Annotated in this window: 56 protein-coding genes and 2 tRNA genes; 31 read left to right on the plus strand and 27 right to left on the minus strand. The window is 32.1% G+C overall.

The genetic code is table 11. From position 1 onward, the window contains the following. Positions 1 to 171 precede the first annotated feature (171 nt). The 5 genes from RCH18_RS07695 to RCH18_RS07715 all read left to right on the plus strand — a co-directional run bounded on the left by RCH18_RS07695 (position 172) and on the right by RCH18_RS07715 (position 3,411). Positions 172 to 1,047, plus strand: coding sequence for a cell division protein FtsX (locus RCH18_RS07695; protein WP_326936165.1), 876 nt, complete (start codon positions 172 to 174; stop codon positions 1,045 to 1,047). A gap of 69 nt (positions 1,048 to 1,116) precedes the next feature. After that, entirely contained in the window at positions 1,117 to 1,359 is a 243-nt protein-coding gene (locus RCH18_RS07700; protein WP_326936166.1) for a DUF3098 domain-containing protein, read from the plus strand. Further along, positions 1,360 to 2,169 carry an undecaprenyl-diphosphate phosphatase gene (locus RCH18_RS07705; RefSeq protein WP_326936167.1) on the plus strand — a complete coding sequence of 270 codons (810 nt, stop codon included), beginning with the start codon at positions 1,360 to 1,362 and terminating at the stop codon, positions 2,167 to 2,169. A 5-nt stretch (positions 2,170 to 2,174) separates the two neighbouring features. Continuing rightward, a complete protein-coding gene (truB, locus tag RCH18_RS07710; protein WP_326936168.1) occupies positions 2,175 to 2,876 on the plus strand; it encodes a tRNA pseudouridine(55) synthase TruB in 702 nt (233 codons plus the stop codon). 4 nt (positions 2,877 to 2,880) lie between these two features. Beyond that, positions 2,881 to 3,411, plus strand: a complete 531-nt coding sequence (locus RCH18_RS07715; RefSeq protein WP_326936169.1) for a hypothetical protein — start codon at positions 2,881 to 2,883, stop codon at positions 3,409 to 3,411. A 312-nt stretch (positions 3,412 to 3,723) separates the two neighbouring features. Here the strand turns inward: RCH18_RS07715 and RCH18_RS07720 are convergent, their stop codons facing one another. Continuing rightward, the gene (locus RCH18_RS07720) at positions 3,724 to 4,329 is read right to left on the minus strand and encodes a thioredoxin family protein (protein ID WP_326936170.1); all 606 of its coding nucleotides are present in this window, start codon (positions 4,327 to 4,329) and stop codon (positions 3,724 to 3,726) included. A 105-nt stretch (positions 4,330 to 4,434) separates the two neighbouring features. On the opposite strand from RCH18_RS07720, the gene RCH18_RS07725 reads away from it, so the two are divergent. The 3 genes from RCH18_RS07725 to frr all read left to right on the plus strand — a co-directional run bounded on the left by RCH18_RS07725 (position 4,435) and on the right by frr (position 6,593). Continuing rightward, positions 4,435 to 5,214, plus strand: coding sequence for a patatin-like phospholipase family protein (locus RCH18_RS07725; protein ID WP_326936171.1), 780 nt, complete (start codon positions 4,435 to 4,437; stop codon positions 5,212 to 5,214). A 68-nt stretch (positions 5,215 to 5,282) separates the two neighbouring features. Further along, on the plus strand, positions 5,283 to 5,990 hold the full coding sequence (gene pyrH / locus RCH18_RS07730) for a UMP kinase (RefSeq protein ID WP_326936172.1): 708 nt from the start codon (positions 5,283 to 5,285) through the stop codon (positions 5,988 to 5,990). Between the two features lie 39 nt (positions 5,991 to 6,029). Then, a complete protein-coding gene (frr, locus tag RCH18_RS07735; protein ID WP_326936173.1) occupies positions 6,030 to 6,593 on the plus strand; it encodes a ribosome recycling factor in 564 nt (187 codons plus the stop codon). A gap of 92 nt (positions 6,594 to 6,685) precedes the next feature. Here the strand turns inward: frr and RCH18_RS07740 are convergent, their stop codons facing one another. Then, positions 6,686 to 7,015: a DMT family transporter gene (locus tag RCH18_RS07740; protein WP_326936174.1), complete on the minus strand. Its 330-nt coding sequence runs from the start codon at positions 7,013 to 7,015 to the stop codon at positions 6,686 to 6,688. 7 nt (positions 7,016 to 7,022) lie between these two features. Then, positions 7,023 to 9,293, minus strand: coding sequence for a cation:proton antiporter (locus RCH18_RS07745; protein ID WP_326936175.1), 2,271 nt, complete (start codon positions 9,291 to 9,293; stop codon positions 7,023 to 7,025). A gap of 192 nt (positions 9,294 to 9,485) precedes the next feature. On the opposite strand from RCH18_RS07745, the gene RCH18_RS07750 reads away from it, so the two are divergent. The 5 genes from RCH18_RS07750 to RCH18_RS07770 all read left to right on the plus strand — a co-directional run bounded on the left by RCH18_RS07750 (position 9,486) and on the right by RCH18_RS07770 (position 14,911). Next, on the plus strand, positions 9,486 to 11,897 hold the full coding sequence (locus RCH18_RS07750; RefSeq protein ID WP_326936176.1) for an efflux RND transporter permease subunit: 2,412 nt from the start codon (positions 9,486 to 9,488) through the stop codon (positions 11,895 to 11,897). A 388-nt stretch (positions 11,898 to 12,285) separates the two neighbouring features. Beyond that, complete coding sequence (locus tag RCH18_RS07755; RefSeq protein WP_326936177.1) at positions 12,286 to 12,783, plus strand: heme-binding protein; 498 nt, start codon at positions 12,286 to 12,288, stop codon at positions 12,781 to 12,783. Between the two features lie 18 nt (positions 12,784 to 12,801). Then, the gene (gene uraH / locus RCH18_RS07760; RefSeq protein ID WP_326936178.1) at positions 12,802 to 13,212 is read left to right on the plus strand and encodes a hydroxyisourate hydrolase; all 411 of its coding nucleotides are present in this window, start codon (positions 12,802 to 12,804) and stop codon (positions 13,210 to 13,212) included. A 223-nt stretch (positions 13,213 to 13,435) separates the two neighbouring features. After that, complete coding sequence (locus RCH18_RS07765; protein ID WP_326936179.1) at positions 13,436 to 14,131, plus strand: SMUG2 DNA glycosylase family protein; 696 nt, start codon at positions 13,436 to 13,438, stop codon at positions 14,129 to 14,131. A 405-nt stretch (positions 14,132 to 14,536) separates the two neighbouring features. Next, positions 14,537 to 14,911 carry a GreA/GreB family elongation factor gene (locus RCH18_RS07770; RefSeq protein ID WP_326936180.1) on the plus strand — a complete coding sequence of 125 codons (375 nt, stop codon included), beginning with the start codon at positions 14,537 to 14,539 and terminating at the stop codon, positions 14,909 to 14,911. Between the two features lie 468 nt (positions 14,912 to 15,379). On the opposite strand, the gene RCH18_RS07775 is transcribed toward RCH18_RS07770, so the two are convergent. Both RCH18_RS07775 and RCH18_RS07780 read right to left on the minus strand, forming a co-directional pair. After that, the gene (locus RCH18_RS07775; RefSeq protein WP_326936181.1) at positions 15,380 to 16,297 is read right to left on the minus strand and encodes an ABC transporter substrate-binding protein; all 918 of its coding nucleotides are present in this window, start codon (positions 16,295 to 16,297) and stop codon (positions 15,380 to 15,382) included. A 160-nt stretch (positions 16,298 to 16,457) separates the two neighbouring features. Next, positions 16,458 to 16,682 carry a hypothetical protein gene (locus RCH18_RS07780; protein ID WP_326936182.1) on the minus strand — a complete coding sequence of 75 codons (225 nt, stop codon included), beginning with the start codon at positions 16,680 to 16,682 and terminating at the stop codon, positions 16,458 to 16,460. 209 nt (positions 16,683 to 16,891) lie between these two features. Here RCH18_RS07780 and asnS point away from each other — a divergent pair, with 209 nt between their 5' ends. Continuing rightward, the gene (gene asnS / locus RCH18_RS07785) at positions 16,892 to 18,328 is read left to right on the plus strand and encodes an asparagine--tRNA ligase (RefSeq protein WP_326936183.1); all 1,437 of its coding nucleotides are present in this window, start codon (positions 16,892 to 16,894) and stop codon (positions 18,326 to 18,328) included. An 80-nt stretch (positions 18,329 to 18,408) separates the two neighbouring features. Then, positions 18,409 to 19,875, plus strand: coding sequence for an RNA polymerase factor sigma-54 (rpoN, locus tag RCH18_RS07790; protein WP_326936184.1), 1,467 nt, complete (start codon positions 18,409 to 18,411; stop codon positions 19,873 to 19,875). Between the two features lie 1,020 nt (positions 19,876 to 20,895). On the opposite strand, the gene RCH18_RS07795 is transcribed toward rpoN, so the two are convergent. Next, positions 20,896 to 21,486 carry a thymidine kinase gene (locus RCH18_RS07795; protein WP_326936185.1) on the minus strand — a complete coding sequence of 197 codons (591 nt, stop codon included), beginning with the start codon at positions 21,484 to 21,486 and terminating at the stop codon, positions 20,896 to 20,898. 198 nt (positions 21,487 to 21,684) lie between these two features. On the opposite strand from RCH18_RS07795, the gene RCH18_RS07800 reads away from it, so the two are divergent. The 6 genes from RCH18_RS07800 to RCH18_RS07825 all read left to right on the plus strand — a co-directional run bounded on the left by RCH18_RS07800 (position 21,685) and on the right by RCH18_RS07825 (position 27,952). Beyond that, the gene (locus RCH18_RS07800) at positions 21,685 to 22,716 is read left to right on the plus strand and encodes a hypothetical protein (protein WP_326936186.1); all 1,032 of its coding nucleotides are present in this window, start codon (positions 21,685 to 21,687) and stop codon (positions 22,714 to 22,716) included. A 75-nt stretch (positions 22,717 to 22,791) separates the two neighbouring features. Further along, a complete protein-coding gene (gene rsmI / locus RCH18_RS07805; RefSeq protein ID WP_326936187.1) occupies positions 22,792 to 23,511 on the plus strand; it encodes a 16S rRNA (cytidine(1402)-2'-O)-methyltransferase in 720 nt (239 codons plus the stop codon). Then, positions 23,508 to 24,560, plus strand: a complete 1,053-nt coding sequence (locus RCH18_RS07810) for a flavin monoamine oxidase family protein (RefSeq protein ID WP_326936188.1) — start codon at positions 23,508 to 23,510, stop codon at positions 24,558 to 24,560. Before rsmI ends, RCH18_RS07810 begins: the two co-directional genes overlap by 4 nt. An 11-nt stretch (positions 24,561 to 24,571) precedes the next feature. Further along, a complete protein-coding gene (locus RCH18_RS07815) occupies positions 24,572 to 24,916 on the plus strand; it encodes a HopJ type III effector protein (protein ID WP_326936189.1) in 345 nt (114 codons plus the stop codon). Positions 24,917 to 24,983: 67 nt separating this feature from the next. Next, a complete protein-coding gene (gene recJ, locus RCH18_RS07820; RefSeq protein ID WP_326936190.1) occupies positions 24,984 to 26,672 on the plus strand; it encodes a single-stranded-DNA-specific exonuclease RecJ in 1,689 nt (562 codons plus the stop codon). After that, positions 26,672 to 27,952: an MFS transporter gene (locus RCH18_RS07825; RefSeq protein WP_326936191.1), complete on the plus strand. Its 1,281-nt coding sequence runs from the start codon at positions 26,672 to 26,674 to the stop codon at positions 27,950 to 27,952. Before recJ ends, RCH18_RS07825 begins: the two co-directional genes overlap by 1 nt. Positions 27,953 to 28,038: 86 nt before the next feature. On the opposite strand, the gene RCH18_RS07830 is transcribed toward RCH18_RS07825, so the two are convergent. Continuing rightward, positions 28,039 to 28,515, minus strand: coding sequence for a hypothetical protein (locus RCH18_RS07830; RefSeq protein WP_326936192.1), 477 nt, complete (start codon positions 28,513 to 28,515; stop codon positions 28,039 to 28,041). Between the two features lie 236 nt (positions 28,516 to 28,751). Between RCH18_RS07830 and RCH18_RS07835 the strand changes: the two genes are divergently transcribed. Beyond that, positions 28,752 to 29,108, plus strand: coding sequence for a hypothetical protein (locus RCH18_RS07835; protein WP_326936193.1), 357 nt, complete (start codon positions 28,752 to 28,754; stop codon positions 29,106 to 29,108). On the opposite strand, the gene RCH18_RS07840 is transcribed toward RCH18_RS07835, so the two are convergent. The 5 genes from RCH18_RS07840 to RCH18_RS07860 all read right to left on the minus strand — a co-directional run bounded on the left by RCH18_RS07840 (position 29,105) and on the right by RCH18_RS07860 (position 31,562). Continuing rightward, positions 29,105 to 29,863 (minus strand): UDP-2,3-diacylglucosamine diphosphatase, encoded by a 759-nt coding sequence (locus RCH18_RS07840; RefSeq protein WP_326936194.1) that lies wholly within the window; start codon positions 29,861 to 29,863, stop codon positions 29,105 to 29,107. The genes RCH18_RS07835 and RCH18_RS07840 overlap by 4 nt on opposite strands. Positions 29,864 to 29,870: 7 nt before the next feature. Then, positions 29,871 to 30,323, minus strand: a complete 453-nt coding sequence (locus RCH18_RS07845; protein WP_326936195.1) for a 6-pyruvoyl trahydropterin synthase family protein — start codon at positions 30,321 to 30,323, stop codon at positions 29,871 to 29,873. A 34-nt stretch (positions 30,324 to 30,357) separates the two neighbouring features. Beyond that, positions 30,358 to 30,531 (minus strand): hypothetical protein, encoded by a 174-nt coding sequence (locus tag RCH18_RS07850; protein ID WP_326936196.1) that lies wholly within the window; start codon positions 30,529 to 30,531, stop codon positions 30,358 to 30,360. A gap of 6 nt (positions 30,532 to 30,537) precedes the next feature. Next, a complete protein-coding gene (locus tag RCH18_RS07855) occupies positions 30,538 to 31,305 on the minus strand; it encodes an enoyl-CoA hydratase/isomerase family protein (RefSeq protein WP_326936197.1) in 768 nt (255 codons plus the stop codon). A gap of 183 nt (positions 31,306 to 31,488) precedes the next feature. Further along, positions 31,489 to 31,562 (minus strand) — tRNA-Ala (locus tag RCH18_RS07860). Between the two features lie 284 nt (positions 31,563 to 31,846). Between RCH18_RS07860 and RCH18_RS07865 the strand changes: the two genes are divergently transcribed. Then, positions 31,847 to 33,022: a dicarboxylate/amino acid:cation symporter gene (locus tag RCH18_RS07865; protein WP_326936198.1), complete on the plus strand. Its 1,176-nt coding sequence runs from the start codon at positions 31,847 to 31,849 to the stop codon at positions 33,020 to 33,022. A gap of 544 nt (positions 33,023 to 33,566) precedes the next feature. On the opposite strand, the gene mtgA is transcribed toward RCH18_RS07865, so the two are convergent. The 6 genes from mtgA to RCH18_RS07895 form a co-directional block, all read right to left on the minus strand. Continuing rightward, positions 33,567 to 34,307, minus strand: a complete 741-nt coding sequence (mtgA, locus tag RCH18_RS07870) for a monofunctional biosynthetic peptidoglycan transglycosylase (protein WP_326936199.1) — start codon at positions 34,305 to 34,307, stop codon at positions 33,567 to 33,569. Next, on the minus strand, positions 34,307 to 35,419 hold the full coding sequence (locus RCH18_RS07875) for an NAD(P)/FAD-dependent oxidoreductase (RefSeq protein ID WP_326936200.1): 1,113 nt from the start codon (positions 35,417 to 35,419) through the stop codon (positions 34,307 to 34,309). The genes mtgA and RCH18_RS07875 overlap by 1 nt, the downstream gene beginning before the upstream one ends. Before the next feature lie 179 nt (positions 35,420 to 35,598). Next, the gene (locus RCH18_RS07880; protein ID WP_326936201.1) at positions 35,599 to 36,270 is read right to left on the minus strand and encodes a TetR/AcrR family transcriptional regulator; all 672 of its coding nucleotides are present in this window, start codon (positions 36,268 to 36,270) and stop codon (positions 35,599 to 35,601) included. An 8-nt stretch (positions 36,271 to 36,278) separates the two neighbouring features. After that, positions 36,279 to 36,980: a TerC family protein gene (locus RCH18_RS07885; RefSeq protein WP_326936202.1), complete on the minus strand. Its 702-nt coding sequence runs from the start codon at positions 36,978 to 36,980 to the stop codon at positions 36,279 to 36,281. A 127-nt stretch (positions 36,981 to 37,107) separates the two neighbouring features. Then, positions 37,108 to 37,866 carry a carbonic anhydrase family protein gene (locus RCH18_RS07890; RefSeq protein WP_326936203.1) on the minus strand — a complete coding sequence of 253 codons (759 nt, stop codon included), beginning with the start codon at positions 37,864 to 37,866 and terminating at the stop codon, positions 37,108 to 37,110. Positions 37,867 to 37,892: 26 nt separating this feature from the next. Then, positions 37,893 to 38,588 (minus strand): DUF2490 domain-containing protein, encoded by a 696-nt coding sequence (locus tag RCH18_RS07895; RefSeq protein ID WP_326936204.1) that lies wholly within the window; start codon positions 38,586 to 38,588, stop codon positions 37,893 to 37,895. A 335-nt stretch (positions 38,589 to 38,923) separates the two neighbouring features. On the opposite strand from RCH18_RS07895, the gene RCH18_RS07900 reads away from it, so the two are divergent. After that, positions 38,924 to 40,837, plus strand: coding sequence for a S9 family peptidase (locus tag RCH18_RS07900; RefSeq protein ID WP_326936205.1), 1,914 nt, complete (start codon positions 38,924 to 38,926; stop codon positions 40,835 to 40,837). 84 nt (positions 40,838 to 40,921) lie between these two features. Here RCH18_RS07900 and accC read toward each other — a convergent pair whose 3' ends face one another. From accC to pdxA, 6 genes are all read right to left on the minus strand, one after another. After that, entirely contained in the window at positions 40,922 to 42,268 is a 1,347-nt protein-coding gene (gene accC, locus RCH18_RS07905; RefSeq protein ID WP_326936206.1) for an acetyl-CoA carboxylase biotin carboxylase subunit, read from the minus strand. Positions 42,269 to 42,360: 92 nt separating this feature from the next. Further along, positions 42,361 to 42,837, minus strand: coding sequence for an acetyl-CoA carboxylase biotin carboxyl carrier protein (gene accB, locus RCH18_RS07910; RefSeq protein WP_326936207.1), 477 nt, complete (start codon positions 42,835 to 42,837; stop codon positions 42,361 to 42,363). Positions 42,838 to 42,861: 24 nt separating this feature from the next. Next, on the minus strand, positions 42,862 to 43,860 hold the full coding sequence (locus RCH18_RS07915) for a beta-ketoacyl-ACP synthase III (protein ID WP_326936208.1): 999 nt from the start codon (positions 43,858 to 43,860) through the stop codon (positions 42,862 to 42,864). Between the two features lie 172 nt (positions 43,861 to 44,032). Beyond that, on the minus strand, positions 44,033 to 44,227 hold the full coding sequence (gene rpmF, locus RCH18_RS07920) for a 50S ribosomal protein L32 (RefSeq protein WP_007137315.1): 195 nt from the start codon (positions 44,225 to 44,227) through the stop codon (positions 44,033 to 44,035). A 9-nt stretch (positions 44,228 to 44,236) separates the two neighbouring features. Next, positions 44,237 to 44,779 (minus strand): YceD family protein, encoded by a 543-nt coding sequence (locus RCH18_RS07925; protein ID WP_326936209.1) that lies wholly within the window; start codon positions 44,777 to 44,779, stop codon positions 44,237 to 44,239. Between the two features lie 101 nt (positions 44,780 to 44,880). Continuing rightward, positions 44,881 to 45,924 (minus strand): 4-hydroxythreonine-4-phosphate dehydrogenase PdxA, encoded by a 1,044-nt coding sequence (gene pdxA, locus RCH18_RS07930; protein WP_326936210.1) that lies wholly within the window; start codon positions 45,922 to 45,924, stop codon positions 44,881 to 44,883. A 55-nt stretch (positions 45,925 to 45,979) separates the two neighbouring features. Here pdxA and RCH18_RS07935 point away from each other — a divergent pair, with 55 nt between their 5' ends. Both RCH18_RS07935 and RCH18_RS07940 read left to right on the plus strand, forming a co-directional pair. Then, positions 45,980 to 46,567 (plus strand): riboflavin synthase, encoded by a 588-nt coding sequence (locus RCH18_RS07935; protein WP_326936211.1) that lies wholly within the window; start codon positions 45,980 to 45,982, stop codon positions 46,565 to 46,567. Positions 46,568 to 46,697: 130 nt separating this feature from the next. Next, positions 46,698 to 46,823, plus strand: coding sequence for a hypothetical protein (locus tag RCH18_RS07940; protein ID WP_326936212.1), 126 nt, complete (start codon positions 46,698 to 46,700; stop codon positions 46,821 to 46,823). A 173-nt stretch (positions 46,824 to 46,996) separates the two neighbouring features. On the opposite strand, the gene RCH18_RS07945 is transcribed toward RCH18_RS07940, so the two are convergent. Together RCH18_RS07945 and mce are read right to left on the minus strand one after the other, a co-directional pair. Next, a tRNA-Ile gene (locus RCH18_RS07945) sits at positions 46,997 to 47,070 on the minus strand. Between the two features lie 113 nt (positions 47,071 to 47,183). Then, complete coding sequence (gene mce, locus RCH18_RS07950; RefSeq protein WP_326936213.1) at positions 47,184 to 47,585, minus strand: methylmalonyl-CoA epimerase; 402 nt, start codon at positions 47,583 to 47,585, stop codon at positions 47,184 to 47,186. A 175-nt stretch (positions 47,586 to 47,760) separates the two neighbouring features. Here mce and RCH18_RS07955 point away from each other — a divergent pair, with 175 nt between their 5' ends. Next, a complete protein-coding gene (locus tag RCH18_RS07955; protein ID WP_326936214.1) occupies positions 47,761 to 49,431 on the plus strand; it encodes an Ig-like domain-containing protein in 1,671 nt (556 codons plus the stop codon). On the opposite strand, the gene RCH18_RS07960 is transcribed toward RCH18_RS07955, so the two are convergent. Further along, positions 49,421 to 50,188 carry an amidohydrolase gene (locus RCH18_RS07960; protein WP_326936215.1) on the minus strand — a complete coding sequence of 256 codons (768 nt, stop codon included), beginning with the start codon at positions 50,186 to 50,188 and terminating at the stop codon, positions 49,421 to 49,423. The genes RCH18_RS07955 and RCH18_RS07960 overlap by 11 nt on opposite strands. A gap of 65 nt (positions 50,189 to 50,253) precedes the next feature. Here RCH18_RS07960 and RCH18_RS07965 point away from each other — a divergent pair, with 65 nt between their 5' ends. From RCH18_RS07965 to RCH18_RS07980, 4 genes are all read left to right on the plus strand, one after another. Continuing rightward, the gene (locus tag RCH18_RS07965) at positions 50,254 to 50,817 is read left to right on the plus strand and encodes a hypothetical protein (RefSeq protein ID WP_326936216.1); all 564 of its coding nucleotides are present in this window, start codon (positions 50,254 to 50,256) and stop codon (positions 50,815 to 50,817) included. A gap of 355 nt (positions 50,818 to 51,172) precedes the next feature. After that, positions 51,173 to 52,528 (plus strand): RCC1 domain-containing protein, encoded by a 1,356-nt coding sequence (locus RCH18_RS07970; protein ID WP_326936217.1) that lies wholly within the window; start codon positions 51,173 to 51,175, stop codon positions 52,526 to 52,528. A gap of 19 nt (positions 52,529 to 52,547) precedes the next feature. Beyond that, the gene (locus RCH18_RS07975) at positions 52,548 to 53,597 is read left to right on the plus strand and encodes a hypothetical protein (protein ID WP_326936218.1); all 1,050 of its coding nucleotides are present in this window, start codon (positions 52,548 to 52,550) and stop codon (positions 53,595 to 53,597) included. Between the two features lie 75 nt (positions 53,598 to 53,672). Then, the coding region (locus tag RCH18_RS07980; protein WP_326936219.1) for a hypothetical protein at positions 53,673 to 54,443 on the plus strand (771 nt) is incomplete at its 3' end.

The following is a 54,443-nucleotide window of genomic DNA, read 5'->3' on the forward strand; positions in this document are numbered from 1 at the left end:
GCAAGCCATCTAGCAAATTATTTTAACACATTCACTGTTTTGATTCCCGAATGGGTTGCAAAATTTATGGTCGCAAAATTACGTTTATTGTACGAAAGTTGAAACTTTGGACGTTATTAACTTTAAATAAAGAAATTCTTTATTATTTTTACCCCATAATTTTAATAAACTATGAGTTCTTCCTTTGACAATTTTCAAAAACGTCGTCTTATTTCTTCTTATTTCTCAGTAGTGCTAAGTGTCTTCTTAGTTTTATTTCTATTGGGTTTCTTAGGTCTTTTTATCATAAATTCTAAAAAACTAGCGAATGATTTTAGAGAAAATATTGCTATGACAGTGTTTTTCAAAAATGAAGCTAATGATAGCATTTTAAAAGGTTTTGGAACAGAATTAAAAGCGAATCGTTTTGTAAAATCGTATGATTTTGTTGCAAAAGATGCTGCAGCTAAACAACATACAGACATTATAGGTGAAGATTTTATGACTTTTCTTGGAGAAAATCCATTACAAAACTCTTATGACATTAATTTAAAAGCTGATTACGTTGTTAAAGATAGTATTGCTAAAATAGAAGCCGACTTACGTAAAAATACAATGGTTTCAGATATTGTTTATGATAAGCAATTAGTGAATTTAGTGAATGATAACATTAAAAAAGTAAGTAGCTGGATTTTAATTATCAGTAGCTTCCTAGCCATAATTGCTGTTTTGTTAATCAATAGTTCATTGCGTTTATCAATTCACTCCAATCGATTTATTATAAAAACGATGCAAATGGTTGGCGCTACTAAATCGTTTATTAGAAAACCTTTTGTAATTAGAAGTATTAAACTAGGAATGTTAGGAGCATTACTTGCCATTTTAGCGTTAATTGGAGTATTAATTTACGTTGAAAATAGTTTTCCTAATCTAGGTATTTTAAATGATAAAGCACTAATTGGAATTGTGCTTGTGGGAGTTTTTGGATTTGGCGTGTTAATCACTTGGTTAAGTACTTACTTTGCGACACAAAGATTCTTGAACTTAAGAACGGATGATTTATATTGATTTACAAGAGTACAGATTAATGATTTTTTGATTTCAGATTTAATAAAAATGCACCTCAATTTAGCACAAATGAAAAATAACGAACAGAAATCAGAATTTCTTTTTGATAAAATAAATTATAAAATTCTATTAATTGGAATTGCAGTTATAACGCTAGGATTTATCTTAATGGCAGGCGGTGGAAGCGATGATCCTAACGTATTTAGTGATGAAATTTTTAATTTTAGAAGAATTCGATTAGCGCCAACAACCGTTTTAATTGGTTTTGGGATTACCATTTATGCTATTCTTAAAAATACTAAAAAAGCATAAATGAATATATTACAGGCTTTTTTAATTGCCATTATTGAAGGATTGACAGAATTTCTTCCGGTTTCTTCAACAGCTCATATGGTATTTGTTAGTTCCTACTTTGGCATACAAGAAGATGATTTTGTAAAACTATTTCAGGTTTCAATTCAATTTGGAGCCATTTTAGCAGTGGTCGCATTGTACTGGAAAAAGTTTTTCGATTTTTCCAAATTCAATTTTTATATAAAACTTGTTTGTGCTGTAATTCCAGCGTTGGTTTTAGGAAAGTTATTTGATGATAAAATTGAAGCTGTGTTAGGAGATCCTATTCCCATTGCTATTGTTTTGATTTTAGGTGGCATAGTTCTACTTTTCATTGATAATCGTTTTCAAAATCCAACCGTAAAAAAGGAAGAAGATATTACAGTAAAACAAGCTATTATAATTGGTTTTTGGCAATGTTTAGCTATGATGCCGGGAACAAGCAGATCTGCAGCCTCTATTATTGGTGGAATGCAACAAGGACTAACGCGTCATGTTGCGGCTGAATTTTCATTTTTTCTTGCCGTACCTACAATGATGGCCGTTACGTGTTATTCTGTTTTCTTAAAAACATACGAGTCTTCGCAAATGAAAGGTTATGAGTTAATTTTAAAATCAAATGAAAACATTCAACTTTTTCTTATTGGTAATGTAGTAGCTTTTATAATTGCCGTTTTAGCAATAAAATTTTTTATTGAAATCATTAAAAAATATGGTTTTAAACCCTGGGGTTATTACCGTATTATTGTTGGTGTTTTTTTATTAATTTACTTTTCATACTTTAAATAATTACTTTGAAGACATTCGAAAATTTCCTAGAAGGACAAATTTTGCTTATTGATAAACCGTTGAATTGGTCTTCCTTTCAGGCTGTAAATAAATTAAAGTATGCACTTATTAACAAACTTGGACTTCCTAAAAAGTTTAAGATTGGTCATGCCGGAACGCTCGATCCCTTAGCAACTGGGTTATTGTTAGTTTGCACAGGGAAATTCACTAAAAAAATTACTGAGCTTCAAGGTCAAGCCAAAGAATATACTGGAACTTTTCACATTGGTGCTACTACTCCATCCTACGATTTAGAGACAGCGATTGATCAAACCTATTCCACTTTACATATTGATGATGCATTGATTCATAATACAGTGCAGCAATTTCTTGGAGAAATCGATCAAAAACCACCTATTTATTCTGCTATAAAGAAAGATGGTGTTCGATTGTATGAACATGCGAGAGCGGGAGAGACTGTGGAAATTGCTTATAGAAAAACAACGATTCACGAATTTGAAATTACAAGAATTGCGCTTCCAGAAATTGATTTTAGGGTTGTTTGTAGTAAAGGGACGTACATCCGTTCATTAGCTTTTGATTTTGGAAAAGCGATGAATTCAGGTTCTCATTTAACGGCTTTACGCCGTACAAAGATTGGTGATTACAATGTCATTAATGCAATTGACGTCATTGAATTTGAAGATAGTTTATCAGCTAAGATATAACATTATGATGCGACTTGTAGCTCTTACTTTATTTTTATTCTTAAGTTTATCAGCTTCATCCCAAAATAAAAAATTCACTTACTTCCAATTTGATCTATCTGCAGCCATTAGAGGAAATCCTGATGCTAGTGCAGTAGATCAATATACCCAGAAAAAAGGTTCTTGGCTTATTCCTGATGGTTTAGGAACAAAGTTTGGTTATGGAATTCATCATAAAGAGTGGATTGCTTTGGGTGTTCACACTGGAATAAATTGGGAATGGACTGATAAATTAGTCGTTGCACCAGTTTTTGCTAATTTTAAATTAAGTCCTAAAGTGGGTGAAGACACTAGAATAACGTTACAATTGGGTTATGGGAAAGCGATAGTTTTAGGTCGTGGCTCTTTAATGGGAGAATATAAAAAAGCAAGTATCGGTATACAAACCGTTGATGATCTTATTCTTTTTATCGAATTGAATCATTATTCTTTACCTATGTATAAACAAAGAGATTCTGGAAATATAAGTTTAGGAATTGCACTGGTTACCTTCTAAAAGCAAAAACACATGACAAACTAGTTAAATTAATTTGCGATGTGTTTTTTTTTAATAAAATTTAAAGTAGTTTTTAAACCATACTTTTACTTTAAAACTAGCCAAAGCTGCGTGTTAATAATTAGCAACATTTTTACCTCCAAAGAGGAAAGACGATACATAATCATAAACTTTCTCAAATAATTTTTTCATAACGATGTTTTATAAATTGTTAAACAATAATTAAACAGTCATAATAAAATTAGATTAAAAAAATAGACTTGGGATAATGAAGTGAAATTACAAAATATATTTGAATAATTACGGTAATTGTTAATTATCTAATTGCGTCATTAAATCAATCAATTCATGCTGAGCACTGATACCTTTATCCTGAAAATACCACATTTGAAGATTTGTTTTTGCAGTTTCATCAACAATACCAAATTCTTTTTTATAATTCTGTATTAATTCCATTGCTCCTTTTGGTCTTGGACCCCAATGACTCAAGACACTTCCAGTTTGTTTATCAATGATTACCACGATAGGAATAGATTTTGAATTATTGGTCAAAAACAAATTCATAAAATCATCATTATCATCTCGCAAAACAATACTTAACTCTACTTTTTCTGATGCGACAGCCATTTTATCAATGATAGGTAATAATTGTGCAGCATCACCACACCATCCTTCAGATATAACTAGCCATATATACTCTCCTTTTAAGGATTGTAATTTCAGTACGTTTTCCTCTGTGATTTTTATCGTTTTATCTAAACGATTCATACGAGTTTCATTTAGCGAACTATAATGGGTTAAATCATCAGATTGTTGATGACCAGTAGATTTATTTTCTAATAGCAAATCAGAAACTAATTTTCTATATTCTAAATAAGGATGACTATTAAATAATGCTTTCGCTATTGTGGTTTTCATAATTTCATTTTTATACTTACAAAGTTAACCTATTTAAAAGGTAAAATTGTGACATATATCACTTTGAGAAAATCGAAAGTTGTAATTTTGGACTAAATTAAAATTATGAATTTAAAAACAAAATCAATTGGTCTCATCCTTTCTGGTGGAGGTTCAAAAGGTTTAGCTCATGCTGGAGCTATTAAATTTCTTGAGGAGCAAAATATTATACCTGATAGAATTGCTGGAACCAGTGCTGGATCTATTGTGGGAGCGTTATATGCTTGGGGAAAAACGCCAGAAGAGATACTTGATTTTTTTAAGTCCATTTATCTTTTCCATTGGAAACACCTAACTTTTAAAAAAGCAGGACTAATTAACTCCGAATCGTTTAAGCATTATTTTCATAATATCTTTAAAGATGCCACATTAGCGGAATTAAAAATACCAATCCAAATCACAGCAACAGATATGGTAAGAGGAAAACTAAAAGTATTTAATCCTGATACTAAGATTATTGACGCCATTCTAGCCTCATCTGCGTTTCCAGGCATTATGTCACCTTATGAAATAGCAGGACAATTGTACAGCGATGGCGGAATTCTAAATCATTTCCCAACGGATATATTGCAAGGACATTGTGAAACTTTAATTGGTATATACGTCAGTCCTATTCAAAAGATTGAAGCTAAAGATTTAAATTCTATTAAAGCAGTTACAACAAGAGCATTTGATATTCTCTCTGCCAATTCTAATATGCACAAGTTTAATAATTGCGATTGGGTTATTGAACCTACAGATTTGTGTTTGTATAGAACTTTTGAAACTAGTAAAATTAAGATGGATGCAGTCTTTAAAATTGGTTATGAAGCAGCAAAAGAATCATTTGAAAAACTTAAATTATAAAATTTTTGCAACACTATTTTTAAAAATCAGAATATGTCTATATTTGCACCAATCAACACAACTCAAAAATGAAATACAAAAGAATTCTTCTAAAATTAAGCGGTGAAGCCTTAATGGGTGATTTGCAATATGGAATTGATCCGAAAAGACTTGCGGAATATGCTGATGAAATAAAGCAAATTCATCAAAAAGGGGTAGAAATAGCTATTGTTATAGGCGGTGGAAATATTTTTAGAGGAGTTGCTGGAGCTAGTGCAGGAATGGATCGCGTGCAAGGTGATTATATGGGAATGCTTGCTACTGTTATAAATGGTATGGCATTGCAAGGAGCACTTGAAGAGAAAGGAATGAAAACACGTTTACAAACGGCGCTAAAAATGGAATCCATAGCCGAACCATACATTAAAAGAAGAGCGGATCGTCATCTTGAAAAAGGAAGAATTGTAATTTTTGGGGCAGGAACGGGAAACCCTTATTTTACAACAGATACAGCTGCGGTTTTACGTGGTATAGAAATCAATGCCAATGTAATTTTAAAAGGAACCCGTGTTGATGGTGTTTATGATTGTGATCCTGAAAAAAATGCGTCAGCTGTGAAATTTGATTTCATTTCATTTGATGATGTGTTAAAAAAAGGATTGAATGTAATGGATACTACGGCATTTACTTTAAGCCAAGAAAATAAGTTGCCAATTGTAGTTTTTGATATGAATACGGTAGGAAACTTATTAAAAATTTGTGAAGGTGAAAATATAGGAACAGTAGTAAATATTTAAGTTCCCAAATTGTTTAAAAGGATTAAAAATAAATAAATCATGACTGAAGAAATTGAATTTATATTAGATAGTACTAAGGAATCTATGACAGGTTCTATTGCGCATTTAGAAAAAGAATTTTTAAACATTCGTGCTGGAAAAGCATCTCCTGCGATGCTTGGAAGTGTTTTTGTAGATTATTATGGATCAGCAACTCCACTTTCTCAGGTTTCTAAAATCAGTGTTCCTGATGCGCGAACCATTACCTTACAACCTTTTGAAAAAAACATGTTACATGTAATTGAGAAAGCAATAATGATTGCTAATATAGGTTTTAACCCTATGAATAATGGTGATGTTATTATTATAAGTGTTCCTGCCTTAACAGAAGAAAGAAGACGCGAACTTGCCAAACAAGCAAAAGCTGAATCAGAAGATGCAAAAGTGGGAATAAGAAACGCACGTAAAGATGCTAATACTGATATTAAAAAATTAGAGAAAGAAGGAACTTCAGAAGATCTATGTAAAAATGCTGAAGATGAAGTTCAAAACTTAACGAATAGTTTTATTAAAAAAATAGATGAACTTCTTGTTCATAAAGAAGCTGAAATCATGAAAGTCTAAGTTCTTTAAAGTCATTAAAAAATCCGTTTTAGTAAAATCATTTTAAGATTTAGTAAAACGGATTTTTTATTTTAGTGTAAACGCAAGCAATTTTATGTACTCGAAACAAATTTCAAACCAATAATAGAACTGATTAAAGTTGTTATAAAAAATATTCTCCAGAAATCAGCAGGTTCTTTAAATACAAAAATACCAACTAATACGGTTCCTACTGCTCCAATGCCTGTCCAAACAGCGTAAGCAGTTCCTATAGGTAAGGTTTGTGTGGCTTTATAAAGCAGCAACATACTTATAGCTAAACAAATTAAAAATCCTACTAACCACAATATTGAGGCCATACCCGTACTTTGTTGGGCTTTGCCTAAACATGTAGCAAAACCTACCTCAAATAATCCACCAATTATCAATAAAATCCAATTCATTTTAATACTACTGTTTAATAATTAATACAGATGGAACATCGCTTAACCATTCATTTGTCGAATCTACTAATTCTTTCCAACTATTAAGGGTAATTAACATTAAATCCTGTTGCTTTAAAAACCCTTGTTTAATAACTTTATTTGTAATCAGTTCTATATTATTCGGATATTTATTTTCTAATGACTCAATTGCGCTTTTCAAAACAAAATTAGAATTAGCATGTCCTTTTGCATCTAAAATAACAATTTTTGAATTATTATTAAAAACCAATTTTTGAACATAATCAAATAAAAAAGAATCTTCAGTTGCAAAAATAGGAATAAAAATACTATTTATAACTTTTAAATTCTTGTCAATTAATATTCCAATTGGCATTTTTGTTTTAGAAATAATTTGTCGGGTGCGTTCATCAAAAGGCGAGTTTTCGAACAAACCTTCCTTACCTGTAAATTTATCGATTAGACGATCAGGATTAATAATTCTCGTTGTAAATCCAATAAGCTTTCCTAAAAGAGTACCTTCAAAAATAGATTTTCCCAAACCTATTAACAGTAAATCATAATCTCCTTGATTAGCCACATCAGCTATCTCATTTTCAATGTCTTGCGTAGATTTAAAAATGGTTACAATATCTTGATCTAATAATTGAGATTCTTTAACAATAGGATTAAAACTATTTTTCTCTTTATGATCTAAATTAAAGGAATGCACTTCATCACTTAATGATAGATGCATTACTGTAATACTTGATTTTTCTTTTTCTTTTTTAATTAAACTATTAGCTAATCTCAATAATGATTTTCCTTTTTCATTATTCCCAAAAGAAATTAAAATTCGGTATTGATTAACGATTGTTGATTCGCTAATATCAGTTCCATCTTTAGTTTTAAATATGAAATTAATTAAATCTAGAGCTGGACCAGTCATAAAAGTAGTTACTAGAGCCATTATAACCATCATCGTGAAAATTTCGGGAGTTAAAACCTTTAACTCTAATCCAATATTCAAAACGATAAGTTCCATTAATCCTCTGGTATTCATTAAAGCGCCAATCGTTAAACTATCGCGCCAACTTTGTCCAACGAATTTAGCTGCCAAAGCACTTCCTACAAATTTTCCAACCACTGCAATTAGTATAATAAATCCAGTTATTTTCCAAAGATAAGGATCATTTAAAAGTCCTATTTCTGTTTTCAAACCTGTAAAAACAAAAAACAAGGGAAGTAGAAGAATTAAAGCCACATCCTCTACTTTTTCAATAAAAATTGTTCTAAATTTAGGAATATCTGGCATGATTGCACCAGCCATAAATGCGCCAAACAGTGCATGAATCCCAATTATCTCAGTAGCGTAAGAGGACATAATGAGTACTAAGAAAAATATAGCAACAACTGGTTTTACAATAGTATCTTTTGAACCATATAAGTCACCAATCCTTTTTAGAAAGGGCTTCACTATGAAAATCATTGCAAGTACGTAAATAATTGCAAGCATAATAATGTACAACGAACTAACGAAAGTTCCTGCTTTGACAATAGCAATTACTACGGCTAGAATACACCATGCAGTAATATCATCTGCCGCGGCACAAGTAATTACAATTGCACCCAATTTTGTTTTATGAATTCCCCTTTCTTGCACGATCCGCGCTAAAACAGGAAAAGCAGTAATACTTAGCGCAATTCCCATAAATAAACTAAAGGAGAGAAACTTCACTCCTTCAGGAGCAAATTGATCATATACAAAATAAGCTAGTCCAATTCCTAAAGCAAATGGTATTACAATACTCGCATGACTAATAACAACTGCATCATTTGCTTTATTTTTTAAGACCTTCATGTCTAATTCCATTCCTATTACAAACATGAAAAGAATCAAACCTATTTGACTTAAAAATTTTAAGTTTCCTAACGATTCAACAGGAAATAAAGTAGATGAAAAATCTGGAAAATACAATCCTAATAAAGATGGGCCAAGAGCAATTCCAGCAATAATTTCACCTATAACAGAGGGCTGTCCAATCTTTTTAAAAACCCAGCCAAAAAAACGAGCAACAAGAATTATAGTTACTATTTGTGCCAAAAGAATTGCTAAAGGATCTTGAATATTATGTTGCATTGAAGCTAAAAAATCACTCCAGGAACCGTTGCCACTTTCGGGTGTTTGGATTGTTTTACTTGCTTCGAGAAACTTTCCTTTACTAATAATCCAATAAATCAAAACGGAAAAACTCCCCGTTAAAAGTAGGTAAAAGAGCGTGTTTTTATATTTTTTCATATTTGTTTTTTAAGACTCTCCATTTTTTTAAAAAACCAAAGATGAGAAATTTTACTGAATCTAAAATAACTGTAAAATTATTATATTGTTAACATAATCAGCCCACATTACAAACTTACCTGCCAATATATAGCCGTTAATTTTCAAGATTTAATCCCTTTTAATTACCTTTGCACCCACTTTATAAAATTTATGAAAAAGAAATTAAAAGTCGGTATTTGGGAAACAGTTGCTCATATCGTGCTTAGAAATAGAATTTTAATGTTATCCATAATAGCAGTGATAACAATTCTTTTAGCGTTACAATGGAAAAATATACAGTTTTCATTTACAGAAGCTAATTTACTGCCAGACGATCATATTGTTAATAAGGAATATAACGCTTTTCTAAAAAAATTTGGTGAGGAAGGTAACTTGATTGTAGTTGGCGTAAAGGATAATGCTTTTTTTACACCAAAAGCTTTTGCTGCTTGGAATAAATTAATGACTGACATAAAAGCACAAAAGGAAGTTGATTTAGTGGTATCCATCAATGATTTAAAGCAATTGAAGAAAAATGATTCATTGCAAACTTTTGAACTCCTTCCATTTGTAGACAGCAGTAAAACAAAAAGTCAGAACTATTTGAATGGCATTAAGAAGGACTTGTTTCAAAACATGCCTTTTTATGAAGGATTACTTTTTAATAAAAAGAGCGGAAGCATACGCTCTGCCATTTATTTAGATAAAGAAATTGTCAATACTGAAAAACGTAGAGATTATATTGTAAAAAACTTTCTTCCAAAAATTGAAGCGTTTGAAAAAGAAACAGGAATTGATTTACGCGTTTCAGGAATGCCTTATATTCGTACGCTGAACGCAATGAGTATTTTAAGCGAAATCAGTTTGTTTATTGGCGCATCATTATTTCTTACATCACTTATATTTTTCTTCTTTTTTAGATCATTTAGAGCGACCTTAATTGCAATATTAATAGTAGTTACAGGTGTTATGTGGACTTTTGGTTTATTAGGATTGTTCAATTATCATATTACCGTTCTTACGGCGCTTGTTCCAACTTTAGTAATTGTCATTGGAATTCCAAATTGTATTTTCTTAACTAATAAATACCAGCAAGAATATAGCGCTCATCGTAATAAAGCGAGAGCTTTACAACGTGTTATTACAAAAGTAGGTACAGCAACATTAATGACAAATCTTACTACCGCTGCAGGATTTGCCACTTTTATTATTACCAGTAGCCAACTTCTAAAGGAATTTGGTATTATATCGTCTTTGAGTATTGTCTCCCTATTCTTTTTGTGTTTAATAGTAATCCCTATTTATTACAGTTATCAACCCGTTCCTAAACAAAAACATCTTGAACATTTAAATCGAAATTATACACGTGTATTTATCAACTGGATAGAAAAAACTGTTAAATATAACAGACGTTATGTTTATACTATTGCGTTACTTATTTTCGGCGTTAGTATTATTGGTGCTTTTAAAATCAAAACCTCTGGAAGTTTGATCGAAGACATGCCAAAAAATACGAGTTTTTATAAAGACATCTTATTTTTTGAAAATGAATTTGACGGAATTATGCCTCTTGAAATAACAGTTGATACTAAAAGAAAGAAGGGAGTCATGAAGTTATCTACTTTAGAAAAAATGGATGAACTTCAAAAAACTATAGAAGAAATTCCAGAACTTTCTAAGCCTATCTCGATATTGAATTTAGTAAAATATTCTAAGCAGGCTTACTTTAATGGCAATCCTGATTATTATGATTTACCTAGCTCACAAGAGCAAAATTTTATTTTGGGTTATGCAAAAAATGCTACTAAAAATAGCAAAGACAACTTAATGAAAAGTTACGTTGACAGTACTGGGCAAGTCGCTAGAATTACTACGTTTATGCGCGACATTGGAACCGGTAATATGGCTAAAATAGAGGATAAACTTGCAGCCAAAGCAGATGAAGTTTTTCCAAAAGATAAATTTAATGTAGTGATGACCGGAAAAGCATTAGTGTTTGAAAAAGGAACACAGTATTTGTTAGATAATTTAGTGAGCTCCTTATTATTTGCTGTATTTTTAATTTCATTATTAATGGTATTTATGTTCCGTTCTTTCAAGATGGTAATCGTTTCTTTGATTCCAAATTTACTACCTTTGATCATTACGGCAGGCTTAATGGGCTATTTTGGCATCCCATTAAAACCCTCTACTATTTTAGTATTTAGTATTGCCTTTGGTCTTTCTGTAGATGATACGATTCATTTCTTGGCACAATATCGACAAGAGTTAAAGCACAATAAATGGAAAATTAAAAGATCAGTTTTTGCAACTATAAAAGAATCTGGAATCAGTATGTTTTACACCTCAGTAGTTTTATTCGTTGGTTTCTCCGTGTTTATGTTGTCTGATTTTGGGGGAACTGTTGCTCTAGGTGGTTTAATTGCGGTTACATTAGCATTTGGTATGTTGTCTAACTTATTGTTATTACCTTGTTTAGTTTTAACACTTAATAAATCATTAGCTAATAAACAAGAGTTTATCAAACCTAAAATTGACATATTAAACAACCCAAACGAGCAAGATGATTTAAATCTGAAATAATCATAAAGTAATTCTTAAATATATCCCGTGTCAGAATACGGGATTTTTCTTATTCAAAAAGAATTTCTGAATTTCCTATGAGCTATTAAGAATAAAACATGTGATTTTTCAGAGAAAAATTAGCACTTGAAATTAAGAGCAGGCTTAAATTGTGAAGACAAATTATAATGTCTTATGACCATTTACTAGATGTTATGAGGTTTAAGATTAGCACCTAGGTACTACACTTTGGAAAGATAAAAACAATAGAAACCGCATTATACAGCTGTTAAGTTAATTGTAAATGATTTTACGCACTGTTTTAAATGCTTTACTTTTGTAAGCTGTTACTAGCAATAAATTTTATTTTGGTAAAAAACAGATTTAAATTTATACAAATACGAAGATTATGAATAATACAATCAAAATCTTGAGTATCGCTTTAGTTCTACTTTGTACTTATTCTGCATCTGCACAATTGACGGTAACCTATAGCGATTTAAATCAAGAAGGTGCTTTGGAATTAGCTAAACAGGCTAATATAGAAGCTCAAAAAATGAACAAGAAAATTTCTGTTGCGGTATTAAATGCTTCGGGAGTTACACTTTTGTTATTAAAAGGGGATAATGTTGGTCCTCATAATACAGAAGCTTCACGCAGAAAAGCGTATACTTCTTTATCCACAAAAACGGCAAGTTTTCAACTTATGAAAAATGCGGAAGAAAGTAAGGATGCTAAAAATCTAAACACATTACCAGAACTTTTATTATTGGGCGGCGGAGCACCTATATGGAAAGATGGAAATTTAGTAGGAAGCATCGGTATTTCAGGCGGTGGCGGCTCAGAAAATGATAATAATATCGCTGTAAAAGCAGTTCAAAATTTAGGTTTTAAAATCAGTCAATAATCCATTAATTAAATTACAATGAAAATAAAAAGTCTCTTATTAGTATTATTTCTCGCTACAGCAAGTATGACCTTTGCTCAAGAAGTAAAACACCAATTATCAAGTCATATTCTTGACATCACACAGGGGAAACCAGCTCCTGATGTTAAAATAACTTTATCTAAACAAGATAAAAACGCGAATTGGACAAAAGTCGATGAAAAATTTACAGATAAAAATGGTCGTATTGGAGATTTCTTGAAAGCAGACGGGAAAAACAATACTGGAATTTATAAATTAACTTTCCACACAGCACCTTATTTTGAAAAAGCGGGACAAAAATCATTTTATCCTTACATTGAAATTGTGTTCGAACTAAAGGATAACGAGCATTACCACGTTCCAATAACCCTATCCGCTTTTGGTTACTCCACTTATAGAGGAAACTAAATTATCACTTCTATTTTAGATTAGCTTAAAAAAGTTCGTTCTTAAGATATTTTAGAGGATTTAAATCCCGATCATCGTCGGGATTTGAATCCTCTTTTTTTTATAAAATATATTTTTTCTAACTTTACGAAATACCATCTTTCTTAATATCATTTTATCAAAAGTACTTCGTACACAGCGTTATTGATAAAAATGAATATGAAGTATAACAAATAGAATTCACATGTTAGAAAATTTTGGAGATAAAGTGATTAAGTTTAATCAACAATTAGATTTTTCTGGAGAACTGCCCGAAGGTTTTCAAGTGATTAATCCCTTTAGTGACAATCTTGAAACTAGTGTAGTCATGAAACAGTTTTATCAAAAATTCTATGCTGATTTAAATCCAAGAAAATTTATTATCGGAATCAATCCAAGTCGGCATGGAGCGGGTGTAACCGGAGTTCCATTTACAGATACTAAACGTTTAGAAAGTTTTTGTGGAATAAAAATGGCGTCGGCACATACACATGAGATTTCCTCTGTCTTTATGTATAATATGATTGAAGATTTTGGCGGAGTTAAAGATTTTTATAAGCAGTTTTATATTAATTCGCCTTTCCCGTTAGCTATTGTTCAAAAAAATAAAAGTGGAAAATGGGTTAATGCCAATTATTATGATGACAATTCGCTATTTACAATGGTTAAGGATTTTATGATTTTAACCTTAAAAAATCATATTAGTTTAGGGCTAGACACATCGGAAGTGTATGTATTAGGTAAAAAAAATGCTGTTTATCTACAGAAATTAAATGGAGAAGCAAATTTATTTAAAAGCTTAAAAATACTTGAACATCCACGTTATATTCAGCAATATAAATCCAAGGAAATGCAAATTTATATTGATAAATATATCATCACTTTAAATAGAGCAAGATAATTTCATAAATAGGAATCCACATACTGCTAATGAAATGTTAATAACAGCTTTTACTATATTCAATTCTTTGAAATGATTATTATATAGATTACATTAGCATTTAGTAAAAAGCAACCTGATGAACAGTAGAAATTTTTTTTATAAAAAGTCATATAACTTAGGGTTAGTCTTGTCATTACAGTATAAGCAAGATGATGCTTTTTTAAAAAGTTCTAAAGAGTTTATATCTTAAACCCTGTCGCTACCCAAGACAGGGACTACCTCACTATTCAATCTTTATTTTTAAAATAATGCATCAAAACTTTGATGAAGTTTTTCATGATCAAATCTCATCTTTAAATAGTGTGAGTGTTTGATATTTGGGTTAAAAAAACTTTTAAAAGATTTGTAATAAAACAAAACAAAATGTCAAAAAATTTAATTTTAACAACAGGAATTTACGATATGATTAAAGATCATGTCAAAAGAAAAAAAGCAACGCCAACGCAAGAAGCAACTTTACTGGCACAACTTAAAAATGCTAAACAAGTAACTAGAAAAGAACTACCCCTAGATGTTGTAAACATTGACACTCGTGCCACTATAAAGTATTTAGACAATAACGAGGAAGAAGTTTTCACATTTGTTGCGCCAGATAAAGCAAAAAGAAGAAATAATACTGAGTCTATAATGTCTACCATGGGACTAGCTTTAGTAGGTTATCAACAAGGTGATACTCTTACTTGGTCATTTGAAGAAGGTGAAAAACAAATAGAATTACTCAAAGTAGAGAAAATTTAATTTTACTATTTTTAAAATATAAAATATTCAATAAGCAGTTTCAAATTTAGTTTTGAGACTGTTTTTTTTGTTTTATTATGTAACGTTATTACGTTTGAGGATATTAAGTTCAGTTTTACAGCGATATAAATAAATCCAAGTTCATCAAGTTGCTCCGAAAAGTTTTTAACTTTACGGATGTGAATTTGATTTTTAAACTGATGTTCATACACCTTATTTAATTTGCTAAATTTCCACTTTTGAGGATGCGATTATCAATATTAAAATGACGTTAAAGTACTGACGCGCGCTGAGATATTTGTACCTCAACGCAAAGCATGATATTTTAAAGATTTTACTTTAAGTTTTAAACGTTTCTTTCATTAAACTAAAAGACAAGTACAAAACCTCAGTGCTAAACAATATTTATCTTTGCGAAAATCTGTAAATATATTATAAGTTATCTACTTGTCTATTAATGGTTTTACATTAAATTGAAGGCAACAATTCATTTGTAAATAACTCTTGCGTTCTAATCTTAGAGTTTTCTAAATTGCTTTCAATCAACCAATTTAAAAATGAGTCAACTCTTTCCGGATTCATAAACCCGCAATTATTATAATCTCCAAAATAACTGATTGTTGCATTGTGTGCTTTTTCAAGATCAATGTTTTCTTTATCATAAGCTGTTATGTAAAGATTTAAAATCTCAATTACTACTGACTTATTCTCTTGAGCGTACAAATAACCTTTGCGTGTAGCTTCAATAAAATTTGAATAGAGGGTTTTATTATTTTTTAGGTTATTTCGTTTAGTGATAATAACTGGAGAGTAGCCGTATGGAATAGAATAATCTTTGAGTGACCACTTATTTAAATCAATGTTTTTACTTTCAGCTTCTACGCCTTCCCAATTATTGAATATCCAAGTTGCATCAGCTGTACCATTTAATAATGTATTCCAAATGCCTAATTTATCAGGATACACAATATTAAAAATTCCCTTTCCACCGTCCCGTTTAACAAGTTCTTTTACGATTTTGTCTTCATAACGCGCTTTATAGGAGGCATACGTTTTCCCATCTAATGCTTTTGGACTTTTTAATATAGTTGATTTTAAAGATGCAATACTACTAATATCTTCTTGTAAAATTGCAAAGACTGCAATGGCGTCTACTTTATTTTCTTTATTATTAAGGCTAATCACTGTCTCAAAAGGTGCTAATACAAAATCAGCAATGTCTAACTCTAGCTTTTTACCTGGAGTAGTTAGATAATTGTCAGTAATAGGATCTATAATTATCAAGTCAATACCATATTGCTCATAAATCCCTAATTCTTTTGCGATTAAAATACCAATATGATTCACATTTGGAGTCCAATCTAAAGCAATTTTTAATGTTTTCATCTAAGTTTTATAAGATTAGTGTATTATAAAATTATTAATTTTTCAAAAATTAAATAGTGTTTGCCAAATATAGATTTTATAAGTCATAAAAATAAAGTTGCGGTCGCAAAATCGTAAAAGTGATAAAAGTACTGCTTTTCCTGAGCAAGATTATTGGCTATTAAGAACATTGCACCACGTTTCCAACTTTACGGATCTGACTACCAGTTTTAAACTGATGTTGAGAAAAACCACCCCAATATAACATCTTAATTAAATCTCTGTGAATTGCTGAGATGTTTCCATCGTGACAATTGGAATAGTGTGTCTCAATAAAAACGCTTCGCAAAATTTCTAATTTTGAGGATGTGATTACCAGTTTTAAACTGATGTTAAAAGCTTGCATATCCGTTAAATTCTAGCCCCAACAGCAATGGAAATCCTTATTGTTTTTGTCTTCAAAAACAATAAGATTGAAATGGATAGCGGAAAATAGCTCCAAATTCCAGAATCCTCTTTAGATTGCTTCAATTCTCACGATGACAATTAAAAACAATTCATTTATATTTGCAGGTAGGTTATAAAAACAATTTTAATATCAACGATAGACATAAAATGAGACATACAAAAGTTAAAGACTTACTAAACAGTAAAACGACGCTTCACGAAGTAAATGCTAAAGGATGGGTGAGAACTTTTAGAAATAATCAATTTATAGCCTTAAACGATGGTTCGACCATTGATAATATTCAGTGTGTGGTCGATTTTGAGAACACGCCAGACGAAACTTTAAAAAGGATTACAACTGGAGCGGCAATATCAGTAACGGGAACTTTAATAGAAAGTAAAGGTGCTGGACAAAAATTTGAGATTCAGGTGGCAAAATTAGAAATTCTGGGAGATTCTGATGCAGAAAAATTTCCAATCCAACCAAAGAATAAACCTAGTCTTGATTTTTTACGTGAAAATGCACATTTAAGAGTCCGCACAAATATGTTTGGAGCGATAATGAGAGTACGTTCAGTATTGTCTTATGCGGTTCATAGTTATTTTCAACAAAAAGGATTTGTCTATGTAAATACCCCAATTATTACTGGATCTGACGCTGAAGGTGCTGGAGAAATGTTTAAAGTAACTGCATTACCATTTGACGGAACGCCGCGGACAGAGGATGGAAAAGTAAATTATAAAGAAGATTTCTTTGGAAAAGAAACCAACTTAACGGTTTCTGGTCAATTAGAAGGAGAAACTTTTGCAATGGCTTTGGGCCAAATTTATACTTTTGGACCCACATTTAGAGCAGAAAATTCTAATACTTCGCGTCACCTTGCTGAATTTTGGATGATTGAACCAGAAGTAGCGTTCAACGATTTGAATAACAATATGGACTTAGCCGAAGATTTTATTCAATATGTTATAAAATACACAATGGATAAATGTCCCGAGGATTTAAAGTTCTTAGAAGGTCGTTTATTAGATGAGGAAAAATCAAAACCAGTTGCTGAAAGAAGCGAAATGCCCCTTTTAGAAAAATTAAACTTTGTTTTAGAAAATAATTTCAAACGTGTTTCATATACAGAAGCAATAGATATCTTGAGAGATTGTACTCCCAACAAAAAGAAAAAATTCAATTATATCATTAACGAATGGGGAGCTGATTTACAATCAGAACATGAACGTTATTTAGTAGAAAAACACTTTAAATGTCCCGTGATCTTATTTGATTATCCCGCTAATATTAAAGCATTTTATATGCGTTTAAACGAAGATGGGAAAACAGTTCGCGCCATGGATATTCTTTTTCCAGGAATTGGAGAAATTGTAGGTGGCTCTCAAAGAGAGGAACGTTTTGATGTGTTAGTTGAAAAAATGAAAGCTCTGGGAATTGATGAACAAGAATTATGGTGGTATTTAGACACCAGACGTTTTGGATCAGCAGTTCACTCTGGTTTTGGACTTGGATTTGAAAGATTAGTACTTTTTGTAACTGGAATGACTAATATTAGAGATGTAATTCCTTTCCCAAGAACACCACAAAATGCTGAATTTTAAAAAGGCTTATTCGGTTAATCGTTTATTTGTTTAACCGATAATTCCGATTAAAAAATTAAACAAATAAACGATTACAGTAAATGCTAAAGCAATTCTTAAATTTAAAATTATCACAAAAATTATCTCCTCAACAAATACAGTTGATGAAGTTAATTCAATTGCCTACTCAAGCTTTTGAACAGCGTTTATTGGAAGAAATGAACGAAAATCCAGCTCTTGAAGCAGGAAAAGAAGACGACGAATTCGAAAAAGATGAATTCGAAAATGAAGAGTTCGATGATTATGATGAGGCTGAATCCGAGCGAATTGAAGCTGAAGACATTAATATAGATGAGTATTTAAGTAACGATGAAATTCCAGATTATAAAACGCAAACAAATAATTATAGTGATGACGATGAAAATAGAGAAACACCTTTTGCAGCGCCAGTAAGCTTTCATCAAGATCTAATCAATCAATTGAATACGTTTATCTTAAATGATCAAGAACGTGAAATTGCAGAATTTTTAGTAGGCAGCATAGATGACATGGGATATATACGTAGAAGTATTCCCGATATGGTTGATGATATGGCTTTTACCCAAGGTATTTACACCGATGAAAAAATGGTCGAAAAAATGATGCAAGTTATTCATGAACTGGAACCGTCAGGTGTGGGCGCCCGCGATTTACAAGAATGCTTACTATTGCAGTTAAAACATAAAACACCTACAGAATATGTAGATCTTGCCACTGATATTATCTTTAATCAATTTGATGCGTTTACTAAAAAGCATTATGATAAATTAATTCAAAAATATAGTGTTTCGACTGAACAGCTCAAAAAAGCGGTTCATGAAATAGAAAAATTAAATCCAAAACCAGGCGGAGCGTTTACTGGCAATAATAAAATCACAGAAAATGTAGTTCCTGATTTTGCAATTCGAATTGTGGATGGCGAATTGGAATTAACTTTAAATGGCAGAAATGCCCCTTCGTTACATGTTTCCAAAGACTATCAGGAGATGATGCAAACATATAAGGATTCTCGCAATAAATCAGCACAACAAAAAGATGCAGTCCAATTTATAAAACAAAAGTTAGATTCTGCGAAATGGTTTATTGATGCGATCCGTCAGCGTCAGGAAACACTTTTTGTAACCATGAATGCAATTATGCACTATCAAGAAGAGTTCTTCCTTGAAGGCGATGAAACCAAGTTACGACCTATGATTTTAAAAGATATTGCAGACCAAGTTGGCTTGGATATTTCGACAATTTCGCGTGTGGCTAATAGCAAATATGTAGAAACACCTTATGGTACAAAATTGATAAAAGAATTCTTTTCTGAATCGATGAAAAATGATCAAGGCGAAGATGTTTCTACTTTAGAAATAAAAAAAATACTTCAAAATACTATTGAGGAAGAAGACAAAAAAAAGCCACTTCCTGATGATCAATTAGCCGATATTTTAAAAGAAAAAGGCTACCCAATAGCTAGAAGAACAATAGCTAAATATAGAGAACAACTAGATATTCCTGTTGCTAGAATGAGAAAGAAAATGTAAAATTTATTTTTTTAATACTCTTTAATTTATTAACCTTTGTCAAAGTTTTGAACTTTGACAAAGGTTAATAAAGTTATAAAAATTTGGATTTTGAATAAATCTAAAGAAGATAATAATCAACAATTAAATTCAAAGTAAATGGATAATCGAAATGAAATAATTGCAGCTGATTCATTTTATCATATTTACAATAGAGGTATAAATAATTGTCATATCTTCTTAAATGAAGAAAACAAGTTATACTTTTTATCAAAATTCAATAATTATTAAGCGGCGTTTGCGAAGTTTATTGTTATTGCCTCATGGACAATCATTTTCATTTTCTTGTAAAAATTAAAACAAAAGAAACTTTACAAGATTTTGTAGAAAAAAATACAAAATTAAAGTTAGATAAAGATTCTGGATTACATTCAGCAACCAAAATTTTCAGTAAACAAATGGCCAAGTTTCTTAGTTGCTACACCCAATCTTTTAATAAGGTAAATAATCGTCATGGAGCTTAATTTGAATCACCATTTAAAAGATTAAAAATAAAATTTGAAGAGCATCTCAAAAATTTAATCATTTACATTCATTTAAATCCAAATAGTAGTGGAAAAAGTTACAAAACCTATCCATTTTCTTCTCACTTAGCTATTCTATCTTTAAATAAAACAAAAAATCAAAGAAAAGAAGTTATTGCACTATTTGAAAATTTGGAAAACTTCATTTATTCACATAGTCATCCATCAAAATTCGAATATGATTTTTAGTGATTTAGAACTTAATTATGTTTAAAAATTGAAAATATTAAGTTTTATCAAAGTTTTACTGGTTATCATTTGTACCCCTTCGACCTTTGCTCCCTTTGTCAAAGTTTTGACCTTTGAAAAAGGGAGCAAGGTTAGAAAAGTTACAATCAAATACATATATCTATACTCAAGATTATTTTAAATACTTTTTATACGTAATGCTAGATAATAATTATGATATTAAACTAATGTTCTACTTCATTTCCATTGAATAGGTATGAAGGTAAAACTATTTACCTAAATCTTTATGCATTGCATGATAATAAGCCGCTCGGCTCAAAGGTTCATATTCTTCAGTTTCGCCTAGCATCACTAGTTTATCATTATCTGTTTTTCTAAAGCTATAATTGGCTAGATTGCCAGTGCGAGTACACACTGCGTGTACCTTGGTTACATATTCTGCTGTTGCCATTAATGCTGGCATAGGTCCAAAAGGATTTCCTTTAAAATCCATATCTAAACCGGCAACAATTACTCGTATTCCCTGATTAGCTAGATCATTACAAATTTTCACAATTTCATCATCAAAAAACTGAGCCTCATCAATTCCTACAACATCGCAACCTTGCGCCAAAATAGCAATATTTGCAGCTGCAGGAACAGGCGTTGAACGAATTTCATTAGCGTCATGAGAAACAACCATTTCCTCATCATAGCGTGTATCAATAGCTGGCTTGAAAATTTCTACTTTTTGTTTGGCAAATTGGGCTCTTTTCAAGCGACGAATCAATTCCTCAGTTTTACCTGAAAACATTGACCCACAAATAACTTCGATCCAGCCAAATTGCTCTTTATGATTTACTGTATTTTCGAGAAACATTTTGTATTTTTCTAACTTAAAAAATGAATAGTTTTTATTACTTTGTACTGGACAAAACGACTTAAAAATTGTATACTTTTACGTCGTTTCAAAAGTATGACTTTTTTATTAAAAGGTCGCTTCTTCCACACGCTAAAATAAAAATCCTAAAGGAATACATTAAAAAAAACTCACCTAATACATTATAATTTCTAAATTATGAAAAAAAAATTGGAAGCCGATTTAATCAGCATTGCCCACAGAGTGTTACAGTTAAAAAATAAATCTGATATCAATCAATTGTATTTAGAAACGCAAAAATTATATGAAAAATTGGCAGTCTTACGCTTTGTAGACGAACACTTTAGCGAAGCTAAACCGACTATTGGAAGTTCAGATGTTGTACATAAAATAGAATCAATTTTTGACATCACTTCAAAAGAATTGGAACCTGAAATTAGTGAGGCCGATTCCGAAAATAGTAATAAATCTCAATCATCTTTAATAGAAGATGAATCAATAAATTCAATAGTTGCGACTTCAAAAAATGAAAAAGTAGAAGAAGTAACTCCAAATGAAGATTTAATAGCTGTAGAAATTAGTGAAGAAAATAGTAATGAAGTAAATCCTGAAAATGATATAAAAGTGACTCTCGAACCTGCTGAAAATATAATTACTATAGAACGCAAAGAAGTACAAAATGAAGTAGAGGAATTAGAAATTGAAACTGTTCCTATAACTGCTCCATTTGAATCATCTCAAATAAATGAAGTGGAACTTGACTTAGAAGTGCCAAAAAAAGCGGAAGTGGTACAAATTTCTTTTCAAGATTTATTAGGCAGTGACTATCATGAAACCCTCTTTGTGAAAAAACAAGAAATATCAAAAACTCCATCAAATAGTAGCGTTGAAACTACTCAAGACTTGGGGGAGCCTATATTAAATCTAAAATTAGACGCTTTTAACAAAGATAATAATGACCATACAGATCCAAAAGTAGTTTCACTAAATGAAAAATTAGGCAAAGGAATAAATATCGATTTAAATGATCGACTTGCTTTTATAAAACATCTTTTCGGAAATAGTACCGAAGATTATAACCGCGTTTTAAGTCAGTTAATCACATTTGACACATTTTACGATACCAGAGATTTTGTACAAGAAATGGTAAAACCTGATTATAATAATTGGGAAGGCAAACAAGAGTATGAAGACCGTTTTATGGATATTATCGAAAAAAAATTCTTATAAACTTATTTAGCTTCGCCAAATAAATGATACAGCAAATTCAGTTTAAACTGCAATTTGTAATAAATTATTTCACTTATGTCAAAATTATATATCGTTCCTACACCCATAGGTAATCTTGAGGATATGACTTTTAGAGCCATTCGAATCCTAAAGGAAGTAGACTTAATTCTTGCAGAAGACACTCGCACGAGCGGCAAGTTATTAAAACATTTTGAGATTGGTACGCACATGTATAGCCACCACATGCACAATGAACACAAAACGGTAGAAAACTTAATATCTCGATTAAAAGCTGGTGAAAATATCGCATTAATATCTGACGCTGGAACACCTGCCATTTCTGATCCAGGGTTTCTATTAACTAGAGCTTGTATTGAAAATGGTGTTGAAGTCGAATGTTTGCCCGGAGCAACTGCATTTGTACCTGCATTAGTTAATAGCGGTTTACCCAACGATAAATTTATTTTTGAAGGTTTTTTACCTGATAAAAAAGGCAAACAAACACGTTATTTGGCTTTAGCCGAGGAAACTCGCACCATGATTTTATACGTATCGCCACATAAATTAGTAAAAACTTTAACTGAGTTTATTACTTATTTTGGAGCGGAAAGAGCCGTTTGTGTATGTAGAGAACTATCTAAATTGCACGAGGAAAATGTAAGGGGAACTGTAAAAGAAGTTTTAACACATTTTGAAAAAATAGCTCCACGAGGAGAAATCGTGGTAGTTTTAGCAGGAAAACCAATTATTAAAGAACCAAAAAAATCAAAATTCTCAGTTGAAAAAAAAATATGAATACTAACAAAATTATAATTATTGGTGCAGGATTATCAGGTTTAATGATCGCTTATCTCTTACAGAAAAAAGGATTTGAAATCACTATTTTAGAAGCCAATACTCGTATTGGTGGTCGCATAGAGACTGTTACTGGATCAAGTGGAGCAACTGTAGAAATGGGTGCAACTTGGTTTAGCAATCCTCATCAAAATCTTATTGCATTATTAAACGAATTCAAGATTCCTTATTTTAAACAACATACGCAGGGAATATCTCTATTTGAAACCATGTCATTTGTGCCTCCGCAAAAATTTGAAATTTCAGATAATGAAGAATCATCTTTTCGAATTGTTGGTGGAACATCTCAATTAATTAAAAAATTAGTAGAAGAAGTAGGTATCCAAAATATTAAAACAGCAACTAAGGTTATTGCAATAGAAGAAATTGACAACAATGTAGAACTTACAGATTCTAATGGCGTTAAATATGCAGCAGAGAAAGTGATAAGCACTTTGCCACCACATTTATTAGTGCAAACTATAGGTTTTAAACCTACTTTACCTGATACTATGCAACGCTTGGCAAAGAGAACGCATACTTGGATGGGAGAGTCCATAAAATTTGCTGTTGAATATCAGCGCCCGTTTTGGAGAGAAAAGCACTATTCAGGAACTTTATACAGTCAGGCGAGTATTATTCAAGAAATGTATGATCACAGCACTGCCGATAATCAAGGTTTTGCTTTAAAAGGATTCTTAAATGGCGGTACATATACACTTTCACAAGAAGAGCGACAAGAGAAAGTTATACAACAATTGGCAAAGCTTTTTGGAACACAAGCATCGAATTATATCGCTTATCATGAAAGATTATGGCGCAAAGAACCACTTACCTTTTTCCCCTATGAAAATTTAGTGATGGGTCATGAAAATAATGGACACGCTGAATATAGAAATAGTTTCTTTGACAATAAATTTTATATTTCAGGTTCAGAAACAGCGTCAGTAAATCCCGGATATATGGAAGGAGCAATTGTAGCTGCTAAAAACATTGCTTCACAATTTTAAAAAACAAGTAAATGAACATAAATTCTTTCTTAGAAAAACTTAATCAAACTCCTGAAGCAATCACTTTCGCAGAAACGATTGCAATTATTGAGGACAATTATACTTTTGACCCCACAGCTTTTGAAAACGGTAAATTGCATAATCAGGCTGGTGAAAACTCAGGTTCATGTAAAATATTTGCTTTTGCAGAAATGAAAAACTTATCTGAATCAGCAACACTATTTTGTTTTGGCGCTTATTATTACGACGAAGTGTTGAAAAATCCGGAAGCAACCAATCACCAAAACATTCGTAACTTTATGCAAACAGGATGGGACGGCATAGCATTTTATGGAAGTCCACTTGCTGTAAAATAGTGCAGTCATAAATTTAAGGAAAAAATTAAGCTGAATTGTTGTTTAAAACTGACAAAAATCTAAAATCATGCGTTGGACCATTAAACCCAAACCCTCTGAAGATAAAATTCAACATTTGGCGCAAGCCTTAAATGTGGAGGATTTTGTGGCTACTTTATTAATACAACGTGGAATTGAAACTTTTGAGGACGCTAAGAATTTTTTTCGTCCATCATTAGACCACTTGCATGATCCCTATTTAATGAAAGATATGGATAAGGCAGTTTATAGAATTGAAAAAGCAATTCTAAATCAGGAACGAATTCTTGTTTTTGGTGATTATGATGTTGATGGTACAACTGCTGTTTCCCTAGTTTCCTCTTATTTAAAAACGTATTATGATGGCGTGGGAACCTATATTCCAGATAGATATAGGGAAGGTTATGGCATTTCATTTATGGGAATTGACTATGCTGATGATAATGAATTCTCACTTATAATTGCTTTGGATTGCGGCATAAAATCAATAGATCATGTTGCTTACGCAAAAGAGCGAAATATTGATTTTATTATTTGTGATCACCATAGACCAGGAGCTTTTTTGCCAGAAGCTGTTGCCGTTCTCGATCCAAAAAGAGACGATTGTCAGTATCCGTATGACGAATTATGTGGCTGTGGAATTGGTTTTAAATTGATTCAGGCTTTAGCCAAAAGTAGAAATCAAACCATTGATGATTTAGTGCCATACTTAGATTTAGTCGCAACTGCGATTGCTGCCGATATTGTTCCTATGACAGGCGAAAATAGAGTTCTAGCACATTTTGGTTTACAAGTGATCAATAGTGATCCTAGACCAGGAATTAAAGCATTAATTTTTCAAGTAAAAAAACAAGTTCTGGATATTACTGATGTTGTTTTTATAATTGCACCTCGAATTAATGCAGCTGGTAGAATAAAACATGGCAATCATGCCGTTGAATTATTAACCGAATTTGGGTTTGAACAAGCACAACAATTTGCCTCTGAAATTGAAGCTTATAATTCTGAGCGAAAGGACTTAGATAAGGTAATAACCAAAGAAGCTTTGCAGCAAATTGAGGATAATAATGAGCAAGAAAGATTTACATCGGTAGTTTTTCAAGAAAATTGGCATAAAGGTGTTATCGGAATTGTGGCCTCTCGCTTAATAGAAACCTACTATCGCCCTACTTTGGTTTTTACGAAAAGTGGAGACAAATATGCTGCTTCGGCACGCTCCGTAAAAGGCTTTGATGTCTATAATGCTTTAGAAGCTTGTTCTGAACATTTAGAGCAATTTGGCGGACACATGTACGCGGCTGGGATGACTTTAGCTGCAGATAACTATACGATTTTCAAAGAAGCCTTTGAAAAAGAGGTCAAAAAAACCATTGCCGCTGATATGCTTATTCCAGAAATTGCAATAGATGCTGAAATCACTTTTTCTGATATTACTCCAAAATTGATTCGGATTCTAAAACAATTTGAGCCGTTTGGACCCATGAATATGACTCCCATTTTTTTTAGCACAAATGTCAAAGATACAGGTTATGGTAAACCCATGGGAAAAGAAAATGAGCATTTAAGACTTTTCATAAAACAAAATGGGACTGAGGGAATTGCAGCTATTGGTTTTAGTTTAGGTGAGAAATACGATATAACTTCGAACCAAAAATCTTTTCAAATTGCTTATTGTATCGATGAAAATGAATGGAATGGTACAGTTTCCGTTCAGTTAAGATTAAAATGTATTAAGTAATGAGCTCTTTAAATACTAAAAAAAACGATCCCTATTCTGCACTTCGGTATAAAGAGTTTAACATTTTTCTACTGTTGCGTTTTGCAATGGTTTTTGGATGGTCTATGCAGTTTATTGTTATAGAGTGGGAAGTTTATAGCTTGACTAAAAACCCATTATCACTAGGGATTATTGGACTGATGGAGGTGATTCCTGCTGTTTCGATGGCACTATTTGCAGGACATGTTGTAGATCAAAAAGAGAAAAAAGGATTGCTTTTTAAATGTATTTTAGGCTTTTCAGTTATAAGTTTAGGTTTATTTTTATTTACTTGGCCTCCTTTTATTAAAGATTTATCTACAAATATGATTCTGTATTCTATTTACTTTTTTGTGTTTTTAGGAGGATTAGTTCGTGCTTTTCTAGGTCCAACTATATTTTCGCTTTTAGCATTAATTGTGCCTAAAAAAATCTATCCTAATGCGGCTACTTGGAGCAGTTCTGTATGGCAAATTAGTTCTGTTTTAGGTCCTGCAGTAGCTGGCTTTTCTATTAATTGGATTGGTGTTCACTGGTCTATGTCAATTGTGTTGTTTTGTTCTTTACTTGCTTTAAGTGCTTTAACACAAATAGAAACGAAGCCTATTTTAAATCCAAAAATAGGCGAACCTATAATGGAAAGTTTGAAAGAAGGAGTGAAATTTGTTTTCCAGAATAAAACCATTTTAGGCGCCTTATCATTAGATATGATCGCTGTACTTTTTGGAGGCGCAGTAGCCTTGCTTCCCATTTTTGCACAAGATATTTTGAAAGTGGGACCAGAAGGTTTTGGGGTTCTTAGAGCTGCTCCAGCAGTTGGCGCTTTTTTAATGTTGATTATATCGGCATATATTCCATTTACTAAAAATGCAGGAATGAAATTATTAATTGCGATTTTCGCATTTGGAATATGTATAATCGTTTTTGGCCTTTCCTCCATTTTTTGGCTATCGGTTGCCGCCTTATTTTTTAGTGGAGTTTTCGATGGAATTTCGGTAGTGATACGACAAACCATTTTGCAACTCAAAACTCCTGATCACATGCGAGGAAGAGTAGCTGCCGTAAATTCAATTTTTGTTGGCTCTTCTAATGAGTTAGGTGCATTTGAAAGCGGACTTACAGCTAAACTTATGGGAACTGTTAATGCTGTAATTTTTGGTGGAAGTATGACTTTAATTACGGTGTTTTTTACAGGTGCGATATCGCCAACATTTAGAAAATTAGATTTGCAAAAAGATGTTGAGGAGCATGAAAATTCATAATTTGATGTAGAATATTTGGTTTGGTCATGAAAAAAAAGCAATGTACATTATCAAGTTTATTGTGGTACATCAGCAAAAAAATTTATCTAAGCTCTTGTACTTTTTATAAATTTTCCTTTATTAGAAAATACTTTAATAATATATTGTCCATTAACTAATATCCCTAACTCGTAACTAATATCGCTTTTTCCCCTTGTTACAATGATAGTATCTAATATGGAATAATTAGGATATTTTTCTTTCATATAGTTCAATGCTTCTACTGGAATTTCACTGCGCTCTACCACCGCGGCAAATGCGATTAGGTCTCCTACATTATCATAAATGGCCGATGAATTTCTATTATCAAAAATAAAACGCGCTTCATGAACTAATTTCTGATTGTAACGCCCTTCATAACTTGAAACCCAGTTGGGTTCTTGAGAAGGAAATTTCAAATTAAAATCAGTTGTAACACTAAGCGGAATAGCTAATTGCGGTTCCTCAGTGGCTAGCTTTTGTGAAACAACAGTTGTTGAGGTAAAGAAAAATAATGAAAAAAATAATAGGATAGCCTTCGACATAATTTCAATTTTTATTAAAGTTAAATTAATTAAAAATAAAAACTTAGTAATGCTTTAAATTTTGGCTAAAAATTAATAGCGATATTTTTGATAGAAATTTTCCTAAGCTAAAATTTAAGTTTAATAAATGTTCCTTTTTCGCTACTTATTAGTTAACCACTAAATTTATTATATCTTTATTATTCTATTTAGAATAAATATAAATAATTGCTATCTTTGTTTTAAAGAGTACAGCAATGGAACAAATAAAGCAATTACATTACAATGATATTGGAACTTCATTCTACTGGAGAAAAGATGGTTTGATATTATACGACAGGGTGCAACTGATTTTTAGAAAGACTGGTTTTTATTTTAGCAAAGAGGAATTACAATTTTTTAGCAATTGTATTGAGGAAAGTTTTTTATTAAATAAAGATTGCGCTACCTGTGACTTAAAAAAGTATTGTCACCAATTTTTATTAAAAACACCGTTTCTTCAAATTGATTTAGCGGTCACCATGCACGAGTTAGATCAGGCAAAAGACTTAATAGAAGGTACATTGTTTAAAATAAAACTTGACGAATACCTTTTTGGAGTAGGAATGAATTAATTTTTAAATTTTTTGATTTCGAATTTCTCACCATCAAAAACACCGTAGGTGAAATAGCTAATCCAGTCGCCTAAATTCACATATTCAGCAGCTTCCCCAACTTTTACGATCATAGGTAAGTGACGATGACCAAAAATAAGGTAGTTATAATGCTTAGTTTCTAGTTTCCTTTTAGCATATAAAATAAGCCATTCGTTATCTTCACCAAGAAAGATAACATCTTCATCACCAGAAATCAACTTATTTTTCACCGACAGATATTGTGCTAAACGCACACCAATATCAGGATGCAACCATCTAAAAAGCCATTTGAAAAATGGATTAGTAAATACTTTTTTCATGCGTTTATATCCTAAATCTCCAGGCCCTTTTCCGTCACCATGGCCTATTAAGAAAGTTTTGTCACCAAATGTATATTCTTGATTATCATGAAAAACAGGAATATTCAGTTCTTTCTGGAAATAATCCTCCATCCATAAATCATGATTTCCAACAAAAAAATAAATAGGAATACCGCTATCTCGAATTTCTGCTAATTTGCCTAAAACTCTAACAAATCCTTTTGGGACAACCGTTTTATATTCAAACCAAAAATCAAATAAATCACCTAATAAAAAAATTGCTTCGGCATCTTGCTTTACCTCGTCTAGCCAAGCCACAAATTTTTTTTCTCGTGGATAACTTAGTTCCGCTGTAGGAGCGCCAAAATGTTGGTCAGACGCAAAATATATTTTTTTTTGATTCGGTAATTGCATGAAACATTTATGTATTATCACTGGCAAACCATTCTGCAAAAGAAGAATCAGTTTCTTGTAATTTTAAAGAGAAAAGAGTAATTCCTTTTGGTAATCTATTGCTGATTCTTGTAGAAAAATCAACTACCATGTTTTCACTTGTGGGCTGGTAATCTACTAATATAACGTGGTGACCACGATTGATGAGCTCAGTAGCCAATTCTACATGAGGCGTAGTTCCATTGAAAACTGTAGCGTGATCAAACTGATCTACAACTTCCTCTTTTACAATTTTTTTTAAGTCAGTAAAGTCAATTACCATCCCAAATTTTACATTTGTGCGATCTGTAATTGGCGATCCTATAACGGTTACTGATAATTTATAACTATGTCCATGAACATTTTTACATTTCCCGTCATAGCCGTATAAAGCGTGCCCGGTTTCGAAACTAAATTGTTTTGTAATTCTGATATTGCTCATTGGAAATTTATTTTGATGCAAATTTAGTAAATAATTAAAGTTCTTTGTCTCTTTTTTTCGCACTTGTGTACATCCAGTAAGCTAGTAAAACTAAAACTACAAAAGGAATGAAAGAACCAATTACAACGCCAACTTGATAACCGCTATCAGTAGCATTTTTTAATTTTTCTTCAATATTTACTTTTTGAATCAATGTGAGAAGTGACATAATCGTTTATTTTTTAAATTGCAATAAAGCTTCCTTAGTAAAATCAGAAAGTACTAATTTGCCAGAAATAGCAGCACGCTCTACTAGAAGTGTTTCCCAATCTTGGGTTCCTTCCCACAAAACTTTCTTCATTTCTATCAAAGCGTCAGGATTATAACTAGATAATTTTAAGCTAAAATTACTAACTGCAGCGTCAAGTTCTTCAACAGTATCAAATACTTCAGCATATAATCCTTTGGCGCAAGCCCACTTTGCTGATTTCCAATCTTGTGCTGCTAGTGTCATTTCAGACATGGCAATTTTCCCCATTTTTCTTGAAACAGCGGGTTCAATAACAAAAGGCCCAATTCCTATTGCTAGTTCTGAAAGTTTTATAGAAGCACTGTTTGTTGCTAATGTATAATCGCAAGCACTAGCAATTCCTACTCCGCCACCCACCGCTTTTCCATGAATGCGTCCAATGATAAGCTTAGAACAAGATCGCATAGCATTTATTAAATTCGCAAATCCAGAGAAAAATTGAGTTCCTTCAGCTTCATTCGCAACTGCTAAAAGTTCGTCAAATGAAGCTCCAGCACAAAATGCAGCCGTCCCTTCACTTTTTATTATTATAACTGAAATCCCATTTTCAATACTCAATTTATTAAACTCAGCAGTTAGTCTATCTAGTAACACACTGGGAAAGGAATTACTAGCGGGATGACCAAAAGTGACTGTTGCAATTCTATTTTCAATGATAGTAAAAAGGGAACCCATTGCGTTTTCTGATACCATAGCAGGAATTTTGGTGCAAAGTTAAAAATATAAAAGGGAATGAACTCTTTTTTAGAAGATTTAGAATTGATTGTTGAAATAAGGATTTTAAAAAAAATGCGTAATAAAAAGAAATACTTCCTTTTTAAAAAATTATTACATAACAAAAAAGCTCTGCATTTCTGCAAAGCTTTTTTAAATTTGTGGAGAATACCGGATTCGAACCGGTCACCTCTTGCCTGCCAGGCAAGCACTCTAGCCAAATGAGCTAATCCCCCATTGTGCTCGCAAATATAATATAATAATGTCTGAAACCTAAAAATATATTTTAAAAAAAGAAATTTATTGAGAGGCTATTATGCTTCAAAATAATTAACTGATACAGTTAAACTCTAAAAAAGTATTTAATTGAGCCTTAATTTTATCGGAATATCTTTTTAGGTTTATAATTCACTTTAAAAATAAATGCGAATTGTAGTTTTTTGAAACAATCGAAGTATATTCGCCATCTTAAAATTAAGCTATAAAAAGTAGGTACTTCTTTTAGTAAACAGTCTATATTATGAAACAGTTATTTTCAAACTTATTATTTAAAGTTTTCCTTGCCATTGTGTTGGGCATTGTGTTTGGTTTATATTTACCTGAGTCGATCAATAGAGTTTTTACCACCTTTAATTCTTTTTTTGGTCAGTTTCTTAATTTTGCAATTCCATTAATTATAATGGGATTGATAATGCCTGCAATTTCTGATCTTGGAAAAGGTGCTGGTAAATTATTACTATTAACTGCTGCTATTGCTTACGGCTCTACTTTGTTTTCAGGCTTTATGACTTATTTTGCTGCTGTAAGTATTTTTCCACAATTGTTAGAATCTCAAATAAGCAATGTAGCTCAAATAGGCAGCTCAAAAGCAGAATTAACACCTTACTTTACTATAATTATTCCACCTGCTTTAGATGTTATGACTGCATTAGTTTTTGCTTTTGTAATCGGATTGGGATTATCTTATCAAGATAAATCAAGCTTGAAATTAGTAGTCAAAGATTTTCAAATCATTATCATGCAATTGATAGAAAACGTCATTATTCCACTATTGCCGTTATTTATTTTAGGCATATTTACAAGCATGACTTTTAGCGGCAAAGTATTCTCCATATTATCAGTTTTTATTAGTATCATAGGAGTTATTTTCGCACTGCATATTTTATTGTTATTAGTTCAATTTACTGTTGCAGGACTATTGACAAAGAAGAATCCAATTAAATTACTAGCTACCATGATGCCTGCTTATTTCACTGCATTGGGTACGCAATCGTCGGCGGCTACAATACCCGTAACGTTAGAACAAACATTGAAAAATGGAGTTTCACAAAAAATCGCTGGTTTTGTAATTCCGCTTTGTGCTACCATTCACTTATCTGGAAGTACGATGAAAATTACAGCATGTGCTATGGCCTTGATGATTTTAGAGGGAATGCCGTTTGACTTTACCTTGATTGCTGGTTTTATATTTATGTTAGGTATCGCCATGGTTGCAGCACCAGGCGTTCCTGGAGGAGCAATAATGGCAGCTGTAGGGATTTTACAGTCTATGTTAGGTTTTACCGAAGAAATGACTGGTTTGATGATTGCACTATATATTGCTATGGATAGTTTTGGTACCGCTTGCAATGTTACTGGAGACGGCGCCATAGCTTTGATTATTGATAAAGTCACCAAAGAAAAATTAATTTCTTAAATTTAATCTTATCAATTAAGTGATAAAGGCAGTTTGCTACCGTGATTTTATAATAAATATGAAAAAGTCATTATCACATAAAATTTTGTTGCCAGAATTTATTTTTTAAAATACTATAAAAAGTCAAAGTCTTAAAAATGTAGAAGATTAAACTCCGTTCAGCGAGACAAAACACTATTTTAAAATATTCAGATTACGGATAGTATATTTTAATATCTTTTCAAAGCATTTTTAAAATAAACAAAACCTTGACATCTTAGGCAATGTCATTAAGTTAAGGATAATAAATAAAGTTGTTGTTTTTGTCAGTCCGATGAAGGAGTACTCGTAGGTTTAATCGAACAGGCAAAGCGATCTCAACAAACGAGTGCAACAAACAAAGATTCTTCCTCCGTCAGAATGACAAAGTTGGAGCGTTAAAAGCTTAACTAAACGACATTTACATATCAAGGTCTTGTTGATTGCTCTTATATATTGCCAATTAATCACAATATTGATCATTTAAATCAATAATTCGGATTCAATAGGACTATATATAATAAAATTAATAATTTATTTTTCCGACAGATCTCATTACTTTAACTATTTTAGCCTTTCTATTATTGATATAAGACGAAGAACTAGTTGCCTTAAATTTTCGAGGATTGGGTAAAATTGCTGCTATTCCCGCTGCTTGAATAAGAGTTAGAGATTTAGCGTCTTTTCTATACCAATGTTGCGTTGCAGCTTGTGCTCCATAAACGCCATCACCCATTTCGATACTGTTTAAATATACTTCCATGATGCGCTCTTTACCCCAAATCAACTCAATCAAAACGGTGAAGTAAGCTTCTAATCCTTTACGTAGATAACTTCGTCCTTGCCATAGAAATACATTTTTCGCTGTTTGTTGTGATATGGTACTACCTCCTTTTATTCTTCGACCTCTTTCATTGTTTTTAAATGCTTTTTGCATAGCACCAAAATCAAAACCATTATGTCTTAAAAATGTACCGTCTTCACTAGCAATCACCGCTTTTTGAAGATTCGTGGATATATTTTCAATAGGTTCCCAATCATGACTGAAATACACTTCTTTTCCGGCTGTTTTATTTTCGATGGCACGAATAAGCATTAAAGGCGTAAAGAATACGGGTACAAATTTAAAAAACACTACTAAAAACAATGACGCCCCAAAAAACCACAGCACTATTTTGAATAAAAGAAGGAAAATTTTTCTCATGAAAGAAGTAGGTTGTTTCTTAATAGATTTTCTAGTTTTTGTTGGAATTATTTTAGTGGCCATTATATTAAATCAGCTAATTCTGTTCCTATTACACTTCCTATCGCCACGCCCATTCCACCTAGTCGTACTCCACAGTAAACACCATCTGACAATTGAGATACAATAGGATTTTTATGAGCACCAACGCCCATAATACCACTCCAGCGATGTTCAATTTGGAAATCTTGGTGCGGCAAAATTACTTCTTTTAATAATTGTTCCAATTTTTTTTGTACAATTTCCGTTTGTCCAAATTCAGCGGTGTTTTCTGAATTAAAATCTAAGTTTCGGCCACCGCCCAGTAAAATACGATCGCCAATATTCCTAAAATAATAATATCCCTTATCTAAATGAAAAGTGCCTTTTATGGCTAGATTTTTTATAGGCTTTGTGATTAAAACCTGGGCGCGAGCCGGTTGTACAGCTGCATCTATTAATTGATTGGCAAAGCCATTTGTGGCAAACAATAGTTTTTTTGTTTTAAAACTAAAATCATTTAATACGACTTCAACTTGATTTCCCGTATCATGATAAGCTGTAATCGTTTGCTTATTCAGGATCAAAATATTATTTGAAACAGCCATTTTCAATAAAGCCTGCATCATATTTCCAGTATCAATCTGGGCTTCAAAAGGATTGAAAATTATCGAATCTTGTATTTGCTCAAATTTAAACAGATTACTTTTTTTTGCAAAAACAACGGTTTCAAAAATGGGTTTAAGCATTTCATTGATAAAAGGCAATTTTTGGAGACATTCATCAAATGCACTTTGCTCGTCTTTTAAAAAAAGTTCATAACCGCCATAATCTTTAAAATCTATAGCAGCATCTCCTAATCGTGTTCGCAGCATTTGCAAGCCATTCCATCGTTTTTGTATCAAAGAAATTACCTCTTGCTCAGAATGAGTCTGCAAATCATCTATTATTTCTGATAGACTTCCAAAACAAGCAAAGCCCGCATTTTTGGTGCTGGCGCCTTGAGGCAAAATGCCTTTCTCTAAAACTAGAATTTTACTTTCTGGGAATCTTTCGCGTAAGCGTAAGGCAGTATGTAAACCTACTATTCCGCTTCCTACAATGGTGTAATCAATATGAGTAAACCAGTTTTTTAATTCCCAATAACTTAAGTCCATTGCTATGATATTTTTATAAAAATAATGATTTTTTGATACCAATGACATTAGATCCAAAAAACAAAATTATAGAATATATCAATAGTGAAAAAATTAGAGCGATTTTTAAGGCCAAAAATAATGAGATTATAAAAATGATTATCGTTTAGAAAACTTCATTTTGTGGAGATTAATAAAATCTATTTAAGGAGATTTTCTATCAACTGAACATAAAAATCAGTAGGGGATATTTTCTGATCACAGTTGGTTATGGTTTTTAAATGAATTTGTAAAAAATGTTGATGCAAAGCCCCTTCCACTATCGAAGAAGCTAATGTTTTAGAAAACTCATAATCAGGTTTTACCTCTTCAATCATTACTACTAAACGATTAATAACTCGTTTATAAATCGAAAAAAAACCTTCTTTATTTTCGTCATCCACTTCCTTTGTCAATAAAGTTTTAGTAAACTCAGCAATGATAATTCTGTTGAGAACTGCTTCATTTATATGTTGGGTTTCCGAATCATCATTTATTTTTTCGGTGACAATTGTAATCCCTTTTTTCAATTTTTCTAAAGGATTGTCTACATTATTAGTTGCAAAAACTAATTTGTATTCGATCCAACTCCAATACCAAGAAGACAAATATAACATCAGCTTATGTTTGCTTTCAAAATACCGATAAATAGAGCTTTCATTAGAAGCAATTTTGTCTCCTAATTTTTTAAATGTAAAATTTTCAAATCCTATTTCATCAATTAAAAGAATACTACTATTTATTATTTTTTTTCCCAAATTTGAAGTTTCAGGATTTTTTAGATATAACTTTTCATTAACCGTAATGGCGATATTTGCTAGAATGGAATCCATAATATTTTTTATTTATTAGCCGTTGAAGGAACAGTTTTCATTTGAATAATATCTACTAAAAAGGCAAAAGCCATAGAGAAATAAATATATCCCTTTGGAATTTCAAATTGAAATCCTTCTGCAATCAAAGATACCCCTATCATCATTAAGAAACAAAGCGCTAAAACTTTAAAAGAAGGATGTTTTGAAATAAATTCGCTTATTGGTTTTGCCGCTATAAGCATGATAAGTACTGTAACGATTACCGCTGTGTACATAATCCATAATTCATCTACCATTCCCACTGCCGTAATTATAGAGTCAACTGAAAAAACTAAATCTAAAATAATAACTTCAACTAGCAATTTTTTAAAACTCACTTTTTTAATTTCGGCTGGACCACCTGAATTGGCAACCTCAGTTTTATGATAAATCTCTTTTGTGCTTTTATAAATTAAGAATAGTCCTCCTGCAATTAAAATTAACCCTTTCCCAGTAAACGAAACATCATTAAACTCAAATAGTTCTTTGTCTAGTTTTAAAATCCAAGATATTAATCCTAATAAGGCTAAACGCATAAACATTGCTAACCCAATTCCCCAATATCTAAGTTTATTCCGTTGACTTTCGGGTAATTTGTCGGCTAATATTGAGATGAAAATAATATTGTCAATTCCTAAAATAACTTCTAAGGCAATCAAGGATAATAAAGGAATAATAAACTCTGTCATTAGGTTTTAAATTTGTTTGATTAGTTCGTACAATAAAAAATCTATTTATCGATTTGATAAATAGATTTTTTACAATTTTAAATATGAATTAAATAATTACTCTCTATAAAGTGGTATCTGTAAAGTTTTATTGGATGAAATCTAATTTACCCGTTTCCAAGCTATAATAAACTCCTACAATTTTAATTTCGCCTTTACTTTCCATTTCTTTTAAAATTGGACTTTCCTTTCTAATGTTTTCGATAGTGTTTTTCACATTATTCTCTGCCACTAATTTTACGTAATCGTCATTTTTAACTTTCTTTTCGCCCGTGAAGCTCGATGACATCGCTATAGCAGGTTTAATATTATCTACTAATGAAGTAATATTTCCTAAATCAACATTATCAATTGTAGCTTTTACAGCTCCACAATGTTGGTGTGCCATTACCATAATCACTTTTGCACCAGCAACTTTACACGCAAATTCCATACTTCCTAACATATTTTCGTCAGCAAAATTTCCAGCTACTCGTCCCACAAATACATCTCCGATACCTTGATCAAATACATCTTCAACTGGAACTCTACTATCTACGCAACTAAGTATAAATGCTTTTGGGAACTGCCCTTCTGCTGATTTTCTTAGTTGCTCATCGTGATCTCTAACCGTTAGGTTATTATTTCTGAAACGCTCATTACCTGCTTTGAAATCAGCAAGGATTTCGTCAGGAGTCAATTTTGCTTGATCCTCAGCGGTTACAATGTGATTTTGGATTGGTTTATCAACATTAATAGTTGTTGTAGACTCTCCTTCTTTTTTATCTGTTGTTTCTTTGTTCTCTTTGCAACTGACCATTATGACAGATAGACAAAGTAGAGATAATTTTAAATAATTGTTTTTCATGATTAAATATATTAAGGGTTGTTATATTAAAAATTGTGATGAATACTAAACTGCAATTGATCTTTAGCTGCGTTTTCTGTAGACTGATTTATGAAGCCTATTTGTGCTCTGATTTTATTAGTGATTCCGTAACCCAATCCTACATACAATCGGTTTCTATCAAACACATTTACAGTGCTGTTATTACCAATATTTTTTTCGCCATTTAAAAAAATTTCGTTGTATAAAGCCACATAAAGAGTGTTTTTCTCTATTTTATTGCTGTTAATAGGAATATTTGCTGCTAGGTTATATCTAAAACGTGTTCTAAAATCTTGGTTTTCTACAAAACGTTGTTCATATCTAAACCGATGAGTAAAATAAAGTCTTTTTCCTATTTTTTGAGGCAAGAGTACTTCTTGATAAATTCGATTCTCATTTCTAGTATCGTCATTTTCTCCAATTTTGCCTGAAGTTATATTGGCATAGCCGAGCGCTAATGTAATATTTGAATTTTTTGGAGAATAGGTTGCAGCACTTCTAACTAAAAATTGCTCTAAGTCGCCTATTGCATTAAAGTTACGGTATTGCAAATCTCCTTGAATGCCAAGAGAACTATTTTTTAGTTTTGTATTATAGAAATACATATACCACGCACCAAGATCATTTTCTGTAGTGTTTTGCGCAATTGCGGCAGTACTGGAACATAGAAATAAAATAATAAAAATTTTGATAGATTTCATGTTATAATTCCAAATATTTTGCGTAAATATAATAGTATTACTATCATTAATTTAAATATTTTAACTTTTATTTATAAAATTTTCGTTAGAGTAAAAGTTCAATTAGATTTAAGTATAAGATCTTAATTATTAAAAACTGACTTTTTGAATGCTTTTTAAAAATTAAAAGGATAATAAAAAAACTATAAACTCGATCAAAAGAGCAAAATATTTAAAAATAATTAAATATAATTTTAAATTATTTTAACTAAATAGTAGCTAGTGATATCACTACATCAGCTAAAAAAACAAAAAAATTAGTTAATTTTATGCTCTGAAATAAAACAAATAGCAAAATGAAAAAATTACTAATAATACCTTTATTAATGATGAGTTTAAATGCCATGACACAAAATGTAATGATACCAGAATTATTATGGAAATTAGGTAGAGTTACACCTTTGGGTCTTTCAAACGATGGGAAAAATATAGTTTACAAAGTCACTTCGCCATCCGTGGAAGAAAACAAATCAGACTCTAAGATTTATACTTTAACTGTGAATGGCGGTATCCCCACTGAAGTAAATGATACTAAAACTCTATTAAAGGATAAAAAAATATCCCCTAATGGAAAATTTATCATTTACAATGAAGAAGTAAAAATTGATAAAGTGCATGGAAAAGATTTTTATCCAAATCTACCCAAATCAAATGCTCAAATTTACGATGGATTAGATTATCGCCATTGGGACACTTGGAATGAAGGAATTTTTAATCACGTTTTTTACAAAGAAAATAAAGAAGGTGCAACAGGAATTGATATTCTTAAGGGAGAAAATTATAATAGTCCTCAAAAACCCTTTGGAGGAGACGAGGATTATATTTGGTCACCTGATAGTAAAAGTATTCTTTATGTTTCTAAGAAAAAAGCAGGGACACAATATGCCATTTCTACCAATACTGACATTTATGAATACAATTTAGAAACTGGCAAAACAATTAATAGAACTGCCGATAATCCTGGTTATGATGTAGCTCCACAATTTTCACCTACAGGAAATCTGACTTGGTTGCAAATGAAAAGAGACGGTTTTGAAGCAGATAAGAATGACTTAATTGTTAGTTTCAAAGGGATAAACATGAATTTAACTGCACAGTGGGACGGAACTGTAGATAGTTATTTGTGGAGTAAAGATGGTAGCAAAATATATTTTGTTGCTCCTATTGATGGCACAAAACAATTATTTGCAGTTAACTTTCCTGGCGTAAAACGTTCCGAAGCTTCGGGAGCTGTAACGGTGAGCCAAATCACTAAAGGTGAATTTGACGTAAATGCAATTATTGGCTTTTCTGGAGATAATGTGATCGTAACAAGAACTGATATGAATCATGCTGCTGAAATTTTCTCTTATAATTTGAAGAAAAATTCATGGAATCAATTATCAAATGTGAATACAAGTACCTACAATTCTTTAGCATTAAGCAAAACGGAGCGAAGATATGTAACTACAACGGATGGCAAAAAAATGTTAGTTTGGGTAATTCTCCCTCCTAATTTTGATGCTTCAAAAAAATATCCAACACTTTTATACTGTCAAGGTGGACCACAATCACCATTGACGCAAAGCTATTCTTTCCGTTGGAATTTTCAATTGATGGCTGCAAACGGCTATATAGTTGTAGCACCTAACCGTCGCGGAATGCCAGGTCATGGTGTAGAATGGAATGAGCAAATCAGCAAAGATTGGGGCGGACAAGTGATGCAAGATTATCTATCAGCAATTGATGAAGTTGCTAAGGAAAAGTATGTTGATGCAGATCGTTTAGGATGTGTTGGTGCGAGTTATGGGGGTTATTCTGCTTTTTATTTAGCTGGAATTCACAACAATCGTTTTAAAACATTTATTTCTCATGACGGTGTCTTTAATACACAAAGCATGTTTGGAACTACCGAAGAAGTATTTTTTAACAATTGGGATTTTGGAGGAGCATATTGGGAAAAAGATAATGCGATTGCTCAAAAGGCCTATAATGAATTCAATCCTATCAACAATGTGGACAAATGGAATACACCTATTTTAATCATTCAAGGAGGAAAAGATTTTAGAGTATCAGAGGGACAATCACAAGAAGCTTTTCAAGCCGCACAATTAAGAGGTATCAAAAGTAGATTTTTATATTTTCCAGAGGAAAATCACTGGGTATTGAAACCACAGAACGCTCAAGTTTGGCAAAAAGAGTTCTACAAATGGCTAACGGAAACGTTGTAAAATAGCGCAATTTAGGTTCACAAGGTTGTGATTCAAAACAAAAAAACCTCACTTCGCAGTGAGGTTTTTTATTGTGATATATTTTTATTCTGGATCGTTCATCTTAAAAGTATCCATAAATGCAGTGGTATAATCACCTGCAATATAACGTGGATCATCCATTAATTGTCTGTGAAATGGAATTGTAGTTTTTATCCCTTCAATAACAAATTCATCAAGTGCTCTTCTCATTTTGCTAATTGCTTCTTCACGAGTTTGCGCTGTTGTGATCAACTTGGCAATCATAGAATCATAATTAGGTGGAATTGTATACCCTGAATAAACGTGAGTATCTAAACGAACTCCGTGTCCTCCTGGCATGTGAAGCGTTGTGATTTTTCCTGGTGAAGGACGGAAATCATTATACGGATCTTCAGCATTAATTCTACATTCAATGGCGTGCAATTTTGGTAAATAATTTTTCCCCGTAATTGGAACACCTGCTGCAACTAAAATTTGTTCCCGAATCAAATCATAATCAATAACTTGCTCTGTGATAGGATGCTCTACTTGGATACGAGTATTCATCTCCATAAAGTAGAAATTACGGTGTTTGTCAACTAAGAATTCTACCGTTCCTGCTCCTTCATATTTAATAAATTCAGCAGCTTTAACAGCAGCTTCACCCATTTTTAAACGAAGATCATCGGTCATAAAAGGAGAAGGCGTTTCCTCCGTCAATTTCTGGTGACGTCTTTGTACGGAGCAATCTCTCTCTGAAAGGTGACAGGCTTTGCCATAAGAATCACCCACTACTTGGATTTCAATATGACGTGGTTCTTCAATTAATTTCTCCAGATACATGCCGTCATTTCCAAAAGCAGCGGCAGATTCCTGACGTGCACTTTCCCAAGCTTTTAATAAATCTTCTTCTTTCCAAACTGCACGCATCCCTTTTCCACCACCACCAGCAGTTGCTTTTAGCATTACAGGAAAACCAAACTCACGTGATAATTGCAAAGCTTGTTCGTATGATTCTAAAATCCCTACTGAACCGGGAACACAAGGAACACCAGCTTCAATCATTGTTGACTTTGCCGAAGCTTTATCTCCCATTCTATCAATCATTTCTGGCGAAGCGCCAATAAATTTGATACCATGTTCCTGACAAATCTTTGAAAACTTAGCATTTTCAGAAAGGAAACCATAACCAGGATGAATTGCGTCTGCATTTGTAATTTCGGCAGCAGCAATAATATTTGACATCTTCAAATAGGAAAGGTTGCTAGGAGGTGGACCTATACAAACTGCTTCATCCGCAAACTTGACATGCAAACTTTCAGCATCGGCAGTAGAATATACAGCGACAGTCTTAATTCCCATTTCTTTGCAAGTTCTGATAATGCGTAATGCAATTTCCCCTCTATTTGCAATTAATATTTTTTTAAACATCGTTTTAAAAATTTAAAATTCAAATGACAAGTTCAAAATTCCAAATATCCAGACATTGGAACTTGGAATTTAAAATATTGGAATTTAAAATGTTATGAAGGATCTACTAAGAATAAAGGTTGGTCAAATTCAACTGGTGACATATCATCAACCAATATTTTTACAATTTTACCAGAAATTTCAGATTCAATTTCATTAAACAATTTCATTGCTTCAATTACACAAAGCACATCGCCTTTAGCAATTGTCTTTCCTACTTCAACAAACATAGGCTTGTCTGGAGATGGTTTTCTATAAAAAGTTCCAATAATTGGTGATTTTATAGTGATAAAATGAGCGTTTTCTGCAATTGGAGTTTCTGCTACTACAGCAGGAGCAGCTTGTTGTGGAGCAAACGCCTGTTGAAGTGGCGCTTGCGCCGGTATTTGTTGAACATACGTTGTTTCAGTTGCATGCCCTTCTATTGTTGTTCTTATAGTGATTTTTACATCATCCATTTCCAACTTTACTTCTGCAACTCCTGAATTTGCTACAAACTTGATTAGATTTTGAATTTCTTTTAAATCCATAATTATTTGTTTTTAGTTTAAATTTTATTTTTTATCGTATGCCCATTTTAGATAAATAGATCCCCAAGTAAATCCGCCACCGAAGGCTGCGAATATTATAGTATCTCCTTTTTTAAATAAATGTTCAAAATCGTTAAGTACTAATGGTAAGGTCGCTGAAGTCGTATTTCCATATTTTTCAATATTCATAAGCACTTTAGCATCTTCAAGATTCATTCTACTTGCTGTGGCGTCTATAATACGTTTGTTTGCCTGATGAGGAACTAACCAATCCACATCTTCATTAGTCAAATTATTTCTTTTCAAAATTAATTCACTAGAATCAGCCATATTGGTTACTGCATATTTAAAAACTGTTTTACCGTCTTGAATAATATTATGTCGGTTCTCTTTTACAGTGTCTAATGATGTTGGGTTCAAAGATCCACCTGCATCAATTTTTAAAAAGTCTCTGCCTATTCCATCGCTACGAAGATACTCGTCTTGCAAACCTAAACCTTCATAGTTAGGTTCAAACAGGACAGCACCAGCTCCATCGCCAAAAATAATACAAGTCGATCTGTCTTTATAATCTACAATAGATGACATTTTATCGGCACCAATTAACAGCACTTTTTTATAACGTCCAGATTGAACGTATGCTGCAGCTGCAGACATTCCATATAAAAAACTGGAACAAGCCGCCTGTAAATCATAAGCAAATGCATTTATAGCGCCAATTTGAGTAGCAACATATACGCCAGTTGAAGCAACAGGCATATCGGCTGTTGCGGTAGCCATTATCAATAAATCTATTTCTAAAGGATCGATGTTTGCTTTTGCAATTAAATCTTGCGCAGCTTTTATAGCTAAAAATGAAGTTCCTTTATCCTCATCTTTCAGGATTCTTCTTTCTTTTATCCCTGTACGAGAGGTAATCCACTCATCATTGGTGTCAACCATAGTTTCAAGAGCTTTGTTTGTAAGTACAAAGTCTGGAACATAGGCTCCAACTGCGGTAATTGCGGCTGTGATTTTATTCATTGTATGCAATTTATTTCTATTCAAATAGTCCTATTTGAAAATTTTTTAAAGACGTGAAAATTACAAAAAAAATTCCATTACTTAAGATAAGGAACTTCTTATTTGACAAAAATTAAAAACAACAAAAAAACTCTCACTATGTGAGAGTTCATATATTATTTACAGTAATTTATTAAGCAACAGCTACAGATTTATCTATAACAACTTGCCCTCTATAATACATTTTGCCTTCATGCCAGTATGCTCTATGATATAAGTGAGCTTCTCCTGTGATAGGACAAGTAGCGATTTGTGCTACTGTAGCTTTGTAATGTGTTCTTCTTTTATCTCTTCTTGTTTTGGAGATTTTTCTCTTAGGATGCGCCATTTTACTATATTATTTATCCGTTAATAGTTTCTTTAATTTGTCCCAACGTGGGTCTATATTTTCTTCTTCTTTATTCTCTTCTTTAATTTCTTTGATTTTAAGCTCATTCAACTTGGTCAAAGCTTCTGTCTTTAAACTACCATCTTTTACACCAGGATGAACACGTCTTAAAGGAACAGACAATACAATCATTTCATAAATATATTGTGCAATATCAAATTCAAATTCACCATGAGGCAAAATTAATAATTCCTCATTATCATTATTAAATTCTTCGCCAAAGCGCACAATTAATTTCATTTTACCTTTTATAGGTAGATCAAAATCTTCGCTTGTTAAATCACAAGGCACATTAACGGTTCCTTTATGTTTTAAACTTACTTCTAAAAGCGTATTTTTTTTCTCTAGAACTACACTTACTTTGATATTAGAATCTTGATATTCGTTATAATCAAAGATTTCAAAGAACGAATTATTGATTTGATATTCAAATTGATGTTTCCCTAGCTTTAATCCTATAAATGGAATTAAATATTGTTTTCTGTTCTTCATTTCAACAACAATTTGGCCTTATTCCGATACTTTGGAACGGGGTGCAAAGATATAAATTTATTGCAAAACTAATAATGTTATTCACTTTTTTTTGTTGACAACTACTTTTCTTTGGTTTTAAGCGGTTTCTCACTAATTACAGCATACTGATTTCTGGATTGGTAAATATCTATTGCTAAATAAACCGCCTCTTTAAAGGAATTAAAATCGGCTACTCCTTTACCAGCTATATCATAAGCAGTGCCGTGATCTGGCGATGTTCTTATTTTATCTAGTCCAGCTGTGTAATTGACTCCGTTACCAAAAGACAATGTCTTAAATGGAATTAACCCTTGATCATGATAAGTAGCAATTACGGCATCATATTTCTCATACTGATTGCTACCAAAAAAACCATCTGCAGCAAAAGGACCAAATACTAAAGTCCCTTTTTCAAATATTTTTTTTAAGGTTGGTTTAATAAGTAAATCATCTTCTGACCCTATTACACCACCATCTCCACAATGAGGATTTAATCCTAAAACTGCTATTTTAGGCTTATTAATACTAAAATCTTGAACCAAAGATTGTCTAATGGTTTCTATTTTTCTAATAATTAAGTCTTCAGTAAGTTGCGAAGCTACCTGACTTACAGGAATATGATCTGTTAAAAGACCAACTCTTAGATTATCCTGAACCATTAACATTAGAGCATTGCCCTCTAATTCTTGATTTAAGTAATCTGTATGGCCTGGAAACTTAAATTCCTCTGACTGAATATTGTATTTGTTGATTGGAGCAGTCACTAAAACATCTATTATTCCCTCCTTTAAAGCGTTAGTTGCTTCTACAAAAGATTTTATAGCGTATTCACCCGCTTTCGGATCACTTTCACCAAGTTTAACGTCTACAGCTTCTTTCCAAAGATTTAAAACATTTATTTTCCCAGAAATAATTTGGTCTAACTTATCAATACCGTGTAATGCAGCAACTGACTGAATGCTTTTCTTGATAAAAGACATCAGCTTTACGTTTGCAAAAATTACTGGTGTACATAATTCTAACATTCGAGAATCTTCAAATGTTTTTAAAATTACCTCGCTTCCAATTCCGTTTAAATCTCCAATAGAAATTCCTACGATTATATTTTCTGCTTTTTTCATCATGACACCATTATTTATTACTAATTTTGAAGTGCAAATTTAGTAAATTAAAACAAGAATGTTCACAGGAATCATAGAAACACTTGGTACTATCCAAGATATACAAAAAGAAAATACTAACGTAAATATTACGATTAGTTCAACAATTACAAGCGAATTAAAAATCGATCAAAGTGTCGCTCACAATGGAGTGTGTCTTACTGTCGTAGCTATTGATGACAATTTATACACGGTCACCGCCATTAATGAAACCATCAAAAAAACAAATTTGGGCACTTGGGAAGTTGGCAATAAAGTTAATTTAGAAAGAGCGATGAAGCTCGGAGACCGACTCGATGGACATATCGTTCAAGGACATGTAGATCAAACCGCAACGTGTATTGTTGCCAATGAAACAAATGGAAGCTGGTTTTACACATTTGAATATGACAGCAATTACAATAACATCACTATCGAAAAAGGCTCCATAACTGTAAATGGCGTAAGCCTTACTGTAGTTGATTCCGAGGATAATCAATTTAGTGTGGCCATTATTCCGTATACTTATCAGCACACAAACTTTAACTCCTTCACAGTAGGCACTAAAGTAAATTTAGAATTTGATGTAATTGGCAAATATGTTTCTCGATTGTACGCCAATAAGTAAAATATAGATGCGTAAAACTAAGAAAACTCCATTTTACAGTGGAGTTTTTTTAGTTTTAATAATCTGTGAGTAAATAATATATATTCCCAAAAACAAGGCAAGTATAAGTATTAAGGTACTATGACCATCAATGGGTACAGGAGGTGTTGGTGGATCAGCTAATCCGTTATCTGGCGGTGGAGGACTTGACGATTTAGCAACCATTTTAAAGATTGTAAATACAAACAACACTAACGTTACGACAGTTTTTTTATAAATCATAATGGCTTTTAAAAAATGAAATTAAATATAGAAACGTTCGATTATTTATTAACTAACTGCAAGTTAATGGTTTAATTTAATAAAAAAAATTACTTTTTTGATTATTAATTTTTATTTAATATTCATAAAAAAAGCCTCTACATTTCTGTAAAGGCTTGATTTAAAGTGTGGTCCCACCTGGGCTCGAACCAGGGACCACCTGATTATGAGTCAGGTGCTCTAACCAGCTGAGCTATAGGACCGGTTTAGAGTTTGCAATATTACTACTATTTTTGGATTGCTCCAAATGTTTTTTAATTAGATTTTAAAAAAAATAAAATACTTTTTACAAACCACCTGAATATTAGAACAATACTTATTTAATTTCTTGACACAATTCTATCAATACCCCGTTAGTGCTTTTAGGATGTAAAAAGGCAACCAACTTATTATCAGCACCTTTTTTTGGAACATCATTTAAAACTATAAATCCTTCGTTTTTTAAACGAGTAATTTCTGAAACAATGTCCTCAACATCAAATGCAATATGGTGGATTCCCTCTCCTTTTTTTTCTAAAAATTTCGCAATCGGACTATCAGGATTTGTAGCGGCTAAAAGCTCAATTTTATTGGGTCCACTCATAAAAAAAGAAGTTGAAACACCTTCGCTTTCCACTTCCTCTGATTTGTACGCTGCAGCGCCAAAAAGCTTTTCAAAAACGATGTTTGATACTTCTAAATCCTTAACCGCAATTCCTATATGTTCTATCTTTCTCATTTGTGACATTTTGTTACTATTAATAATAAACCAAACATAAATGTTTTATAGTTTTATATCAATGTAAAATTAAGCATTAAAAACTTAGCTGATCAAAGGCTCATAATAATTTTGTAAAAAACAATAATCACATGAATTATAATTGTTATTTTGTAGATTCTAATTATAATTTGATATGTTGAAAAACAATTTAAAATACACTTTAATTGCAGTACTTTTTATTATGGTAGGTTGCGCAAAAAGAGGCTCTATTACGGGAGGATTAAAAGATACGATTGCTCCTGTTTTGAAAAACAGCTTTCCAGAGAATTTTAATACCAACTTTAAAGGAGATCAAATCAAACTTGTATTTGACGAAAATGTGAAATTAAAAAATCTTAATAAGCAATTAATTATTTCGCCGCCAATGAAAAATGAACCGTTGATACTCCCAACAACGGCTAGTAAATTTATTACCATAAAAATTAAAGACACCCTACAACCTAATACCACCTATAGTTTTAATTTTGGTCAAAGCATTGAGGATAATAATGAAGGCAATCCGTATAGCCAGTTTAAATATATTTTTTCAACGGGCAATTATATTGATTCTTTAAGCCTTGCTGGTACTGTAAAAAGTGCTTATGATAAAGAAGCAGAATCATTTGTTTCGATTATGCTTTATGAGGTTAATGAAAATTACAATGACTCTATTGTATACAAAGAAACGCCAAGATATGTAACCAATACATTAGATAGTTTGAAAACCTTTCGTTTAGAAAATTTAAAATCAGGGAAATATTTGCTTGTAGCGATGAAAGATCAAAACAACAATAATAAATACAATCCTAAAACGGATAAAATTGGTTTTAAAAAACAGTTTATTACCATTCCTACTGACTCTGTTTATGAATTAAATTTATTTAAAGAGGTGCTGCCGTTTAAAGTTTTTAAACCTAGTCAAGCAGCTGGAAATAGATTAGTTATGGGTTATGAAGGAGATTTAAGTAAATTTGAAGGCAGACCAAAAATAGTTCTTAAAAACAACAATCAAATTTTACCTATTGCAATTACTCAATTACCTAAAAAAGATTCTATTCAAATATGGTTTAAACCTATAAAAGCTGATTCTTTAGCAATTTCAATTACAAAAGATAAGTACATAAAAGATTTTTCATTAAAAATTAAAGACCAAAAAAAAGATACGCTTACTATCAGTTCCTTAATCAGCGGCAGTTTGCACTTTAGAAATCGATTTACATTAGAAACTAGTACGCCTTTACTTAAATTTGACATTTCTAAAATAAAACTGATCAACAAAGATTCTAGTGCGGTTGATTTTACTACAGAGTATGATGACTATAATCAAAAATTATTTTTTGATTTCAAAAAAGAGCCGTTAGAGAAATATACTTTCACCCTCTTACCTGGTGCTTTAACCGATTTTTTCGAAAAATCAAATGACAGTTTAACCTATACTGTAAATACTCAAGATTATGCTGATTATGGAAATCTTCGTATTAAATTAGAAAATGTTAAAAAATTTCCAGTCATTGTGGAATTACTTGATGATAAAGATACCGTTTTAGCTGCTGAATATACTGACAATAATACCACAATTGATTTTAATTCACTAGAACCCGCTGAATTTACACTTCGCGCTATTTATGATGAAAATAAGAATAAAGTATATGATGCTGGTAATTATTTAGAAAAACGCTATTCAGAAGAGGTAATTTATTATTCAAAAAAAATAGATGTCAGAGCAAACTGGGATATAGAACAAATTTTTGATTTAGGCATGCCCTACATACCAGAACCAAAAAAAAAGATAGACAATAAAAAGAAATCTAGTGCTAATTTTTAATTTTAAAAAAATCTTGGTCTTTTAAGAAGCCAAATTTATCTCTCATTTTAAGCAATATAGTATGATCTAATGTAGTTTTGAAAATAGCCTCCGCTTCTTCTGGAGCAACTAAATATTCACCCATACAATCAATCACTTGCGAATGGCCTATATAAGAATGCCCGTTTTGATCTTCGCCAGTTCTATTGACACCAATTACATAACTCATGTTTTCAATCGCTCTTGCTTTTAGCAGTGCATCCCAAGCGTGAGTTCTTGTTTTTGGCCAATTAGCGACATATAGTAATAAGTCATAGTCATTCTTATTTCTCGAAAATACAGGAAAACGCAAATCATAACAAATAAGTAGACATATTTTCCAACCTAAGTATTCAACTATTAATTTGTTATTCCCAGCAGTGTAATGCTCATCTTCGCCGGCGAGCGTGAACAAATGTCTTTTATCATAATATTGAATGGCACCTGATGGAAAAGCAAATAACATTCTATTAAAATATTTACCGTCTTCCTTGATAATAACACTTCCAGTTATAGCCGTTTTTCTCGCTTTTGCCATCGCTTTCAACCACATAAGCGTTTCTCCTTTCATAGTTTCAGCAACAGGAATTGGATTCATTGTAAATCCTGTTGTAAACATTTCTGGCAGTACAATAAGATTAACATCGCTAGAAATTAGATTGATTTTAGACTCAAAATATTTGCGATTGAATTCGGGATTTTCCCAAATTAATGGAGCTTGTATTAATACTACTTGCATTGTTTTATTATTAAAAAAATAAGAATTACCAAGATAGTTTAAGTTCATTATATTAGCAAAAAAAGATGAAAAAGACCTTTGTATTAACCATGATGCTGTTTTCTATTTTGGCTTTTAGCCAAAGCAAATCTGGAGCAAAACAATTTTGGGAGAACCTACAAAAACAATGCGGCAAATCATTTGAAGGCACTGTAACGGAGGGTGCTGAAAACGATACCTTTCGAAATAAAAAATTGCTAATGCATGTGCGCAATTGCAATGAAAACACGATTCGAATTCCTTTTTTTGTTGGAGAGGACAAGTCTAGAACCTGGGTATTAACATACAAAAACGACCGAATTCAGCTCAAACACGATCACCGCCTTGAAGATGGCTCTGAAGATAAAGTAACACAATATGGTGGAACAACGTCTAATTCTGGATCACCTACCCTTCAGTTTTTTCCAGCAGATCAACAAACTACCGATTTGATTCCATACGCTGCTGTTAATGTTTGGTGGATTACTTTAGACCACACTTCTTTTACTTACAATTTAAGACGCATTGGTTCAGACAGACTTTTTACCGTAAATTTTGATTTAACAAAAGCAGTCGCCACACCCGCAGCTCCATGGGGCTGGAAAGACTAAAATAATTCCAATAAACTTAAAATTTAAAAGCGCATCCATTGATTTGGATGCGCTTTTTGTGTTAAATAAAATAACCTCCAAACTGCTTTTAGAACCTTCGACTTTTTATAATTAAATCTGCTATTTTAAGAGTTAATTTGAAAATATTTGAGAAGACGAAAAATTCAAGAGCTGCGGCAATCCTTTTTTTAAGGGTAAACCCTTATAAATCATTTTCAATACTTACCCTTAAAAGTAGAGAAATTAATATAGATACCTTACTACCAAGTATTTAAGTAAAGAAAAAAAGTAGTTACATCTCAAATAGCTGCTGCAACTAATCTCAAAAAATTATTAAACAATAAAATTATTAATCATGAAAAAAATTACTTTATTTATAGCAATGATAACAATTTCATTTGCTAATGGTCAATCAGCTACCAGCGGCTATGAATGCTCTTTATTTGTATGTGGTAATGGTAATGTTACAGCAACAGGAAATAATAGTGACGGGCAATTTGGCAACGGAACTACAACAAACACATTAACACCAACTACAATAAGCGGTTTAACTAATATCATTGCTGTTGCTTCAAAAGACGGCTTTTCACTTTTTTTAAAAAGCGACGGTACAGTTTGGGCATGTGGTAGAAATGATTTTGGTCAATTTGGAAATGGCACTACAACAAACTCAAAGATTCCTATCAAAATTCCTACTCTTACAGGAATCATAAAAATAGCCGCAGGTTATCAACATTCGCTTTTTCTTAAAAATGATGGTACTGTCTGGGCTTGCGGACGTAATGGTTTAGGTCATTTAGGTAATGGTGGTAACGAAGACCAAAATATTCCAGTACAAGTTGCTGGAGTAAATAATATTGTTGCTATAGCAGCTGGAATTGAACATTCTATATTTCTAGCTGCCGATGGAACCGTGAAAACTGCTGGACGAGACAGAGGTGGGAGCGGAATAGGAGGTGCAGATGGTAAACCTATACTAGTTCCTTTGACTAATGTTGTAGCAATTGCTGCTGGAGGTCTTCATACTGTTTTTTTAAAGCAAGACGGCACAGTTTGGACTTGGGGTAATAATTTTTTTGGGCAACTTGGTACAGCTGACTCTGATGGTAGACTTCTTCCGTTTCAAATACAAAGCCTTACTGGAATTATCAGTATTGGTGCTGGACAATATCATTCCTTATTCGTAAAAAATAATGGTACCGCTTGGGCTGTTGGATATAATAATAATGGACAACTTGGCGACGGAACTCAAACTAACAGATATTTACCAGTTCAGGTTAGTAATCTTACAGATGTTAACCGCGTTTTTGTATCAGGATTTTCTAATTCTATATTTTCTAAAAACGATGGTACAACTTATATAGCGGGTCAAAACAATGGGGCATTTGGAAATGGTTTAACTGTAAATAGTGCTATTCCAGTTCTTGTTAGCACCAATTGCCAAGCATTGTCAATTCCAGAAACCCTTAATAACCCATTACTATCAATTTATCCAAATCCGTCAAGCGGTGTCATCAATATAACAACTAATAAATCAATTGAAAATAGTTTACTAACTGTTTCTGATTTAATTGGACGTATATTATATCAAAAAAAATCAGAAAATGTAAATAACCAAAAATTAGACATAAGTAAACTTCAAAGTGGTATTTATATTTTGAATATTTCAAACGGAAATTATAATTATTCTCAAAAAATTGTAAAACACTAAATATTTAAAACCAATTATTATGAAAAATTCATTTACAAAAATCGCAACCATTTTTACGCTAGTGTTAGCCAACGCGTTTTACGCTCAAAACATTATTACAGTCGATAATAATGTCAATTCGTCTGCCAACTTCACCTCATTGCAAGCCGCTATTAATAGTGCGCAACCCAATGATTTTATCTACATTTCTCCTTCTGAAACTAGTTATGAAGGTGGTACTACTTCTAAAAAATTGCATTTTAGAGGAATAGGACACACGCCAGAAGTAACCGCTGGAATTAGTGCAAACATAGGTGCTATATCGCTAATATCTAGCGGTACTCCGGCAGCAAGTGCTGCAGGCAGTTCTATTTCGGGGCTGCAGATAGCTTCAATAAGTATGTTTCAAGGAACCGCTCTACAAGTAAATAACGTTACAATAGAAAATAACTTGATAAATCAAATAAGTGCAACTAATGCTGATAATTGGGTAGTAAGAGGAAATATAATCACGAGTCGTATCATTACTGACATTAATAGTAACAACTGGCTGATAGTCAACAATTTTTTTAATGTTTTAGGTGCTTCTCTTGATCCTCTTAATGGATTATCTGTTGACACCACAGTTTCTAACAATATTTTTGTTACCACTGGCAACCAACCATCGTTTACTGTTTTTACCAATTGTTTTAATGTGGCAAACAACAATATATTTATTTCGCAAAACGCTGCAACAACAGGAATTGGTATCTCAAATGCGATACTTTCTAATAACCTTTCTTTTAATGCTGCTGGAACCACTATGGCTGCACTTCTTGGCACAGGCAATTTTAATAACGTAAATCCTTCGTTTACAACGATAACACCAGCAAATAATTTTACCTTTTCACTTGCAAATAACTACAATGTTAGCAATGCTTCATTAGTTGGTGTTGATGGCACACCAATAGGGATTTTTGGTTTCAATTTCCCATTTAACAAAAGAGGTTATCCGTTTTCAATGCCTTACATAGAATCGATGAACATTTTGAATCAAACTATTCCTTTAAACGGAACTTTGCAAGTTGATGTTACTGCCAAATCGAATTAATTTTTGCTATTGCAATTTTTAAATTAATCTAAAAAAACTTAAGCAATGAAATCAATTATAAACCTGTTGGCTCTATTGTTTGTCGTAAACCTATTTTCTCAAACAAACATTACCCAAGCCGAATACTTTTTTGATACTGACCCGGGATTTGGTAGTGCCAATGCGGTAACAATTAATGCTGGCAATACATTAAGTCTAAACAATTATGCTATTGTAACGCAAAACCTTACTGAAGGCATTCATTTTTTATACATACGTTGCAAAGATGCCAACAACAAGTGGAGCATTCCCACACGAAAAGTGATGTACACGCAACCCAACCTGAATACTGTTTCGCCGATTGTGGCAGCCGAATATTATTTTGATACTGACCCGGGATTTGGTAGTGCCAATGCTGCGACTGTTACAGCGGGTAATATTTTAAATTTAATTAACTATCCCATTGTGGCAGAAAATTTACCCGAAGGTATTCATTTTTTATACATTCGTTGCAAAGATGCTAACAACAAATGGAGCGTTCCCACACGAAAAGTGATATACACCCAACCCAACCTAAACACTATTTCTCCGATTGTGGCAGCCGAATATTATTTTGACACTGACCCGGGATTTGGTAATGCCAATACTGCGACTGTTACCGCGGGTAACACGCTAAATTTAATCAACTATCCCATTGTTGCACAAAATCTAACCGAGGGCATTCATTTTTTATACATTCGTTGCAAAGATGCCAACAACAAATGGAGCATTTCCACACGAAAAGTGATATACACCCAACCCAACCTAAACACTATTTCTCCGATTGTGGCAGCCGAATATTATTTTGACACTGACCCGGGATTTGGT

The sequence above is a fragment of the Flavobacterium sp. PL11 genome, from assembly GCF_035985025.1.
Classification (GTDB): domain Bacteria; phylum Bacteroidota; class Bacteroidia; order Flavobacteriales; family Flavobacteriaceae; genus Flavobacterium.

Bases quoted from the DNA above. Each gene is read 5' to 3' on its own strand.
- RCH18_RS07825 (WP_326936191.1), top strand. From the start codon at position 26,672: ATGAGCTCTTTAAATACTAAAAAAAACGATCCCTATTCTGCACTTCGG.
- RCH18_RS07965 (WP_326936216.1), top strand. From the start codon at position 50,254: ATGAAAAAGACCTTTGTATTAACCATGATGCTGTTTTCTATTTTGGCT.
- RCH18_RS07745 (WP_326936175.1), bottom strand. From the start codon at position 9,293: ATGAAAAAATATAAAAACACGCTCTTTTACCTACTTTTAACGGGGAGT.
- pyrH (WP_326936172.1), top strand. From the start codon at position 5,283: ATGAAATACAAAAGAATTCTTCTAAAATTAAGCGGTGAAGCCTTAATG.
- RCH18_RS07830 (WP_326936192.1), bottom strand. From the start codon at position 28,515: ATGTCGAAGGCTATCCTATTATTTTTTTCATTATTTTTCTTTACCTCA.
- rpmF (WP_007137315.1), bottom strand. From the start codon at position 44,227: ATGGCGCATCCTAAGAGAAAAATCTCCAAAACAAGAAGAGATAAAAGA.
- RCH18_RS07750 (WP_326936176.1), top strand. From the start codon at position 9,486: ATGAAAAAGAAATTAAAAGTCGGTATTTGGGAAACAGTTGCTCATATC.
- RCH18_RS07970 (WP_326936217.1), top strand. From the start codon at position 51,173: ATGAAAAAAATTACTTTATTTATAGCAATGATAACAATTTCATTTGCT.
- RCH18_RS07875 (WP_326936200.1), bottom strand. From the start codon at position 35,419: ATGGACTTAAGTTATTGGGAATTAAAAAACTGGTTTACTCATATTGAT.
- pdxA (WP_326936210.1), bottom strand. From the start codon at position 45,924: ATGATGAAAAAAGCAGAAAATATAATCGTAGGAATTTCTATTGGAGAT.
- RCH18_RS07900 (WP_326936205.1), top strand. From the start codon at position 38,924: ATGAAAAAATTACTAATAATACCTTTATTAATGATGAGTTTAAATGCC.
- rpoN (WP_326936184.1), top strand. From the start codon at position 18,409: ATGCTAAAGCAATTCTTAAATTTAAAATTATCACAAAAATTATCTCCT.
- mtgA (WP_326936199.1), bottom strand. From the start codon at position 34,307: ATGGCCACTAAAATAATTCCAACAAAAACTAGAAAATCTATTAAGAAA.
- RCH18_RS07915 (WP_326936208.1), bottom strand. From the start codon at position 43,860: ATGAATAAAATCACAGCCGCAATTACCGCAGTTGGAGCCTATGTTCCA.
- RCH18_RS07925 (WP_326936209.1), bottom strand. From the start codon at position 44,779: ATGAAGAACAGAAAACAATATTTAATTCCATTTATAGGATTAAAGCTA.
- RCH18_RS07850 (WP_326936196.1), bottom strand. From the start codon at position 30,531: ATGTCACTTCTCACATTGATTCAAAAAGTAAATATTGAAGAAAAATTA.
- rsmI (WP_326936187.1), top strand. From the start codon at position 22,792: ATGTCAAAATTATATATCGTTCCTACACCCATAGGTAATCTTGAGGAT.
- RCH18_RS07795 (WP_326936185.1), bottom strand. From the start codon at position 21,486: ATGTTTCTCGAAAATACAGTAAATCATAAAGAGCAATTTGGCTGGATC.
- accB (WP_326936207.1), bottom strand. From the start codon at position 42,837: ATGGATTTAAAAGAAATTCAAAATCTAATCAAGTTTGTAGCAAATTCA.
- RCH18_RS07705 (WP_326936167.1), top strand. From the start codon at position 1,360: ATGAATATATTACAGGCTTTTTTAATTGCCATTATTGAAGGATTGACA.
- RCH18_RS07840 (WP_326936194.1), bottom strand. From the start codon at position 29,863: ATGCAATTACCGAATCAAAAAAAAATATATTTTGCGTCTGACCAACAT.
- RCH18_RS07955 (WP_326936214.1), top strand. From the start codon at position 47,761: ATGTTGAAAAACAATTTAAAATACACTTTAATTGCAGTACTTTTTATT.
- RCH18_RS07700 (WP_326936166.1), top strand. From the start codon at position 1,117: ATGAAAAATAACGAACAGAAATCAGAATTTCTTTTTGATAAAATAAAT.
- RCH18_RS07960 (WP_326936215.1), bottom strand. From the start codon at position 50,188: ATGCAAGTAGTATTAATACAAGCTCCATTAATTTGGGAAAATCCCGAA.
- recJ (WP_326936190.1), top strand. From the start codon at position 24,984: ATGCGTTGGACCATTAAACCCAAACCCTCTGAAGATAAAATTCAACAT.
- uraH (WP_326936178.1), top strand. From the start codon at position 12,802: ATGAAAATAAAAAGTCTCTTATTAGTATTATTTCTCGCTACAGCAAGT.
- RCH18_RS07835 (WP_326936193.1), top strand. From the start codon at position 28,752: ATGGAACAAATAAAGCAATTACATTACAATGATATTGGAACTTCATTC.
- RCH18_RS07865 (WP_326936198.1), top strand. From the start codon at position 31,847: ATGAAACAGTTATTTTCAAACTTATTATTTAAAGTTTTCCTTGCCATT.
- RCH18_RS07770 (WP_326936180.1), top strand. From the start codon at position 14,537: ATGTCAAAAAATTTAATTTTAACAACAGGAATTTACGATATGATTAAA.
- RCH18_RS07895 (WP_326936204.1), bottom strand. From the start codon at position 38,588: ATGAAATCTATCAAAATTTTTATTATTTTATTTCTATGTTCCAGTACT.
- RCH18_RS07890 (WP_326936203.1), bottom strand. From the start codon at position 37,866: ATGAAAAACAATTATTTAAAATTATCTCTACTTTGTCTATCTGTCATA.
- mce (WP_326936213.1), bottom strand. From the start codon at position 47,585: ATGAGAAAGATAGAACATATAGGAATTGCGGTTAAGGATTTAGAAGTA.
- RCH18_RS07855 (WP_326936197.1), bottom strand. From the start codon at position 31,305: ATGGTATCAGAAAACGCAATGGGTTCCCTTTTTACTATCATTGAAAAT.
- RCH18_RS07800 (WP_326936186.1), top strand. From the start codon at position 21,685: ATGAAAAAAAAATTGGAAGCCGATTTAATCAGCATTGCCCACAGAGTG.
- RCH18_RS07975 (WP_326936218.1), top strand. From the start codon at position 52,548: ATGAAAAATTCATTTACAAAAATCGCAACCATTTTTACGCTAGTGTTA.
- RCH18_RS07935 (WP_326936211.1), top strand. From the start codon at position 45,980: ATGTTCACAGGAATCATAGAAACACTTGGTACTATCCAAGATATACAA.
- RCH18_RS07740 (WP_326936174.1), bottom strand. From the start codon at position 7,015: ATGAATTGGATTTTATTGATAATTGGTGGATTATTTGAGGTAGGTTTT.
- accC (WP_326936206.1), bottom strand. From the start codon at position 42,268: ATGTTTAAAAAAATATTAATTGCAAATAGAGGGGAAATTGCATTACGC.
- RCH18_RS07715 (WP_326936169.1), top strand. From the start codon at position 2,881: ATGATGCGACTTGTAGCTCTTACTTTATTTTTATTCTTAAGTTTATCA.
- RCH18_RS07880 (WP_326936201.1), bottom strand. From the start codon at position 36,270: ATGGATTCCATTCTAGCAAATATCGCCATTACGGTTAATGAAAAGTTA.
- RCH18_RS07720 (WP_326936170.1), bottom strand. From the start codon at position 4,329: ATGAAAACCACAATAGCGAAAGCATTATTTAATAGTCATCCTTATTTA.
- RCH18_RS07765 (WP_326936179.1), top strand. From the start codon at position 13,436: ATGTTAGAAAATTTTGGAGATAAAGTGATTAAGTTTAATCAACAATTA.
- asnS (WP_326936183.1), top strand. From the start codon at position 16,892: ATGAGACATACAAAAGTTAAAGACTTACTAAACAGTAAAACGACGCTT.
- RCH18_RS07845 (WP_326936195.1), bottom strand. From the start codon at position 30,323: ATGAGCAATATCAGAATTACAAAACAATTTAGTTTCGAAACCGGGCAC.
- frr (WP_326936173.1), top strand. From the start codon at position 6,030: ATGACTGAAGAAATTGAATTTATATTAGATAGTACTAAGGAATCTATG.
- RCH18_RS07885 (WP_326936202.1), bottom strand. From the start codon at position 36,980: ATGACAGAGTTTATTATTCCTTTATTATCCTTGATTGCCTTAGAAGTT.
- RCH18_RS07780 (WP_326936182.1), bottom strand. From the start codon at position 16,682: ATGCAAGCTTTTAACATCAGTTTAAAACTGGTAATCACATCCTCAAAA.
- RCH18_RS07810 (WP_326936188.1), top strand. From the start codon at position 23,508: ATGAATACTAACAAAATTATAATTATTGGTGCAGGATTATCAGGTTTA.
- RCH18_RS07755 (WP_326936177.1), top strand. From the start codon at position 12,286: ATGAATAATACAATCAAAATCTTGAGTATCGCTTTAGTTCTACTTTGT.
- RCH18_RS07725 (WP_326936171.1), top strand. From the start codon at position 4,435: ATGAATTTAAAAACAAAATCAATTGGTCTCATCCTTTCTGGTGGAGGT.
- RCH18_RS07815 (WP_326936189.1), top strand. From the start codon at position 24,572: ATGAACATAAATTCTTTCTTAGAAAAACTTAATCAAACTCCTGAAGCA.
- RCH18_RS07940 (WP_326936212.1), top strand. From the start codon at position 46,698: ATGGGTACAGGAGGTGTTGGTGGATCAGCTAATCCGTTATCTGGCGGT.
- RCH18_RS07775 (WP_326936181.1), bottom strand. From the start codon at position 16,297: ATGAAAACATTAAAAATTGCTTTAGATTGGACTCCAAATGTGAATCAT.
- RCH18_RS07695 (WP_326936165.1), top strand. From the start codon at position 172: ATGAGTTCTTCCTTTGACAATTTTCAAAAACGTCGTCTTATTTCTTCT.